The 56,444-nt window shown below is 64.5% G+C and carries 55 protein-coding genes (1 of these 55 running past the window's edge); 27 read left to right on the top strand and 28 right to left on the bottom strand.

The genetic code is table 11. The features are described 5' to 3' along the window. The 3 genes in view from kdpA to NKI88_RS22325 are tightly spaced (at most 18 nt apart) and all read right to left on the bottom strand, a layout consistent with a single transcriptional unit that may run on beyond the window. On the bottom strand, nt 1-1,391 hold the 5' portion of the coding sequence (gene kdpA / locus NKI88_RS22335; RefSeq protein WP_352657243.1) for a potassium-transporting ATPase subunit KdpA. It extends 313 nt beyond the left edge of the window; 1,391 of the gene's 1,704 nt are visible here — the first part of the coding sequence; its start codon is at nt 1,389-1,391; its stop codon lies beyond the left edge, outside the window. 18 nt (nt 1,392-1,409) lie between these two features. Next, nucleotides 1,410-1,499, bottom strand: coding sequence for a K(+)-transporting ATPase subunit F (locus NKI88_RS22330; protein WP_023669708.1), 90 nt, complete (start codon nt 1,497-1,499; stop codon nt 1,410-1,412). A 16-nt stretch (nt 1,500-1,515) separates the two neighbouring features. After that, on the bottom strand, nt 1,516-1,713 hold the full coding sequence (locus tag NKI88_RS22325) for a hypothetical protein (RefSeq protein ID WP_352657240.1): 198 nt from the start codon (nt 1,711-1,713) through the stop codon (nt 1,516-1,518). 165 nt (nt 1,714-1,878) lie between these two features. Here NKI88_RS22325 and NKI88_RS22320 point away from each other — a divergent pair, with 165 nt between their 5' ends. Continuing rightward, entirely contained in the window at nt 1,879-3,669 is a 1,791-nt protein-coding gene (locus NKI88_RS22320) for a flavin-containing monooxygenase (protein WP_352657237.1), read from the top strand. A 153-nt stretch (nt 3,670-3,822) separates the two neighbouring features. Here the strand turns inward: NKI88_RS22320 and NKI88_RS22315 are convergent, their stop codons facing one another. Continuing rightward, complete coding sequence (locus tag NKI88_RS22315; RefSeq protein WP_352657234.1) at nt 3,823-5,049, bottom strand: amidohydrolase/deacetylase family metallohydrolase; 1,227 nt, start codon at nt 5,047-5,049, stop codon at nt 3,823-3,825. A 105-nt stretch (nt 5,050-5,154) separates the two neighbouring features. Beyond that, nucleotides 5,155-5,520: a RidA family protein gene (locus NKI88_RS22310; protein ID WP_352657231.1), complete on the bottom strand. Its 366-nt coding sequence runs from the start codon at nt 5,518-5,520 to the stop codon at nt 5,155-5,157. Nucleotides 5,521-5,695: 175 nt separating this feature from the next. Between NKI88_RS22310 and NKI88_RS22305 the strand changes: the two genes are divergently transcribed. Continuing rightward, complete coding sequence (locus NKI88_RS22305; protein ID WP_023669704.1) at nt 5,696-6,181, top strand: hypothetical protein; 486 nt, start codon at nt 5,696-5,698, stop codon at nt 6,179-6,181. Nucleotides 6,182-6,314: 133 nt separating this feature from the next. Here NKI88_RS22305 and NKI88_RS22300 read toward each other — a convergent pair whose 3' ends face one another. Next, nucleotides 6,315-6,545, bottom strand: coding sequence for a hypothetical protein (locus NKI88_RS22300; protein WP_023669703.1), 231 nt, complete (start codon nt 6,543-6,545; stop codon nt 6,315-6,317). 146 nt (nt 6,546-6,691) lie between these two features. Between NKI88_RS22300 and NKI88_RS22295 the strand changes: the two genes are divergently transcribed. From NKI88_RS22295 to NKI88_RS22285, 3 genes are all read left to right on the top strand, one after another. Beyond that, a complete protein-coding gene (locus NKI88_RS22295; protein WP_023754275.1) occupies nt 6,692-7,333 on the top strand; it encodes a glutathione S-transferase family protein in 642 nt (213 codons plus the stop codon). A gap of 137 nt (nt 7,334-7,470) precedes the next feature. After that, on the top strand, nt 7,471-8,973 hold the full coding sequence (locus NKI88_RS22290; RefSeq protein WP_352657228.1) for a helicase HerA domain-containing protein: 1,503 nt from the start codon (nt 7,471-7,473) through the stop codon (nt 8,971-8,973). Nucleotides 8,974-9,101: 128 nt separating this feature from the next. Next, a complete protein-coding gene (locus tag NKI88_RS22285) occupies nt 9,102-10,067 on the top strand; it encodes a hypothetical protein (RefSeq protein WP_352657225.1) in 966 nt (321 codons plus the stop codon). A gap of 70 nt (nt 10,068-10,137) precedes the next feature. On the opposite strand, the gene NKI88_RS22280 is transcribed toward NKI88_RS22285, so the two are convergent. Beyond that, nucleotides 10,138-10,581: an SRPBCC family protein gene (locus tag NKI88_RS22280; RefSeq protein WP_023683102.1), complete on the bottom strand. Its 444-nt coding sequence runs from the start codon at nt 10,579-10,581 to the stop codon at nt 10,138-10,140. 415 nt (nt 10,582-10,996) lie between these two features. Between NKI88_RS22280 and eglC the strand changes: the two genes are divergently transcribed. Genes eglC through NKI88_RS22265 form a run of 3 tightly spaced genes read left to right on the top strand, consistent with a single transcriptional unit; the run spans nt 10,997 to nt 15,505 of the window. Beyond that, a complete protein-coding gene (gene eglC / locus NKI88_RS22275) occupies nt 10,997-12,421 on the top strand; it encodes an endo-1,3-1,4-beta-glycanase EglC (protein ID WP_033001007.1) in 1,425 nt (474 codons plus the stop codon). After that, entirely contained in the window at nt 12,422-14,182 is a 1,761-nt protein-coding gene (locus NKI88_RS22270) for a type I secretion system permease/ATPase (RefSeq protein WP_023698647.1), read from the top strand. Nucleotides 14,183-14,185: 3 nt separating this feature from the next. Further along, complete coding sequence (locus NKI88_RS22265) at nt 14,186-15,505, top strand: HlyD family type I secretion periplasmic adaptor subunit (protein WP_352657221.1); 1,320 nt, start codon at nt 14,186-14,188, stop codon at nt 15,503-15,505. On the opposite strand, the gene NKI88_RS22260 is transcribed toward NKI88_RS22265, so the two are convergent. From NKI88_RS22260 to NKI88_RS22250, 3 genes are all read right to left on the bottom strand, one after another. Then, nucleotides 15,492-15,806, bottom strand: a complete 315-nt coding sequence (locus tag NKI88_RS22260; RefSeq protein WP_023669695.1) for a type II toxin-antitoxin system RelE/ParE family toxin — start codon at nt 15,804-15,806, stop codon at nt 15,492-15,494. The two genes, NKI88_RS22265 and NKI88_RS22260, sit on opposite strands and share 14 nt — an antisense overlap. After that, the gene (locus tag NKI88_RS22255) at nt 15,803-16,084 is read right to left on the bottom strand and encodes a type II toxin-antitoxin system ParD family antitoxin (protein WP_023669694.1); all 282 of its coding nucleotides are present in this window, start codon (nt 16,082-16,084) and stop codon (nt 15,803-15,805) included. Before NKI88_RS22255 ends, NKI88_RS22260 begins: the two co-directional genes overlap by 4 nt. Before the next feature lie 68 nt (nt 16,085-16,152). Beyond that, nucleotides 16,153-17,148 (bottom strand): GlxA family transcriptional regulator, encoded by a 996-nt coding sequence (locus NKI88_RS22250; RefSeq protein WP_352657218.1) that lies wholly within the window; start codon nt 17,146-17,148, stop codon nt 16,153-16,155. Between the two features lie 278 nt (nt 17,149-17,426). Here NKI88_RS22250 and NKI88_RS22245 point away from each other — a divergent pair, with 278 nt between their 5' ends. The 3 genes from NKI88_RS22245 (at nt 17,427) to NKI88_RS22235 (ending at nt 19,910) form a co-directional block, all read left to right on the top strand. Continuing rightward, nucleotides 17,427-18,575: an amidohydrolase gene (locus tag NKI88_RS22245; protein WP_352657215.1), complete on the top strand. Its 1,149-nt coding sequence runs from the start codon at nt 17,427-17,429 to the stop codon at nt 18,573-18,575. Between the two features lie 88 nt (nt 18,576-18,663). Continuing rightward, nucleotides 18,664-19,023, top strand: coding sequence for a protein kinase family protein (locus tag NKI88_RS22240; RefSeq protein ID WP_023747059.1), 360 nt, complete (start codon nt 18,664-18,666; stop codon nt 19,021-19,023). Nucleotides 19,024-19,469: 446 nt separating this feature from the next. Further along, nucleotides 19,470-19,910, top strand: coding sequence for a lipid-binding SYLF domain-containing protein (locus NKI88_RS22235; protein ID WP_352657212.1), 441 nt, complete (start codon nt 19,470-19,472; stop codon nt 19,908-19,910). Nucleotides 19,911-20,200: 290 nt separating this feature from the next. Here NKI88_RS22235 and NKI88_RS22230 read toward each other — a convergent pair whose 3' ends face one another. The 8 genes from NKI88_RS22230 to NKI88_RS22195 form a co-directional block, all read right to left on the bottom strand. After that, nucleotides 20,201-21,181 (bottom strand): ABC transporter permease, encoded by a 981-nt coding sequence (locus tag NKI88_RS22230; protein ID WP_352657209.1) that lies wholly within the window; start codon nt 21,179-21,181, stop codon nt 20,201-20,203. Nucleotides 21,182-21,443: 262 nt separating this feature from the next. After that, the gene (locus NKI88_RS22225; protein ID WP_023737569.1) at nt 21,444-22,415 is read right to left on the bottom strand and encodes an ABC transporter permease; all 972 of its coding nucleotides are present in this window, start codon (nt 22,413-22,415) and stop codon (nt 21,444-21,446) included. Continuing rightward, nucleotides 22,412-23,962 (bottom strand): sugar ABC transporter ATP-binding protein, encoded by a 1,551-nt coding sequence (locus tag NKI88_RS22220; protein WP_023737570.1) that lies wholly within the window; start codon nt 23,960-23,962, stop codon nt 22,412-22,414. Before NKI88_RS22220 ends, NKI88_RS22225 begins: the two co-directional genes overlap by 4 nt. A gap of 266 nt (nt 23,963-24,228) precedes the next feature. Next, the gene (locus NKI88_RS22215) at nt 24,229-25,263 is read right to left on the bottom strand and encodes an ABC transporter substrate-binding protein (protein ID WP_023683115.1); all 1,035 of its coding nucleotides are present in this window, start codon (nt 25,261-25,263) and stop codon (nt 24,229-24,231) included. Between the two features lie 78 nt (nt 25,264-25,341). Further along, nucleotides 25,342-26,256, bottom strand: a complete 915-nt coding sequence (locus tag NKI88_RS22210) for a sugar phosphate isomerase/epimerase family protein (protein WP_023737571.1) — start codon at nt 26,254-26,256, stop codon at nt 25,342-25,344. A 22-nt stretch (nt 26,257-26,278) separates the two neighbouring features. Next, complete coding sequence (locus tag NKI88_RS22205) at nt 26,279-27,814, bottom strand: mannitol dehydrogenase family protein (protein WP_023737572.1); 1,536 nt, start codon at nt 27,812-27,814, stop codon at nt 26,279-26,281. Next, nucleotides 27,811-28,593, bottom strand: a complete 783-nt coding sequence (locus NKI88_RS22200; RefSeq protein WP_023737573.1) for an SDR family oxidoreductase — start codon at nt 28,591-28,593, stop codon at nt 27,811-27,813. Before NKI88_RS22200 ends, NKI88_RS22205 begins: the two co-directional genes overlap by 4 nt. Nucleotides 28,594-28,672: 79 nt before the next feature. After that, the gene (locus NKI88_RS22195; protein WP_023737574.1) at nt 28,673-29,560 is read right to left on the bottom strand and encodes a MurR/RpiR family transcriptional regulator; all 888 of its coding nucleotides are present in this window, start codon (nt 29,558-29,560) and stop codon (nt 28,673-28,675) included. A gap of 301 nt (nt 29,561-29,861) precedes the next feature. Between NKI88_RS22195 and NKI88_RS22190 the strand changes: the two genes are divergently transcribed. Continuing rightward, entirely contained in the window at nt 29,862-31,046 is a 1,185-nt protein-coding gene (locus NKI88_RS22190; RefSeq protein ID WP_352657206.1) for a Gfo/Idh/MocA family protein, read from the top strand. Nucleotides 31,047-31,052: 6 nt separating this feature from the next. On the opposite strand, the gene NKI88_RS22185 is transcribed toward NKI88_RS22190, so the two are convergent. Genes NKI88_RS22185 through NKI88_RS22175 form a run of 3 tightly spaced genes read right to left on the bottom strand, consistent with a single transcriptional unit; the run spans nt 31,053 to nt 34,095 of the window. Further along, nucleotides 31,053-31,916, bottom strand: coding sequence for a carbohydrate ABC transporter permease (locus NKI88_RS22185; RefSeq protein WP_352657204.1), 864 nt, complete (start codon nt 31,914-31,916; stop codon nt 31,053-31,055). After that, on the bottom strand, nt 31,913-32,803 hold the full coding sequence (locus NKI88_RS22180; RefSeq protein ID WP_352657201.1) for a carbohydrate ABC transporter permease: 891 nt from the start codon (nt 32,801-32,803) through the stop codon (nt 31,913-31,915). The genes NKI88_RS22185 and NKI88_RS22180 overlap by 4 nt, the downstream gene beginning before the upstream one ends. After that, nucleotides 32,803-34,095: an ABC transporter substrate-binding protein gene (locus tag NKI88_RS22175; protein ID WP_352657198.1), complete on the bottom strand. Its 1,293-nt coding sequence runs from the start codon at nt 34,093-34,095 to the stop codon at nt 32,803-32,805. Before NKI88_RS22175 ends, NKI88_RS22180 begins: the two co-directional genes overlap by 1 nt. A gap of 317 nt (nt 34,096-34,412) precedes the next feature. On the opposite strand from NKI88_RS22175, the gene NKI88_RS22170 reads away from it, so the two are divergent. The 7 genes from NKI88_RS22170 to NKI88_RS22140 are packed head-to-tail and all read left to right on the top strand — an operon-like array spanning nt 34,413 to nt 40,728. Further along, complete coding sequence (locus NKI88_RS22170) at nt 34,413-35,687, top strand: extracellular solute-binding protein (RefSeq protein ID WP_352460753.1); 1,275 nt, start codon at nt 34,413-34,415, stop codon at nt 35,685-35,687. Between the two features lie 49 nt (nt 35,688-35,736). After that, complete coding sequence (locus tag NKI88_RS22165) at nt 35,737-36,669, top strand: carbohydrate ABC transporter permease (protein ID WP_352650423.1); 933 nt, start codon at nt 35,737-35,739, stop codon at nt 36,667-36,669. Further along, the gene (locus NKI88_RS22160) at nt 36,666-37,523 is read left to right on the top strand and encodes a carbohydrate ABC transporter permease (RefSeq protein ID WP_023831713.1); all 858 of its coding nucleotides are present in this window, start codon (nt 36,666-36,668) and stop codon (nt 37,521-37,523) included. The genes NKI88_RS22165 and NKI88_RS22160 overlap by 4 nt, the downstream gene beginning before the upstream one ends. Further along, entirely contained in the window at nt 37,520-38,260 is a 741-nt protein-coding gene (locus tag NKI88_RS22155) for a PIG-L deacetylase family protein (protein ID WP_033001899.1), read from the top strand. The genes NKI88_RS22160 and NKI88_RS22155 overlap by 4 nt, the downstream gene beginning before the upstream one ends. Beyond that, nucleotides 38,257-39,132, top strand: a complete 876-nt coding sequence (locus NKI88_RS22150) for an ROK family protein (protein ID WP_352657195.1) — start codon at nt 38,257-38,259, stop codon at nt 39,130-39,132. Before NKI88_RS22155 ends, NKI88_RS22150 begins: the two co-directional genes overlap by 4 nt. Then, nucleotides 39,129-39,899: a GntR family transcriptional regulator gene (locus NKI88_RS22145; RefSeq protein WP_023683130.1), complete on the top strand. Its 771-nt coding sequence runs from the start codon at nt 39,129-39,131 to the stop codon at nt 39,897-39,899. Before NKI88_RS22150 ends, NKI88_RS22145 begins: the two co-directional genes overlap by 4 nt. A 37-nt stretch (nt 39,900-39,936) precedes the next feature. Beyond that, the gene (locus tag NKI88_RS22140; RefSeq protein ID WP_023740873.1) at nt 39,937-40,728 is read left to right on the top strand and encodes a sugar isomerase domain-containing protein; all 792 of its coding nucleotides are present in this window, start codon (nt 39,937-39,939) and stop codon (nt 40,726-40,728) included. A gap of 60 nt (nt 40,729-40,788) precedes the next feature. On the opposite strand, the gene rsgA is transcribed toward NKI88_RS22140, so the two are convergent. Beyond that, on the bottom strand, nt 40,789-41,802 hold the full coding sequence (gene rsgA, locus NKI88_RS22135) for a ribosome small subunit-dependent GTPase A (RefSeq protein WP_245261286.1): 1,014 nt from the start codon (nt 41,800-41,802) through the stop codon (nt 40,789-40,791). Between the two features lie 186 nt (nt 41,803-41,988). Between rsgA and NKI88_RS22130 the strand changes: the two genes are divergently transcribed. Further along, nucleotides 41,989-42,126 (top strand): endonuclease/exonuclease/phosphatase family protein, encoded by a 138-nt coding sequence (locus NKI88_RS22130; protein WP_023691904.1) that lies wholly within the window; start codon nt 41,989-41,991, stop codon nt 42,124-42,126. A gap of 459 nt (nt 42,127-42,585) precedes the next feature. On the opposite strand, the gene NKI88_RS22125 is transcribed toward NKI88_RS22130, so the two are convergent. Continuing rightward, entirely contained in the window at nt 42,586-44,181 is a 1,596-nt protein-coding gene (locus tag NKI88_RS22125; RefSeq protein ID WP_023704161.1) for a GMC family oxidoreductase, read from the bottom strand. Nucleotides 44,182-44,486: 305 nt separating this feature from the next. Between NKI88_RS22125 and NKI88_RS22120 the strand changes: the two genes are divergently transcribed. From NKI88_RS22120 to NKI88_RS22105, 4 genes are all read left to right on the top strand, one after another. Next, a complete protein-coding gene (locus NKI88_RS22120) occupies nt 44,487-45,557 on the top strand; it encodes a sugar ABC transporter substrate-binding protein (protein ID WP_023683136.1) in 1,071 nt (356 codons plus the stop codon). Nucleotides 45,558-45,659: 102 nt separating this feature from the next. Further along, complete coding sequence (locus tag NKI88_RS22115) at nt 45,660-46,700, top strand: ABC transporter permease (RefSeq protein ID WP_245260942.1); 1,041 nt, start codon at nt 45,660-45,662, stop codon at nt 46,698-46,700. A gap of 5 nt (nt 46,701-46,705) precedes the next feature. Further along, on the top strand, nt 46,706-48,208 hold the full coding sequence (locus NKI88_RS22110; protein WP_352657261.1) for a sugar ABC transporter ATP-binding protein: 1,503 nt from the start codon (nt 46,706-46,708) through the stop codon (nt 48,206-48,208). Nucleotides 48,209-48,212: 4 nt separating this feature from the next. Further along, the gene (locus tag NKI88_RS22105) at nt 48,213-49,181 is read left to right on the top strand and encodes an ABC transporter permease (protein WP_352443876.1); all 969 of its coding nucleotides are present in this window, start codon (nt 48,213-48,215) and stop codon (nt 49,179-49,181) included. 74 nt (nt 49,182-49,255) lie between these two features. Here NKI88_RS22105 and gloA read toward each other — a convergent pair whose 3' ends face one another. Beyond that, nucleotides 49,256-49,666 carry a lactoylglutathione lyase gene (gloA, locus tag NKI88_RS22100; protein ID WP_019856614.1) on the bottom strand — a complete coding sequence of 137 codons (411 nt, stop codon included), beginning with the start codon at nt 49,664-49,666 and terminating at the stop codon, nt 49,256-49,258. Between the two features lie 157 nt (nt 49,667-49,823). Here gloA and NKI88_RS22095 point away from each other — a divergent pair, with 157 nt between their 5' ends. Beyond that, the gene (locus NKI88_RS22095; RefSeq protein ID WP_352657191.1) at nt 49,824-51,266 is read left to right on the top strand and encodes an FAD-binding oxidoreductase; all 1,443 of its coding nucleotides are present in this window, start codon (nt 49,824-49,826) and stop codon (nt 51,264-51,266) included. Between the two features lie 3 nt (nt 51,267-51,269). Further along, the gene (locus tag NKI88_RS22090) at nt 51,270-52,064 is read left to right on the top strand and encodes a FadR/GntR family transcriptional regulator (RefSeq protein WP_352657189.1); all 795 of its coding nucleotides are present in this window, start codon (nt 51,270-51,272) and stop codon (nt 52,062-52,064) included. A gap of 322 nt (nt 52,065-52,386) precedes the next feature. Here NKI88_RS22090 and NKI88_RS22085 read toward each other — a convergent pair whose 3' ends face one another. The 4 genes from NKI88_RS22085 to NKI88_RS22070 all read right to left on the bottom strand — a co-directional run bounded on the left by NKI88_RS22085 (nt 52,387) and on the right by NKI88_RS22070 (nt 56,065). Then, a complete protein-coding gene (locus NKI88_RS22085) occupies nt 52,387-53,271 on the bottom strand; it encodes an AraC family transcriptional regulator (protein WP_352657187.1) in 885 nt (294 codons plus the stop codon). 319 nt (nt 53,272-53,590) lie between these two features. Beyond that, nucleotides 53,591-54,358, bottom strand: coding sequence for a DUF1829 domain-containing protein (locus NKI88_RS22080; RefSeq protein ID WP_023698607.1), 768 nt, complete (start codon nt 54,356-54,358; stop codon nt 53,591-53,593). Next, nucleotides 54,355-54,885 carry a hypothetical protein gene (locus NKI88_RS22075; protein WP_023713329.1) on the bottom strand — a complete coding sequence of 177 codons (531 nt, stop codon included), beginning with the start codon at nt 54,883-54,885 and terminating at the stop codon, nt 54,355-54,357. The genes NKI88_RS22080 and NKI88_RS22075 overlap by 4 nt, the downstream gene beginning before the upstream one ends. Before the next feature lie 154 nt (nt 54,886-55,039). Continuing rightward, nucleotides 55,040-56,065, bottom strand: a complete 1,026-nt coding sequence (locus tag NKI88_RS22070) for an NAD(P)-dependent oxidoreductase (protein ID WP_352657183.1) — start codon at nt 56,063-56,065, stop codon at nt 55,040-55,042. 2 nt (nt 56,066-56,067) lie between these two features. On the opposite strand from NKI88_RS22070, the gene NKI88_RS22065 reads away from it, so the two are divergent. After that, on the top strand, nt 56,068-56,444 hold a 377-nt coding region (locus tag NKI88_RS22065; RefSeq protein WP_352657180.1), incomplete at its 3' end, for a FadR/GntR family transcriptional regulator.

Raw genomic sequence — 56,444 nt, 5'->3', positions numbered from 1 at the left:
GTGTAGGCATAAAGAACCTCGGAGAAGCCATGCGGACCGCCATTGGCCATCGAGGCGACGGCGCTTGGCAGCACGACCGCTATTGCCGTGAAGACCAGCATGACCAACGGCAGAGCGAGGATGGCGAGCATTGCCATCTTGACCTCCTTGGCCTCGATCTTCTTGCCGAGATATTCGGGCGTGCGGCCAACCATCAGGCCGGCGACGAACACGGTGATGACGATGAACATGACGATGCCGTAGAAGCCGGCGCCGACGCCGCCGACGATGACTTCGCCGAGCTGCATGTTGAGCATCGGGATCAGGCCGCCAAGTGCTGTGAACGAGTCATGCATGGCGTTCACCGCACCGCAGCTCGCAGCCGTGGTGATGACGGCGAATAGTGCCGAAGCGGCAATGCCGAAGCGGCTCTCCTTGCCTTCCATGTTGGCGCCGTCGACGCCCAACGCATGGACCAGCGGATTGCCCGCGGCTTCCGCCCAGTAGCAGATAACGACGCCAGCGATGAACAGCACACCCATCGTGGCCAGGATCGCCCAGCCCTGGCGCTGGTTGCCGACCATGCGGCCGAAGACGTTGGTGAGTGCAGCACCCAGCGCGAAGATCGTCACCATCTGGATCATGTTGGAGATGGCGTCGGGGTTTTCGAAAGGATGCGCGGCATTGGCGTTGAAGAAGCCGCCGCCATTGGTGCCGAGCATCTTGATGGCGACCTGCGAGGCGACCGGCCCAAGGGCGAGCGTCTGCTTGGCGCCCTCCAGCGTGGTGGCGTCGACATAAGGCCCGAGCGTCTGCGGCATGCCGAGCCAGACATAGACAAGGGTGAGCACGATGCTGAGCGGCAGCAGGATGTAGAGCGTGCAGCGGGTCATATCGACCCAGAAATTGCCGATCGATTTGGCCGAGGCGCGGGTGAAGCCGCGGATCAGCGCCACCGCAATGGAAATGCCGACGGCGGCCGACATGAAGTTCTGCACGGTGAGGCCGGCCATTTGCACGAGATAGGACATCGTGCTTTCGCCGCCGTAATTCTGCCAGTTGGTGTTGGTGACGAAGCTGACGGCAGTGTTGAAGGCGAGATTGGGTTCGACCGATGCCATCCCGGCCGGATTGTAAGGCAGGACGCCCTGCAAGCGTTGCACAAAGTACAGCACCAGGAAGCTGGCAAGGCTGAAGAAGATGATGCCGGCCGCATAGGTCGTCCAGTGCTGCTCCTCGAGCTCGCTGGTTCCCGAAATGCGGTAGAGGCCGCGCTCAACGGGCCCGAGTATGGGCGAGAGAAAGGTGCGATCGCCATTGAAGACGCAGTACATGTAGCCGCCGAGCGGCTTCACCAGCAAAACGACGATCCCGCAATAAACCAGGATCTGTATCCATCCGTTGAGTGTCATGGCTTTCCGTGCCTTGCTTCAGAAGCGTTCTGGGCGAACGAGGGCGTATGTCAGGTAGACGAGCAGGAACAAGGTCACGCCGCCACCGAGGATGTAATCGACAAGCATGGTGCGATCCTTCCGCTTAAAGAGCGTCGCAAGCTTTGATGTAGGCGAGGGAAAGACCGAAGAACAAAACCTCGATCCCGATGACGACGATGTCCATTTGTGTTGGTCCTTGCTTCTGCTTGTATTTGGCGCCAGCGACTGGCGAGCCAGAAATTCCATGAGAACGGCCCGCCGCAGCGTTTTGCTCGAGATGGAATATGGACTCGATCGCCATAAAGGTTCGAGACGGGGCCGGGAGGAAAGATATAAAATTCCTATAAAGATTTCCGGGAGATGGCTCCGTTCCGGGCCGCTAGAAACCGACGCCATGATATCGCGACCCCTCTTGCGGCGGCTCCGTCTTTCGAAACAATGGGAACGCAAAGTGAGGGAAAAACAGATGCTCGACATGGCACCATCGAAACAGGCGGCGACATGGCTTTGCGCGCTTGCACGGGCGCTGGAAGCTGATGACGCCGAGGCGGCCGCCAACCTGTTCGTCGAGGATTGCTACTGGCGCGATCTGCTGGCTTTCACCTGGAACATCACCACGATGGAAGGCCGCGATGAGATCCGCGACATGCTGCAATCGACGCTGGCGGAAGCGAAGCCCTCACACTGGACGCTGTCCGGCGAGGCGACCTCGGATGAGGGCACCGTCGAGGCCTGGTTCACGTTCGAAACGGCGGTCGCGCGGGGCGAAGGGATTGTGCGCCTTACGGACGGCCGCTGCCGGACCTTGTTGACGGCGGTGCGTGAGCTCAAGGGGTTCGAGGAACAAAAGGGACCGGCGCGGCCGCTTGGTATCCGTCACAAGGCCGATCCGAAGCGCGAAACCTGGGCGGAGGCGCGGGCGCGCGAGACGCGCGACCTCGGCGCCACCGAGCAGCCCTATTGCCTGGTGATCGGCGGCGGGCAGGGCGGCATCATGCTCGGCGCGCGGCTGAGGCAGCTCGGTGTGCCCACCATCATCATCGAGAAAAATGCGCGCCCCGGCGATTCCTGGCGCAACCGTTATCGCTCGCTCGTGCTCCACGATCCGGTCTGGTACGACCATCTGCCCTACATTCCGTTCCCGGAGAACTGGCCGGTGTTCACGCCCAAGGACAAGATGGGCGACTGGCTGGAGATGTATGTCAGGGTGATGGAGCTCAACTACTGGGTCGCCACCAAATGCCTCAGCGCCAGCTATGACGAGGCCGAGAAGGTGTGGACTGTGGTGGTCGACCGCGTCGGCCGGCAGATCACGCTGAAGCCGAAGCACATTGTCTTTGCCACCGGCGCCTATGGCCCGCCACGCCAGATCGCGCTGCCCGGCGCCGAGACCTTCAAGGGCGAACTCCTGCATTCCAGCCAGTATGCAAGCGGCGAGAAATTCCGCGGCAGACGTGTCGCTGTCATCGGCGCGGCAAGCTCGGGGCACGATGTCAGCGTCGACCTCTGGGAGAGCGGCGCAGACGTCACCATGATCCAGCGGTCGCCGACGACAGTGGTGAAATCCGACACTCTGATGGAAGTCGGCTTCGAGATCTTCTCGGAAAAGGCTTTGGCGCGCGGCATCAGCACCGACAAGGCCGACCTGATCGTCGCGTCCACGCCGTTCGCGCTTGTACCCAAGGGCCAGCGGGATCTTTACGAGGTGATCAAGGCACGCGACGCAGACTTCTACGACCAGCTACGCGCCGCCGGCTTCGCCATCGATTTCGGGGAGGACGAGACCGGGCTGTTGATGAAGGCCTACCGCACCGGCTCCGGCTACTACATCGATGTCGGCGCCTGCGAACTGATCATCAATGGCGAGATCAAAGTGAAGAGCGGCGTCGGCATCAGTTCATTGACGCCGACCGGCATCCTGTTCGACGACCGCAGCGAGCTGGCCGTCGATGCGATCGTCGCCTGTACCGGCTACCAGTCGATGAACGAGACCGTGGCGGCCATCGTCTCGCGCGAGGTCGCCGACAAGGTCGGGCCATGCTGGGGCCTCGGCTCCGGCGTCAAGGGCGATCCCGGTCCTTGGCAAGGCGAGCTGCGCAACATGTGGAAGCCGACGGCGCAGGACGCGCTGTGGTTCCACGGCGGCAATCTGGCGCTGTCGCGGTTTTACTCGAAATATGTGGCGCTGCAGATCAAGGCGCGGATGGAAGGGATTGCGACGCCGGTGTTTGGGGCGGTGAGTAACGCAGGGCGCTAGCGATCTCCTCCCCCCTCGAGGGGGAGATGTCGCCGAAGGCGACAGAGGGGTCGCCGCGCGTGGAGCGCTGACCTCCAGCTGCCGCGAGGAGCTTGCGTCCGGTCGAACCGACCCCCTCTGGCCTGCCGGCCATCTCCCCCTCAAGGAGGGAGATTATCCATGCCCGAAATGCCGTGCCGCGACCTCGACATGCGTATGTGCCGCATGCGGCTCGAAGCGCTCGGTCTCGTTGTGGTCGGGCGCCTCGTTCGGCCACCAGACACCGCCGATAACAATGCCTTCTGAGACCAGCCGCTGATCCGCGATCAGCGCCGCACCGACCGCATCGACGAAGGTAAAGCGCCCGGGGCGCAGTCTCAGCACCGCGACATCGCCGACACCGCCAACTTTCAGCGTCCCAAGCTCCGGCCTGGCGATCGCCTCGGCTGGCCTTTGCGTGGCGGCGCACAGCACCTCGACCAGCGGCATGCCCAGCGCCATCAGCTTCGACATGCAGACCAGTATGTCGAAGGCCGGACCGTCGACGCAATAGAGATGCACGTCGCTGGAGATGACGTCGGGCGCGAGGCCCTCGGCCAGCATCGCTTTCGCCACGGCGAAGTCGAACGATCCCATGCCGTGGCCAATGTCGAAGATGACGCCGCGTTCGCGGGCCAGCCGCATGTCCGGCCGCACCGCGCCGGAAGCGAACACCGGCGCATTGGGGACTGGCCGAAAACAATGGGTGAGGATGTCGCCTCTCCGCAGGCGCGGCAGCACTTCGGAGCGGCCGGGGGGCGGCTCGTCTATATGCGCCATCAGCGGCAGGCCGGCCTGGTCGGCGGCTTCCAGCGCGAGATCGACCGGCGCGATCCCGCTGGCGCCGCCGGCATGCTTGCCGGAGCGCACTTTTACCCCAACGACGACATCGGCGTGCTCGCGCACCGCAGCCACCGTCTCGCGTGGCTCGCAGAGCCTGAGATCGCTGCATTCGCCGACCGAGACGCTTTGCGAGAAGCCGAATATGCCGGCAAAGGAGATGTTGACGTAGGCGAGAATACGCACCTTCGAGCGCTCGATGACATGGCGGCGAAAGCCCAGAAAATTGCCGGCGCCGGCGCTGCCGGCATCGATGAAGGTGGTGGTTCCGCTCTTGGCCGCCAGCCGGTCGGCGTCGACGCCCAGCGAGGTGCCGCCCCAATAGACATGGCTGTGCAGGTCGATGAGGCCGGGCGTGACGATGCAATCACGAGCGTCGACTATCTTGGTGGCGTGCTCGGCATCGATCGCCGCCTCGATGGCCACGATGCGTCCGCCCGCAACGGCGACATCGCGCGGCGCGTCCAGGCCCGAGGCCGGATCGATCAGGCGGCCGCCCTTGATCAGGAGATCGAACTGCATCGGCGCCTGCCTCTCTCTTTGTTTCGGGGCATGATCTTTGGACAAAACGGTTTCCGTTTGTCCGAGAAAACCGGTTTCCACTTTTCGGGATCATGCCCCGACTGGTCAAACCGGCCGGTAAGCGACGGCTTCGACCTCGATCTTGATGTCGATCATCAGCCGCGATTCGACCGTGGTGCGGGCCGGCGGATTTTTCGGGAAGTGCTTGGCGTAGACGGCATTGAAGGCGCCGAAGTCGCGCGGGTCCTCGAGCCAGACCGTGGTCTTGACGACATCGTCCATGGTGCAGCCGGCCAGCGCGAGTGCTGCCTTCACATTCTGCAGCACCTGCTCGGTCTGCTCGGTAATGCCGCCCTTGACCACAATGCGGTCGCCGTCGACCGGCACCTGACCTGAGATGTAGACGAAATCCCCGGCGCGCACGGCCGGCGACAGCGGCACGTGGGATGTTCCAAAACACTCTTTGGGCAAGGGAAACTCCTGTTCAGAATGGCGGGCCGCGCCCCGTTTTCGACGACCGCTCTACGCCTGTCCCGGTGATCCTCATAGGGGGCTTTTTGGAAAGCAACATTTTTCCAAACGCGTGTTGCTTTATCGCAGGCTCGCCAGCATCTTGCGCGTCGCATTTTCCCGACAGGAGATTTCAATGACCTTCGACAAGAACCCGTTTCCAGAGGGCGATGCCGATCGCCACGCGCTCTGGGAAATGTTGGTGCGGCGCGACATCGACGCCTTTATCGGTCAGGACTGGTCGATGGTCGAGGATGATTTCCTCGCCGACAGCTTCTTCGGCATGCATGCGCATTTCCTCAGCGATGCCGACGCCTGGCGTCTGCAATTCCCGAGCCTTGCCGTCTATCGCGACGAATGGCTGCGCCAGGCCAAGGAGACGGCGGCGGCCAGATTCGCCGAGCCGCTGCGCGAGGCGCTGTTTCGCGTCACCAACATGCGCGACATCGACGTCGATGGCGACCGCGCCGTGCTGCACAAGAAGTTCAACGGCTCGGTGGCCAAGGCCGATGGCAGCGTCGACAAGCTGAAATGGCAGACGCTGTATTTCTGCAGGAAGGTGGCGGGCCACTGGAAGATCGGCGGCTTCGTCGGCTACATGCCGCATCCCTTGGGGATCTGAGTCTTGCCCGCTTATGCTATTGCCGGCCTTCGCGCACGAAGACGTGCGCCTCCCGGGCTGCAGTTGTAAAAGCTCGCCAACCGAATCCACTCGAGCTCAAGCGAGTTGAACGGCACAGGTTCGTCCCACAGGGCTAGCGGGAGCGGTGGTCGAACACGACCGCCATGGTCTTACCAATTGCCGCCATGACGACGAGTTCGACGAGATCGTCGTCGCTGTCGACACAGGTTGGATCCATGCGGCGGATGGCATCGAGCGCCGCTCTAGTCGAGACGGTATCGCCAGCGCGGAATCTGGAAAGCGCAGAGGAAACAAGGTTCTGGGTTGTCACGTCGATGACAGGTACGCTCGGCACTACGTTCATGGCTTCCTCCTGCCAAGAACCCTCTCCCGAAGGAAATAATACGCCGAACAACGGCGTGTGCCAGCGGAATCGTGGTCCGACCAGATTGCCGGGAGGGCACGTTTGCGTGTTTGATAAGGTCGAGCCCACAGCGTCCAGGACCGGATATGAAACTGTACTTCAGCCGCAATCCCAATCCGCGCCTTGCGGTAGCAACGGCACGTCATCTGCAGGCCAAGGTCGAGTGTGAGTTCGCGGCACCCATGGCGCCCGGGCAGGCTGAGCGGTTTCGTCAGCTCAATCCCAATCTTACCCTGCCGATATTGGCATGGACGGGCGGCAGCCTGTGGGAAGCCGACGCCATAGCCTGCCTTCTGTCGCGCGAAGCGGGTTCGGATTTCTGGCGCGGCGGCGGCGACCAACCCGACATGATCCGCTGGCTAAGCTGGGGCAAGGAAAATTTCGTGCGGGCCTGCGACACCGTGCATTTCGAGCGCGGAACCAAGCAGCGCTACGGGATTGGGCCTGTCGACCAGGGCAAGGTCGAGGAGGGGCTGGCGGAGTTCCGCATCGCGGCAGCGATTCTCGAGGCGGAGCTCGCCAAGCGGCCATGGCTTGTGGGCAAGTCGCTTTCCTATGCCGATTTCCGCATGGCGACGTTTTTGCCGTTCAACGATGCAGCCGGCCTGCCGCTGGCGGACTATCCCTCTGTTCTGGGTTGGTATCGCCGGCTCGAAGCCATCGATGCCTGGCGCGATCCCTTCGACGGGCTGGAAGCGCCGCTTCTGCCGCCGGTCAACTCCGCTTGATGTGCCTTCCCTTTGGGCAGATGGGCTGATGTGTGGCGCTTTGGCAGCATAGGTGTGGAACAGCGGGCGAGTTGCCATGGCGCGCTCGACGGCTCGCGGCCGGGTTGATAAGCCCTGTCCGCAAGGAGAGTCGTGACATGACCGTAGCCATCGAGATGGGACAGACGACGGCGGGTGCGCCGGCGGCGCTCGACCTTGAGGAGCTGCTGGCGACCCGGCTTCTGGTGCAAGGCAATTCCGGCTCCGGCAAATCGCACCTTTTGCGCCGGCTCCTGGAGCAGAGCGCGCCCTGGGTGCAGCAGACCATCATCGACCCGGAAGGCGATTTCGTCTCGCTGGGCGACCATTACGGCCATCTGGTCATCGATGCCGAGGAGCATACGGAGCGTGGCCTGCAAGCAGCCGGCGAGCGGGCGCGCATCCACCGCGTCTCCACGGTGCTCAATCTCGAAGGGCTCGATGCCGAGAACCAGATGCGGCGCGCCGCTGCCTTTCTCGGCGGATTGTTCGAGGCCGCCCGGGAGCATTGGTATCCGATGCTGGTGGTGGTCGACGAAGCGCAGCTGTTCGCACCGGCGGTGGCCGGCGAGGTTTCCGACGAGGCGCGCAAACTCTCGCTCGGCGCCATGACCAATCTGATGTGCCGCGGCCGCAAGCGTGGCCTTGCCGGCATCATCGCCACGCAGCGGCTGGCAAAGCTCGCCAAGAATGTTGCGGCGGAGGCCTCCAACTTCCTCATGGGCCGTACCTTCCTCGATATCGACATGGCGCGCGCCGCCGACCTTCTGGGCATGGAACGGCGCCAGGCGGAGGCGTTTCGCGATCTGGAGCGCGGGCACTTCATGGCGCTGGGACCGGCGCTGTCGCGCCGCCCGCTCGGCGTGCGCATCGGCCAGACCGAGACCAGCCCGCGCAACGGTACGCCGCGGCTGATGGCAATGCCGGAAACAGCGCTTGAAGACGCACGCGCCATCATCCTGGCGGCGCCGCCGCCCGAGACGATCCGCGCGCCGCGCCGGATGGCGTCGCCGGAGCTGCTCGACCAGCTGATGGCGGCCAAATCGGCGGCGCTGGACATCCGCCCCGAACCTGCGGAACCGGCGGTAAGCGCCGAGGATATGGCCGAGCGGCGAGAGCGGGTGGACCGTGTCCTGCGCGCCATCCTGGCGCAGCCCGATGCGGGTTTCCGCGTCATCGGCGTGCTTTATCAGGAGTTCGTCGTCCGCTGCCGCATCGAAGGCCTCGCTTCGGTGGTGCCGGACCTCTCAGAATTCCGTCGCATGCTGACGCGCGCCCGCGCCGGGCTCGGCGCCGACATGGCAGGCGATGACGCCTGGCAGGACGTTTCCGTGCGCGCCGCGCTGCTGCCCGAGGACATGCAGGGCGTGTTCATGATGATCGCCCGCGCCGCCAAGGAGGGCTGGCCGTGCCCGAGCGACGCGGCGATCGCGCGCGCCTACGGCTCGCATTCGCTGCGGCGCGCCCGGCGGCTGCTCACCTATATCGAGGAGCAGGGCCTCATCGTCTGCCAGCTCGACGGCACCGGCCGCCGCACGGTGACGCTGGTCGAGCTCGCCTGGGCAACGGCGCCGGGCGACCCCAATGCCGCGGAGGCGGAACAGGGCAGCCTGGCGCTGTGAAAGGCGAACAGGAAGCTACCTGACTTGCTTGCGCGGTTCTGAACAAGATGTGTTTCGCCGATCGGCGCGCGACGATTTATGATGGGTTTCCGAGAATCGCAGAACGGTTCGGGCGGGAGGGTTGTCCGGTGCGGTTGAAATCTCTGGCTGTCTTTGTCTTTGGCCTCCTCGCCATCGCCGGCATCGCCTTGACGATGTCTGCCCGGTCTTTTGCCGCGTCCTCCGATATACCGGCGTGGCTGCAGGCCCATGTCGGCAATGACGACGGCGAGATTTCGCAAGTGGTGCTGGAGCGGGCGCGCGCGCTTTACCTGAAGAAGGTCGCGCAAGGCGCGGTCCACAATGGCTGCTATTTCGCCATGGATGCGACGCGCCCCGGCGATCTCGGCAATGGCGTGCTGGGGCGGCGCTACTACGTCATTTGCGAGGCCAAGCAGTCGTTCAGGGCGATCTCGTCGGGCCATGGCGGCGGCCGCAATTTGAAAGGCATGGTCGATTTCTCCAACGGCAAACGCTGCGCGAAAAACTTCGGCAATGCCCTGGACTCGTCCTTGACGACCGGTGGCGCCTATATGACCGGCGAGGCAAAGACCTCATTCAAGGGTTTTTACCGCATCGGCGCAAAAAAGGACCAGGCGCTGCTGCGCACCTTCATCCAGTTCGACGGCGAGGGCGAGACGGCGAATGCCAGGCAGCGGGTGATCGGCGGCCACGCGGCGCGGCTGTTGCGCGGCATGTGCCTGCGCAAGAACCCGAACAGCTCCTATGCCGACCATGACGGCTTCGTCCCATACGGCAAGCTGGTGGATTACGCCGGCGGCCGCAGCAATGGCTGCACCAGCTGGTCGCCGTCCGACGCCGACCAGATCATTTCGATGGTGAAGAGCAATCCGACGACGCTCTATATCTACCCGGAATCGCGCGACATCGCCGCCGTTGGCAAATCGGGCGCCTATTGGAATGCGTCCTGCCTGAAGGAGATCGGCAAGCCGAAATTCTGGCCGCGAAAGAGCCTTGAGCCGATCATCGCGCAATACGCCAAGGACAACCCGCCACCGCCGCCGCAACCGTTGCCGATCTGCACCGGGCCGTGAGGGATGAGCCCTCGGCTCGGCATTGTCGGCGGCGCGGACTGGCTGGGCGGCGCCGCCGATCCGATGGGCTCTACTGATTGATCTCGGGTTCGACGAGCTTTGCCAGATTGCGCAGCGACTCCTGCCAGCCGAGATAGCAGGCTTCAGCCGGAATAACGTCCGGAATGCCGGCCTGCGTGATGTCGAGTTCCGTGCCGACCGACACTTTCTTCAGGAGCACGGTCACTTCGATCTGGCCGGGCAAATTGGGGTCGTCGAACCTGTCGGTGTAGCGCAGGCGCTCGCCGGGAACGAGTTCGAGATATTCGCCGCCGAAGGAATGGCTGCCGCCCGTCGTGAAGTTTCGGAACGACATCTTGAAGGCGCCACCGACTTTCGCGTCGAAGCTGTGTACCGTGCAAGTGAAGCCGTTCGGCGGAAGCCATTTCGCCAGCGCGTCGGCTTCTGTGAATGCGCGGTAGACCTTCTCCGGGCTGGTCGTCAGAACGCGGTGCAAACGTACGGTGCTTGGCATCTCTTCGGTATCCTTTGTGGTTTCGTTGTCCGATGCCCCAAGGACGGGTGAACCTCACCCGGTCCGACATAGCCTGTCAAATTTTCTTGAGCCCTTTGCCCGCGGCCATCCGCCCGCGACTTCGACCGCCGCCTCAGGCAGGCGGTCGTGTCGCGTCAAATTGCATGCATCATTGACAGGTTGCCTAACTTTTCGGCGCGGATCTCACAATTTATTAAAATTGTAAGTCTCTCCTACAAAGTTGTATTAGGATCAGCTTAACGCCTTCGGCATTATCTATTAAATGATGGGCGACGATCTCCTTGGTGTACTATAGAATGATTCCCTGGAACGATGGATCAATTTAAGAGTTGATCCGAAATGGTCGCTCGAAGGTTGTCGAACGACCAAGGCAGCACGCGCAAGGAGTGTCGGAATGACCACAGTCCTCAACGCCAAAGGCATTCCACTTCCGTATACCGGCGCTTCCACCCATTGGTTCTCGGCGACTGGAGGCGCGCCTTACCGCTACGGCACCTCGGGCAACGATTCCTTCTGGGGCGACACCAACGTCAAGGTCACCATGTATGGCGGCGCGGGCGACGACTATTACCATCTCTATTCGACGATCAACAAAGCGGTCGAGAACTACGGCGCGGGCGTCGACACGATCGATACCTGGATGAGCTACAAGCTGCCCGCGAATTTCGAGAACCTCGTCGTCACCGGCGACGGCCACTATGCCTTCGGCAATGGTCAGGACAACATCATAACGGGCGGCGCTGGCAGCCAGACGCTGGACGGCGGCAAGGGCAATGACGTGCTGATCGGCGGCGCCGGCGCCGACACCTTCATCATCACCAAGGGCAATGGCAGCGACCTTATCTCCGATTTCGGCGCGACCGACACGGTGCGCCTCAACGGCTATGCCTTCACCTCGTTCGAGGCCGTCCACGCCAATATGGTCCAGGTGGGATCGAACGTGCAGCTGAACCTCGGCTCGAGCGAGGTGCTGGTGTTCCACAACACCACGATCGACAAGTTTCAGCCCGGCCAGTTCGAGCTGCCGATCGACAAGACCGGCATGACGCTGTCCTTCAACGACGATTTCAACACGCTGAGCCTGTGGAACGGCCAGAGCGGCATCTGGGATTCCAATTTCTGGTGGGGGGCGCAGAACGGCAGCTCGCAGCCCCAGAACGGCGAGCTGCAATGGTATATCGACGCCAATTATGCGCCGACCAGCTCGGTCCATCCGTTCAGCGTCGCAAGCGGCGTGCTCACCATAACCGCGGCGCATGCGCCCGACGACATCAAGCCGCTGATCAACAATTACGAATACACTTCCGGCATACTGACGACGCACGACACCTTCTCGCAGACCTATGGCTATTTCGAAATGCGGGCCGATCTCCCGGAAAATGCCGGCGCGTGGCCGGCCTTCTGGCTTCTGCCCGAAGACGGTTCATGGCCCCCGGAACTCGACGTGATCGAAATGTATGGGCAGAACCCGAATGCGCTTCTCATGACCGCGCACACAAATGAGACGGGAACCCACACCACGGTCGGGTCGACGGTGAATGTCTCCAACACCGACGGCTATCACACCTATGGCCTGTTGTGGACGCCGGACAAGCTGGTCTGGACCTATGATGGCGTCCAGGTCGCGGAAGCGGCGACGCCGTCCGATATGAACAAGCCCATGTATATGCTGGTCGACCTTGCGGTCGGCGGTCAAGCCGGCGCGCCGCCCGACCATCTGGCGACGCCCGCGCAAATGAAGATCGACTATATCCACGCCTATACGCTGAACGATTTGCAGCAGAGCCATCTGAGCACGACAGCCGAGCACGCGGTCTAGATGTCACGGGACCGCGCGCCACTCAGGGATGCGGCCATCGGCCTGCGCCCGGTTTTCCTGCCCGGCATCGCCGATATCGGCATCTTTTCGTTGCTGATCAACATCCTGCTCCTGGTGATCCCGCTCTATCTGCTGCAGGTCTATGACCGGGTGTTGCCGTCCTCCAGCGTCGAGACGCTGCTTTATCTCTCGGCCATGGCGGTCCTCGCGCTCGCCTTCCTCGGCCTGCTGGACGCGGTCCGCGCCATCTACGCGCAACGTGTTGCGGCCACCGTCGACCTGAAACTGGGCGCGCGGACATTCGCCGCCTCGCTTGGCGCCAGACATGCCGGCAGCGGGCTGTCGCCGCTGAACGACCTTGCCACGACTTGCGCCTTCATCAGGTCGCGCGGCGTGGCGGTGTTGTTCGACCTGCCGTTTGCGCCCGTCTTCCTGGCCTTGCTCTATTTCATCCATCCCGTCCTGTTCTGGCTGACGCTCGCCGGCGCCGTGCTGCTGTTTCTCTTGGTCGTGGCCAACCAGCTTGCCATCGGCAGGAACGATGCCATGTCGGCGGAACGCTCGGCGGTGGCCAGCCAGGCGGAGCAGGCCTTCGCCCGCAACACCGACACGCTGCGCGCCATGGGCATGGTGCAAAATGCCGCCGCGGTCTGGGGACAACACGTTGCTGAGGCGCTGACCCTGCATGACCGTTCCGGAAGCGCCAATGCGATCTTCAGCGCGACGTCGCGGGCGCTGCGCATGATGCTGCAACTGGCGATCCTCGGCGCCGGCGCGTGGCTGGTGCTACAAGGGCAGATGACCGCCGGCATGATCTTCGCTTCGTCGCTGGTGTCGTCGCGCGCGCTGCAGCCGCTCGACCAGCTGATCGGATCCTGGCGGCAGATCGTCGACGCCAAGCGATGCTGGAAACGGCTGGACACCGCCCTTGCGGCGCAACCAGCGCAGGGGCGCAAGCTCGCACTGCCCGATCCATTGGGCGCGATTTCGGTGCAGGATCTGTTCTTCATCGCGCCGACTGCGGCTTTCGGCACGGAGCCCATCCTCAAGCGGTTGAATTTTGCCATCGGCGCCGGCGAAGCGGTGGCGATCGTCGGCCCGAGCGGGGCCGGCAAATCGACGCTGGCGAAATTGCTTGTGGGCGCGCTGCAGCCGACCGGCGGCGCGGTCAGGGTCGACGGCGCCGACCTGAGGAGCTGGGACGAAACCCAGCTTGGCAGGCATATCGGCTATCTCGCGCAGGAGGTGGAGCTTTTCCCGGGATCGATCGCGCAAAATGTCGCCCGCTTCGAACCCGACGCCGATGACGCCGCGATCGTCGAAGCGGCCAGGCGCGCCGAGGCGCATGAGCTGATTCTCACGCTGCGCGACGGCTATCAGACCATGATAGGCCCGTCGCATACCGTGCTGTCGGGCGGCGAGCGCCAGCGGATAGGGCTGGCGCGCGCCTTCTACGGCAAGCCACGCATGCTGGTGCTGGACGAGCCCAACGCCCATCTCGACGGCAGTGGGGAGGCGGCGCTCGAAGGGATGCTTTCGGCCGCGCGAAGTGTAAGCGTCACGACAGTCGTCATCACGCATCGCCCTTCGATCGCCGCGGCCTGCGACCGCGTCATGGTCCTGCGCAACGGCATGGTCGAAGCTTTCGGCCCTGCGAGCGAGGTGCTGAGGCAACCGGCGGCCGGCAAGGCCGGGAGCGCGGTGGTGACAGGCTCGTTCGTGCCGACCGTGCGCCCGCACAGCGTCCGCTTCGGGTCATAGACGATGATGCAGCAGAGCCTCGCCTTCGAAGGTCGACCGCGCACCGACTTCCGCCGCATGGCCGTCGTCGGCTACGTGGCCATAGCGCTCTTCGTCGGCTGCTTCGGCTATTGGGCGGCGAACGCGCCGCTCTCCGGCGCGGTGATCACCTCCGGCACGATCTCGGCGACGGGCGGCAACATCCTCATCCAGCACCCCGAGGGCGGCATCATCGAGCAGTTGCTGGTGCATGAAGGCGACCGCGTGCAACAAGGCGAACCGCTGGTCCTGCTCGACCGCAGGGCGGCCGAGACCGACCTCAACCGGCTGACCAGACAGACGATCGCGCTCAGGGCAAGTGCCGCGCGACTTGAGGCCGAGCGCGACGGATCGGACAGGCTGGCGCCGATCGCCGAAGCAGCACCCGCGCCGTTCCAGCGCGATTTCGACAATCTGGTGCACGAACAGCAGAAGGAGTTCGAGGCCAGGCTCGCCCGGTTCCGCTCCGAGCAGTCGATCCTGGCGCAGCGCGTCGCCATGCATCGTGAGTCGGCGCTGGGACTGGAGGCGCAGAAACTCGCCATCCAGCAACAGGCCGAGATCGTGAAGAAGGAACTCGGCATCAAGACCGGCCTGCTCGACAAGGGTCTCACCAACCGCAGCGAATATTCGCAGCTTCTGCGCAGCGAGGCCGATCTGGTCGGCCAGGCCGGCGCGCTGGAGGCGGATATCGCAGCGACCAAGACGCAGATCGTCGAAGCCCAGGCGCAGGTCGAGCGCGCGACCACGCAGCGCGTCGAGGACGCGCTGACCAAGCTCGACGAGGTTCGCACCAGCCTGGCCGACATCGGCGAACAGATCACCGCAGCCGAGGCGGTGCTGGGGCGCACGACGATCAAGGCGCCGGCAGCCGGCATCGTGGTATCCTCGATCTACAACTCCAAAGGCAGCGTGATTGCGCCGGGGCAGAAGATCATGGAGATCCTGCCGACCGCGTCGGGCCTCATCGTCGACGCGAAGCTGCGGCCGAAAGACGTGGACCTGGTTCGCGTCGGCCAGCCGGCGAAGCTCAGGCTGTCCGCCCTGAACGCGCGCCTCACCCCTGAGGTCCCGGCTACGGTGACGCAAATTTCCGCCGACCGGCTGATCGATGAAACCACGCATGAGGCGTATTTCCGCGCCAGGCTGAAGATCACCGACACGCTGCCGCAGAGCGTGAAAGCCGAGCAGCTTTACCCAGGAACGCCGGTCGAGGCGTTTATCAGCACCGGCGACCGAACCTTCCTCGAATATCTGGCGCGGCCGATGCTGGACTCGTTCGCGCGGGCGTTCACGGAGCGATAGGCGCCAGCTCGTCCTCCCAGTTGACGCCGCCGTAGAACACCCTGAGAATCACCACCTGGTCGCCTTCTACGGTGAAGGCCACAGTCAGGCGGCGCTCGAAGCCAACGATGCGAAGCCCCGGCCGCACATCATCCCTTAGGGTTCCGCGTTCCGAGGCATAGTCGAGACCCAGGCAAAATCGCTCGATCCGCTCGATGTAGCGAAGGGCGGTGAGGTTGCCGGATGCGTGAGCGACCGTATCGTATATCCATAACAGGTCCGTCTGGGCTTCCGGCAAAAGGACAACATGCCGGCGCTTCACACGTTCCCCTTGAGGCGAGCTGCGTGATGTGCGCGGATGCTGTCAAAAGACTTGTCGGCCGGGATGGCCTGGGAGGGGTCTGCCTTCCACCTATCATAGGTCGGCGCGACCTCCTCACGCAGCCAGCGCTCCACGGCGGCGTCGCGTTCCTGCAATGCGCGAAGACCGGCGCGGATCACTTCACTGCTGGTCGCGTATGTGCCGGACCGAACGAGCTGGTCGATGAAAGCAGCCTGCTCGGCCGGCAGGCTGAAGGTGCGTTTTTCGGTGGCGGACATGGATCCCTCCTATCAGGTTGGTATGATATTATCATACCAACGGCGAGATCGCACGCCCCAATATAGGCTTAGGGACCGCTCCCCTTGCCGTCGGCAAAGACACCGGACATTCGGTTCGGATGCCTGAGAAGGGTCGGCGTGATGCCGGTCTGATGGCGGAAGACACGGCTGAAATGGCCGGCATTGGGAAAACCGCAGCGGTAGGCGATGTCGCCGATCGCCAAGTCGCTCCCCTCCAGCAGCGACTTCGCCTGATGCACGCGCAGCGTAAGATAGGCGGCCATCGGGCCGATGCCGAGCTCGGCGCCGAACAGCCGCTCAAGCTGGCGCCGGGATAAATGCAACCGGCCCGCGATCTCGGCGACCGACAGCGTCTCCTGGAGATTGCTTTCCATCAGAAGCAGCGCCCGCTTCACCGCGCGGCTCGAGGCCGCGGGAAAGAGGTCGCCGACGGGCTGCACATCCAGGCTCGAGCGGATGCGGTCGAGCACGAGGATCTTGGCGGCTTTTTCCGCCGCCTTGCGGCCGATGAACTGCGACACGAAATGGCCGGCAAGGTCGGCCGCACCCGTGCCGCCGGCGCAGGTCGAGCGGCCCCTATCGACGGAAAACAGGCTGTCGGCATGGGCGTTCACGTCAGGGAATTGGCTGCGGAAATCCTTGATATGGAACCAGCTGACGGCGGCACTGTAGCCGTCGAGCAGGCCGTAGCGCGCGAGCACGAAGCTGCCGGTGCAGAGTGCCGTCAGCGGCACGCCCTTTTCGGCCGCCCGCAACAGGAAGGCCTCCTTTTCGGAGCTGAGGCTGCGGTTGGTGTCGAGCAGGCCGCCGACCACGACGCCGTTGTCGAAATCCTGCGGATTGCCGATCGCCTTGGTCGGCAGCAGCTCGACACCGCAACTCGCCCGGATCGGCAGGCCACGCTCGCCGACGATCTCCCAGTCGAACTCGATCCGGCGGCTGCGGTCGCCCTCATCGCCGGCCAGCCGCAGCGTGTCGATGAACAGCGACAGCGGCGACAGCGTGAAGTCGCGAACCAAGAGAAACGCAAACCGCCTGGCCATTGTTGCTCCGAAACGTTCCTTCGGGTGGATGGAAGCAAAGATGTCGCACAGGCGAGCACGCAGCGCTTTTCAGGAGAAGCCACCGGATGTCGGAGATGAGATCGACGGCCTCAGTGCGGAGCTGGAAATTCTCTGGGTTGTGTGGTGGTCATGGGATGTCGTCATCTACGCTCACACAAGACAGGCAGATGGACCAGCGGAATTGATCAGTATGGCACGGCGTGAGAAAAACCCTATCGTGTTTGTGTAACCTGCAGCACCAAAGCGGAGCCCAAGCCATGACCCTGACCAATCGCGATATCATCGAGCTGACGGCATGGCGCCGCAAGCTGCACCAGCGGCCTGAAATCTCCAATGAGGAAGAACAGACCGCCAAGGAAGTCGTCGCCTTCCTCGCCGATACAGGGCCGGACAAGGTGCTGACCGGCCTTGGCGGTCATGGCGTGGCGGCGGTCTATGACAGCGGCAAGGCGGGGCCGACGGTGCTGTTCCGTTCGGAGATCGATGCGCTGCCGATCGAGGAGCTTTCGGGCGTCGAGCATGCCTCGCAGGTGCCGGGAAAATCGCATATGTGCGGCCATGACGGCCACACCGCGATCCTGGCCGCACTCGGCCGCCAGCTCGGGCGTGAGCGGCCGGCCCGCGGCCGCGTCGTGTTGATGTTCCAGCCGGCGGAGGAGACCGGCAATGGTGCGGCCGGCGTCGTCGCCGATCCACGCTTTGGCGAGATCGCGCCGGACTTCGCCTTCTCGCTGCACAATCTGCCGGGCGTGCCGTTCGGCGAGGTGCGTGTCAAGCCCGGCGTGGTCAACTGCGCCTCGCGCGGCATCCGCATCGTGCTGGACGGCAAGACCGCGCATTCCTCCATGCCCGAAACCGGCGTGTCGCCGATGCCGGCGATCAGCCAGCTGATGCCGGCGCTTCCGGCACTCGGGCGCGGCACTTTCGCCGATGACGATTTCAGCATGGTCACCGTCACCCATGCGACGATGGGCGAGGCCGTGTTCGGCATCGCGCCCGGCTACGCCGAGGTTTGGGCGACGCTGCGCACAAGGCGTGACGAGCGCATGGCGGAGCTGGTCGCAGCTGCGGAGGCGCTGGCCGCCAGGATAGCGGCCGAGCACCGCCTGTCCGTGCGCTGCGACTATCACGAAATCTTCGTCGCCAGCGTCAATGCGCCGGACGCGGTGGAGCATATCAACCGCGCGTTGGACGAAGAGGGTGTGCCGCGCAGCGAGGAAGCCCTGCCGATGCGCGCCTCGGAGGATTTCGGCATTTTCGGCCACAAGGCGAAGTCGGCGATGTTCTTCCTCGGCGCGGGCGAGCGCACCCCGTCATTGCACAATCCCGACTATGATTTTCCCGACGATCTGATCCCGATCGGCTCGAAGATCTTCATGCGCACGGCGCGCAACCTGCTGGGGTGAGCGGCCCTGCAAAATCCGCATCCTGAAGCTGCCTTTTTCCCGCTGGAATCGTCTTGTAGTCGCCTCCTACATTAGGAGGGGCTTGCGGATGAGAATTGCAATGGTCGTCGCGTTGACTGCGACAGTGGCAGGGTGCGTATCGTCTCCGGTCCAGTATGGAGCCTCGCTCTCGCCGCAGGACCCGAAATGGGCGACGCCGGAATGCCAGCAGGCCCGCACGGATGCCTTGAACTACGACCGGCGCGAGAAGGAGCATCCGGGATGGGCCGCCGGCGTCGTGCTGGGGCCCTACAGCATGGGTCTCGTGGCGGCGATCAAGGAGCATGAGCAGCAGCAGCGAAGGCTGTTGGCGCGCCAGATGCATCTGCAGTGCTCGAGCCTGCCGCTGCCGAAGGATTTGGACTTCGATCCGCAAATCTACGCACCAAAGCCGGGGAAATATCCGTAGGGCTGGGATTGGTTTGCACAGGGACCATAGCGGAGGCTTGCGCCCTACGAATACCCCCGCCCTCAATCCCTCCCAACAAGGGGGAGGGAGACTAGGTTGGCGCTGATTTCCGCAAAACCGTCTAAGTCGACTTAAAAAAGGGCTGGGCGTGCGGCAGCGTTCCCTCCGCCTTGTGAGGGTCCGAAGGACGGGCGAAACCCTGGCTCGCCCCGGCAAGTTAGAGTGGGGGTCCTCTTCGTAAAAGCTCATATGCGATAGCCTTTGCCCCGAGGCATTGGCATTGCCAGCTCTGTATGAAGCGCTCCTCCGCTCTCCCCACCAGCTTTGCGCCTTGACCCACCGAGGGCTCTCCCTGGAACTAAATCCAAGCCTAAACTGTTCAAGTTGGTTACGACGCCGACGAGCCCTGCCGGTTGGGTGAGCGGCGCACTTGAGGAGCTCCCACCATGACCATCTCGTCCAGCTTTCGTTCGCTCGCGGTTGCGGCCATCACAACTGTGTTCGTCAGCGCTGCCAGCGCCGCGCATGCCGATAGCGGCACGATCCGCTTTGCCGTCTACAAGGCGGCCTTCTTCGTCGGCGGTTCCGGCGGCGAGGGGACGCTGACCTTCCACGGCCGCTCCTATCCCATCACGATCGGCGGCGTTTCGGGCGGCTTCGCCTTCGGGGTTTCCAAGACCTATTTCCGGGGCGCCGTGCGCCATATCCGCAGGGTGCGGGATGCGACCGGGGTTTATGGCGCGGCCGGCGGTGGCGGCGCGCTCGGCAAGGGGGCGCAGGTGATCGTCATGACCAACGACAAGGGCGCCCAGCTCGAGCTTACGGGCCGGCAGGTGGGCCTGCAGGTGAATGCGGATTTGAGCGGGATGGCGATTTCGTTGAAGTAGGGGGGCGGGCGAGCTCTGGGTGGGCACAGGCGCCCAGGGTGATGGCAATCGCTTAGGGTGCCCCCCACTCCGTCTCGGCTTCGCCGAGCCACCTCTACCCCCACATTCGTGGGGGAGAGGAAACGCTATTTTTCGAGGTTGCGGCCTCGACAGTGTTGAGTTTTTTCTTCGCTCGAAAAGCTTGGATTCCTCCTCGAAAAGCTTGGCATTTCCTCTCCCCCACGGACGTGGGGGTAGAGGTGGCTCGGCGAAGCCGAGACGGAGTGGGGGCTGGCGCTGGCCTCGGCCCCCTACCGCTCCTCCACAATCCGCAAATACGCCGCCGTCACGAACAGCACGATCAGCCCGAACAAGATCCGCCGTGCCCCCTCCGGCATCTGCAGGATGGTCAGCAGTGTCGTCAGCACGGTCAGGATCAGGGCGCCGATGATGGTGCCGGTGTAGCCGCCGCGGCCGCCGAAGATGGAGGTGCCGCCGATGACGGCGGCGGCGACCGAGGGCAGCACCAGCGGTTCGGCGAGCGACAGCGAGGGGGCCTTGATCAGGCCGATATAGAGCAGGCCGGTGATGCCGGCGAGCACGCTGGAGGTGACGTAGAGCGCGGTGATGACCTGCCAGTATTGCACGCCCGACAGGCGGGTCGCGCGCTCATTGTCGCCGACGGCGTAGAGCAGGCGGCCGAAGCCGGTGCGGGCGAGCGTGAAGACGATGAGGGCGGCGAGCGGCACGAACAGCAGCAGCGCGTTGGGGAAGCCCCATGTCACGCCGGTGCCGAGCCAAGCCAGGAAGTCGGGGATTTTTGCGCCCGACGCGATCACCGTGCGCTGGTAGACCTGCAGGCAGCCGGTGCCGATCAGACTGGTGCCCAGCGTCATGATCAGCGGGTGGACGCGGAAGACGCCGACGCCAATGCCATTGACGAGGCCGATCAGCACCGCCGGCATCATCGCCAGGAGGAACGCCACCGCCGGGTCCTGGTTGACCACTTGCGTGGCCATGATGAAGGCGCTCATCGTCGCCACCGTGCCGACCGACAGGTCGATGCCGCCGGTCAGCATGGTCATGGTCTGGCATCCCGCCAGGATCGCCAGCGGTATGGCGAATTTAATAGTGTTGGCGATCCAGCGCTCGTTGACGATGCCGGGGCGCAGGATCTGCAGGATTATAACCAGGATGGCGAGCAGGACGATCAGCGGGATGAGCGGGCGATCGGCCATGAAGCGCTTTATGCGGCGGGCGAAGGGGACCGGGGTGATGGCGGTGGTGCTCATGGGGCGGCTCTTGCTCGCGATGAGGTTTGCAAGGTGCGGCAAGTTGGCGAGGACAGTGCTCTACGGCGCCCCCCTCTGGCCTGCCGGCCATCTCCCCCACTTGTGGGGAGATTGGCAGCTTCAGCGCCTCGCTCATTCTTGCAAGGTTGGAGATTGGCGAAGGTCGTCGCGACATCCAATCTCCCCCCTTGTGGGGGAGATGTCCGGCAGGACAGAGGGGGGCGCGAAGGAACGCCGACGTCTCTCTGCGACAGCCCTCCCATCATTGCCGCCCCCGCATCGTGATAAACGCGCCGAACATCACCACCGCCACCATGATCAGCCCCTCGATGATGGCGGTGACATTCGGGTCGATGGCAAGCAGCGTCAAATCCGTGCGCACCAGGCGCAACACGAAGACGGCGACGATCGGGCCGAGCAGGCCGCCCTTGCCGCCGCCGAGCGCGACGCCGCCCAGCACCACGGCGGCGACGCTGGCGAGCAGATAGGGGCCGGGGATGGGGGCGCCGATGCCGGTGCTCATGGTCAGCGCCAGGCCGCCAAAGGCGGCGAACAGGCCGGACAGCGCATAGGCGATGATGCGAGTGCGCTTGACCGGCACGCCGGAGCGGAACGCCGCCAGTTCGCTAGAGCCGATGGAGTAGATGGAGAGGCCGAGGCGCGAGCGCCTCAGTGGTATCCAGATGACGCAGAGGCACACGATCAGCACCAGCAGCGCCTTGGGCAGCCAGGCGTCTATGGCGTCGGGCAGGCCGGGGATCGGTACGGTGCCAGAGATCAGCGCCTTCAGCCATTCGGCGATGCCGCCGCCCGGCGCGTCGAGTACCAGCAGGGCTGCACCCTGCAGCACGAACAGCATGGCCAGCGTCACGACAATGTCGGGCACGCGGGTGACGACGATGAGCAGGCCGTTGAGTGCGCCGAGCACGAAACCCATGGCCAGCACGAAGGGCACCACGAACAGCGCGTATTCCTCGCTCGCGCCATTCATCATCGACGCCGCGGTGACGCTGGTCAGCGCCATCATGGCGGCGACCGACAGGTCAATGCCGCCGGCGATGACGACGACGGTCTGCGCGGCGACTGCGAAGGCATAGGGCAGAACGGCTCGGGCGAGCGAGCCGAAATCATTGCTGCCATAGGCCGGCTGGATGATCCTGGTGGCGATGAACAGGACGATGAGCAGGGCGAACAGGCCGACGACCCAGGCTTGGCGGCGCAGGAAATGGCTCATGGCGCGGCCTCCGGCGAAGCCGAAGTGTTCGCGGTCGGATCAGCCAATATGCCGATATCGGCCTTGGCGCCGCGCGGCAGGCCGTAGGCGGCGCGCATCAGCGCCGGCTCGTCGGCCTCCTCGACCGGAAAAATGTCGACCATGCGGCCGCCGAAGATGACGATGACGCGGTCGCAGACGCGCTGCACCTCCTCCAGCTCCGAGGTGTAGAACAGCACCGACTTGCCGTTGCCGGCGAGTTCGCGCAGCAGCTTGTAGATCTCCTGCTTGGTGCCGACATCGATGCCGCGCGTCGGGTCGAAGCACAGGATGGTGCGGGCATCCGCCGCGATCCAGCGGGCGATGGTCACCTTCTGCTGATTGCCCCCGGACAGGCGCTGCACTTCGCCCTGGGCGCGGGTGTCGATCTGCAGCCGCTCGATGGCGCTGAGCACGGTCGCGCGTTCGCGGCGCATGTTGATCGGACCCCAGTTGCGCAAGGCAGCGCTGAAAGGCAGCGCGATGTTTTCGCGCACCGAGCGCTGCATGGCGAGCGCTTCCGAGCGGTCCCCCGGCACATAGGCAATGCCGGCGCGGATGGCGTCGATCGGATGCGAGAATTTCACCGGCTGGCCATCGACTTCGATCGTGCCGCCGGAGGGCCGGATCGAGCCGGCAAGGGCGGCGAACAACTCGTCCTGGCCCTGGCCTTCGAGCGCGACGACGCCGGCGACTTCGCCGTCGGCGAGATCGAAGGAGACATCGCTGAGCTTGGCGCCGACGCGCAGGTTTCGCACCGAAATGCGCGGCCGGGTGGTCGCGGGCGCGGCCTTCTCGGCAGCGCTGCGGGCCGCGACATGGGTTTTGACGATGCGGGTGCCGAGCATCAGCTCGACGATCTTTTCTTCCACGCCCGGCACGATGTCGACGACACCGACGGTCTCGCCGTCGCGCAGCACGGTGGCGCGGTCGCACAGTGCGGAGATTTCGACGAAGCGGTGCGAGATGAAGATCACGGCGCGACCGGCATCGCCCTGGCGGCGCACCACTTCCAGCACTTTTTCGGCGAGGTTGGCGGGCAGGGCCGCCGTCATCTCGTCGAGCAGCAGCACGTCCGGCTCGACGGCGAGCGCCCGCGCCAGGTCGAGCACGCGCAGCACGGCCAGCGGAATGTCGCGCGCGGTGTCGCGCAGATCGAGGTCGGTGATGCCGAGCTCGCGCACCCAGGCGCGGAACGGCTCGACCGGCGTGCCGGTGAGCCTGAGATTGGAGAGAACGTCGAGATCGGGGATTAGCGACGGCTCCTGGTAGACCGGCAGCAGCCCGGCGCGGCGCGCGGCGGCGGGCGAGCGAATGTCGCGCGCTTCGCCACGGATCAGGATGCGGCCGGAGTTCGCCGGAATGGCGCCGGTCAGGATCTTCACCAGCGTCGACTTGCCGGCGCCGTTGGCGCCCATCAGCGCGTGGACCTCGCCCGGCAGCACGGAGAGCGACGCGTTGCGAAGCGCTGCAACCGCGCCGTAGTTCTTGGCGACGCCGGTGGCGTCGAGGAGGGGGCTGGTGGTCAAATCGATGTCCGCTCAGAAATTCTCTTGCTGGCACTCTACGGCGCCCCCCTCTGTCCTGCCGGACATCTCCCCCACTTGGGGGGAGATTGGCAGTTCCGGCGCCGCCCCTCGTCTTGCGACGTAGAAAATTAGCGAAAGCCGAGATGACAGCCAATCTCCCCACCTGTGGGGGAGATGTCCGGCAGGACAGAGGGGGCGCCGTAGAGCGCTAGTCTGTGTGACGAGGACGGCCGTTCGCCGTCCTCGCCAGTTCATTCAAACCAGGCTTACTCCCCCGGCCCCTTGCAGGCCACGATCTGGTCCTTCGTGTAGGTCGTCCACTCCGGGATCGAGATCGAGACCGGCCATTCCGGGCTGAGCGACGGGTCGGCGGCTGCCTTCAGCTTGGCCTTGCCTTCGTCGGTGGCGTTGTCCCACAGCTGCGGGTCGACCAGCACGGTCTGCTGCGCCGGCTTCTTGCCGTCGAGGATCTGCAGCGCCAGCGTCACGCCCGCGCCGCCGATCGAGCCGGGGTTGGTGACGGCTGCACCGACGAGACCTTTCACCGAGCTCAGCTGGCCGACGAAGCCGGCATTGTCGGCGCCGACCACCGGCACCAGCGGCGCCTGCGATTCGACCAGCGCGTCGACGATGACGTTGTCGATGCCCGACGTCCACACGCCGTTGAACGGCGTGCCGGTGGCCAGGAACGACAGCATCTGCTGCTTGGCCTGATCCTGCTGCCAGCCGGTGAAGACTTCCTGCGCCACCTTCACGCCGGGGTTTTCGGCCAGCGCCTTCTTGAAGCCTTTGTCGCGATCGCTATCGGCCGAGGCGCCGGCGGCGCCGCGCATGTAGAACACTTCGCCCTTGCCGCCCATCTGCTGGAACAGCCATTTGGCGCCGAGATAGGCATACTGTTCCTGGTTGTTGGAGATGATGTAGGCCGACGGTTCGGTCACCGCCTGGTCGACGGCAACGACGACGATGCCGGCCTTGGTGGCTTCTTCCAGGCCCGCCTTGATGCCCGCGGGATCAGCGGGGTTGACGACGATGGCGTCGACCTTGGCGCTGATCAGATTGCGGATGTCTTCGAGCTGGCCGGCGGCATCGGTGTTGCGGTGGGCGATGTTGAGCTTCGTCACTTCGCCCGAAGCCAGCGCCTGCGCCTTCATGGCGCAGACCATTTCCTCGCGCCAGCCATTGCCCTGCACGGTGTTGGAAATGCCGATCGTATATTTGGCTTCGGCCGACGACACGCCCATCGATGCCAGCAAGGCAGCGCCCGCAAGCAACGGGACCATGGTCAGTATTTTCTTCATGTCAGTACTCCTCCACATTGTTGTTTTTCGTCTCAGGGTCAGACCCTTCGGCAGGATCGGACCAAGTCATTCACCTCGTCATTTGACGAAGGGGCGCAGCACGTCGCGGGCGAGCAGGAAGCCCCGCTTCACCGCATCGTCGTTGCCTTCAAACCGCCTGTCCTCATGTTCGATGATGACCGAGCCGTCATAGCCGGCGCGGTAGAGGCCGGAGAAGAAGCCGCTCCAGTCGACATCGCCCAATCCCGGCATGCGCGGCACCTGCCAGCCTATCCCGGCGGAAAGAATCCCGCGCTCATACAAACCATCATGATCGATCATCAAATCCTTGGCGTGGACATGCAGCATGTAGGGGCCGAACTCCTTGATGAAGCGGCCCTGGTCGATCATCTGCCAGACCAGATGCGAGGGGTCGAAATTCATGCCGACCTCGCCGCCCCAGGCCTCGAGGATGCGCCGCCAGATGTAGGGCGAATAGGCGATGTTGTGCCCGCCCGGCCACTCGTCATAACTGAAGATCATCGGGCAGTTCTCGAAGGCGAGTTTTACCCCGTGGCCGCGCGCATAGGCGACGGTCTCGGGCCAGACTTTCAGCGCGTCCTGCCAGTTGACGTCCACGGTCTTCGAGGCATCGCCGCCGCAGAAGGTGTTGACCACCGGCACGCCCATATTGGCGGCCAGCACGATGACCTTCTTCAGATGCCCGATGACGGCCTCGCGATGGGCAGGGTCCGGATGCAACGGGTTGGGATAGTAGCCGAGGCCAGAGACCGTGAGTTTCTTCTCTGCCAGCGATGCGGCAATCTCCTTGGCCTGCGCAGGCGAGGTGGAGGCGGCGTCGATATGACTGGTGCCGGCATAGCGTCGCGTCGCGCCGGAGGTTTTCGGCCAGCAGGCGATTTCCAGCGCCTCGAAGCCAACCGAGCTTGCCCAGCCGGCGACCTCGCCAAGCGGCGTCTCCGCAAAAGGTGCTGTTAGCACTCCTAGTTTCATTCTGCCTCCTAGACCCCGACGACTATAATGCCGATTGTTTGGATCGCTTCAACCTCGCGACCTCATCTTGTTCAAGACTGTGCCGGACAGCCGCCATCGGATCGTCCGACAGCAGGTCGCCCAGCGCCGATGTGACGGCCGCGCGGAACGTATCGTCGGCGGCAAGGCCGGGGTCGAATATCCCGTCGATGGCAAGGATGGCGGACACCAGCGCGCTGGCATCGTGACCGGTCGCATCGGCGATCGCGGCGACCTTGCCGGCATAGGGATCCGACACCGGCCAGCGTCTGCCGAAACGTTCCGAGGCCTGGATCAGATAGGCCATCCAGCCGGCGACCGGCACCGACAGCAGGCCAACGCTGGCGCTCTGTCTCAGCCGGTCGCGGATCGGGTTGAGCAGGCGCTGGACGATCTTCTGCGAACCGTCGGTGGCAATCTGGTGGTTGCGGTGGCGGATCGCGGTGTTCTTCAGCCGGGCAAGACTCTGCTCGACATAGGCAAGCGGCAGGATGCCCGGCACCGGCATCAGCGTCGGCACAGTCTCTTCGACCAGCATGCGCCTGATGAAGTCCGACAGCAGCGGGTCGGCCATGGCATCCGATGTGTGCTCGAGACCAGCCAGAACGCCGAGCGTGGCGAGTGCCGTCTGGGCGCCATTCAGCACCCGCATCTTGAGATGCTCAAACGGCGTGACGTCGTCGACAAAGGTGGCGCCGACCAGATCCCAGCGCGGCATGCGGCCGGCGAATTTTTCCTCGATCACCCATTGCCGGAACGGCTCACCGACAGCGACGGCGGCATCGTGGTAGCCGAACCATTGTTCGACACTGTCGAGGTCATCCTGCGTCACCGCCGGCGCGATGCGGTCGACCATGGCCGCGGGGAACGCGACATTGGCCTCTATCCAGCGGGCCAGCCCTTTGCTCCGCCGTTCGGCAAACGTCCGCACGACATTGTTCAGGATAGTACCGTTGGTCGGAATGTTGTCACAGGAGAGAAACGTTATGGGTCGCTCATGTGTGGCCCTGCGCTGCTCCAGCGCCCGCACCAACAGGCCGGGGACGCTGCGCGGCTTCTCGGGGTTGGCGAGGTCGTGGACGATATCAGGATGGCCAAGGTCGAGTTCGCCGCTGGACGGGACGTGGCAATAGCCTTTTTCCGTCACTGTCATCGTCACCAACTCGATATCGGGTGAGATCAGCACGCCGAGCGCCAGTGCCGCACTCTCCTGGCTGTCGACCACCCGGACGATGCTGCCGATGACGCGCGCCTCGATGTGGCTGTTCTCGCGGATCAGCCTTGTGTACAGCCCGCCCTGCCGTCCCAGCGTGTCGGCAAGGCTGGGCGGACGGATGTTGATGCCGACGATGCCCCAGCGGTCGAAGCGCAGCGAGATGAGATCGTCGGTGTATTCGGCCTGATGGCAGCGGTGGAAGGCGCCGACGCCGAGATGCGCCATGCCGGGCGAGAGGAGCGTACGGTCATAGGACGGTGTCTGGACCGAGGCCGGCAAGCGGTCGAGCAGCGCCGGCCCAAGCGTTTCGGTGGAAGCGCTCACCGGTTCGCCCCGATCACCGCCTGTTCCTGGTCGATGACCGCGCCGGTCATCGGTCCGGCGGCATCGGAGAGCAGGAAGACGGCGAGGCTGGCGATGTCGTCCGGCGTCAGCAGCCGGCCGAAAGGCTGCGCGGCATTGGCCTTGTCGAGCCAGCCAGGGCCGTTGCCCAATGTCTCCGCCTGCATGATGCGTTCGGCCGGCGTGTCGGTCCAGCCGACATTGATGCCGTTGACGCGGATGCGATCGAAACGGTGGGCGTTGGCGGCGTTCCTGGTCAGCGTCGCCAGCGCGCCCTTGGTGGCGGAATAGACGGCGAGTTCCGGCGAACCGCAATGGGCGTTGATCGACAGGATGTTGAGAATGGCGCCGCCCTGTCCGCGCTGCTTCATGTCGGCAATCGCCGCCTGCATCAGGAAGAACGGCGCGCGCGTGTTGACGGCAAACAGTGCCGCCCAGTCGTCGAGGCTGGCGTCGAGGAAGGAGGCGCGATCGGTCAGGCCTGCGGCGTTGACCAGCGCATCGATGCGGCCGAAGCGCTCGATGCAGGCTTGCGCCAGAAGGGTGGGGGCGTCAGGATCGGCAAGGTCGGCGGCGACGAAGATGGTCGGCGTGCCCATTTGCGAAAGCTCGGCCGCCACAGCCTCGCCACGCGTCTTCTCTCGGCCGGTGACCAGCAGCCCGGCGGCACCGGAACGCGCCAGCGTCTCGGCAATGGCGCGGCCAATGCCTTGCGTCGACCCGGTGACCAGAGCCACCTTGCCGTCAAGCCGGATCTCCATTCCTCCTCCCGGGAATAAAGTTTCTATTTTGAGAAATATGGAACGACAATTCCCGATAGTCAATTGGACCAGTGACGCCTCATTCGCCGCGCCGCGCCGCCACGCCATGGACCAGCGCCATCCCAACGGCGAGCGAGGCCGCCAGTGAGCGGAAGCCGGCAAAGTCGGATTCCACCACTTCCAGCCAGCTGTCCGAGAGCGGGATCAGCGGGCTGAAGGTGCTGTCGGTGACGGTGACGATGCGCGCCTTGCGCTCATGCGCCACCGCGACGAGATCGGGCGTGATCGAATTGTAGGGGCTGAAGGAGACAGCGAGCACGGCATCCCGGCCGCCGATGCAGCCGATCTGGTCGAGTGCGGAGGACCCGACATTGTCGACCAGCACGTTGCGCACGCCTTGCTGCGAGAGCGTCAGCGAGAGATAGGCGGTGACGGGAAAGGCGCGCTTGGAGCCGATGACATAGATCAGCTCGGCCGCCGCCAGCAGCGCCACCATCTTGTCGAAACTCTCGACGTCGAAGCCGGCCTCGATGCGCCCCAGCGAGGCCTGCGATGCGCCGACCATGCCGTGCAGGAAATGCAGATTTGGCTCGGTCTCGGTGCGCGGTTCGCCGCGCCCTTCCGGCCATGAGCCCTTGATGTGCTCCTTGAACAGGCCCTGGAAATCGGAAAAGCCGGAATAGCCGAAGATCTGGGCAAAGCGCACCAGCGTCGAGGGCTGCACGCCGGCCTGTGCCGCAACCTGCGCGATGGTGCCGAGCGCGACGTCGCTCGGATGCTGCCACAGGAAGATTGCCACCTGGCGCAGCCGCTTGGGGAAATGCACCGTGCCCGACGACAGCACCGCGCGCAGCTCCTCATAGGTCTGCGGCTGGATGTAGCCAAGCGCGGCCAGCGAGCGCCCGCGCTTGCGCGTCGCCGCCTCGTCGGTGCTGGACCGTCCGGATGCCTTGCTTGCCCCACTCATGATTTCAGGCTAGCGCGATACGATCGTTTTACAATATGAAAATTGGAAATCATGTTCGAAAGTGTGACTGATGCGAGCGGTCAAAAGCAGCGCTCTACGGCGCCCCCCTCTGTCCTGCCGGACATCTCCCCCACGGGTGGGGAGATTGGCAGTTTCGCCTTCGGCGCCCTCTTGCGACGTCTGAGATTGGCGAAGGCCGCTGTGGTGCCTGATCTCCCCCCTCGTGGGGGAGATGTCCGGTAGGACAGAGGGGGGCGCGACAGAACTCGACGACGGCAAAACTGTCTTCCCAGGAGGAAACATGGTCTACGCAACATCGGACGGATCGGCGGGCAAGCGGCTCAGGGTCGGCATGGTCGGCGGCGGTCGCAATGCTTTTATCGGCGCCGTGCATCGGCTGGCCATGCGCCTGGACGACCAGATCGTACTGGTCGCCGGCGCGCTCTCGTCGGACCCGGAGAACGCCGCCGCCTCGGCCGCCGAGATCGGCATCGCGCCCGAGCGCAGCTATGCCGATTATCGCGCCATGGCACGAGCCGAAGCAGCGCGGCCGGACGGCATCGAGGCGGTGGTCATCGTCACGCCCAACCATCTGCACGCGCCGATCGCCACGGCCTTTCTCGAGGCCGGCATCGACGTGATCTGCGACAAGCCGCTGTCGACCACGCTGGCCGATGCCGAGGCGCTGGTGGCGCTGGCGCGGGAGAAAAAGCGTCGCTTCGTCGTCACGCTCAACAACACCGGCTACGCCATGGTCCGCCAGGCGCGCGAGATGGTGGCGGCGGGCGCGCTTGGCCGTATCGTGTCCGTGCATGGCGCCTACATCCAGGACTGGCTGACCACACCGATCGACGCCGAGGGCCAGAAGCAGGCGGAGTGGCGCACCGATCCGGCGCGCGCCGGGCAGTCGGCGGTGCTGGCCGATATCGGCGTGCATGCCTTCAACCTGGCAAGCTATATCTCCGGCTGTGAGGCCGAGGCGGTGTCGGCCGATCTGTTCACTGCCGTGCCGGGACGCCGGCTCGACGACAATGCGCATGTGCTGGTGCGCTGGACCGGCGGGGCGCGCGGCACGATCCTCGCCAGCCAGACCTCGCCCGGCCACTACAATGATCTCTCGGTGCGCATCTATGGCGACAAAGCCGGGCTCGAATGGTCGGGCGGCCGGCCGGAAGAACTGCGCTTCTCCATCTACGGCGAGGAGACCCGCACGCTGGTGCGCGGCGGCCATGGCTCGACGACGGAAAGCCAACGCGTGTCGCGCATGCCGGCGGCGCATCCGGAAGGCTATATCGAGGCCTTCGCCAATTTCTACCGCGACGCCGCCGATATCATTCGCGCGCACCGTTCGGGCGGGACGGTTGATCCGGCGCGCGCGGCACAGGTGCCCGACGTCGTCGATGGCGCGCGCGGGGTGAAGTTTGTCGCGGCGGCGGTGGAGTCGAATGCTGCGGGCGGGGCTTGGACGGCGGCAAGGTTCGGGTGAGGCGAGCTATCCCTTGATCGCCGAGCCGACGATGGAATCGACGAAGAAGCGCTGCAGGAAGACGAACAGGATGAGCGGCGGCAGCACGGCCAGCGTCGCGCCGGCCATCACCAAGCCGGTGTTGACCGCACCTCTGTTGTAGCTGAGCAAGCGGCTCAAGCTGATGACGATCGGATAGGCGTCGGCATTGCCCTGCAGCACGGTCAGCGGCCACAGATAGCTGTTCCAGTGATAGACGAAGGCGAAGAGGGCCAGAGCCGCGATTGCGGGTGCGATGCTGGGCGCGACGATCTTGTAGAGGATCAAGAACTCCGAGGCGCCGTCCATGCGCGCGGCGTCGATGAGCTCGTCGGGCACGCCGGAGATGAACTGGCGCATCAGGAAGATGCCGAAAGCATTGGCGAGATTGGGCACGATGATGCCGGCGAGGCTGGCGTTGAGGCCGACCGAGCCGACCAGGCGGTAGAGCGGGATCAGCGTCACGATCGGCGGCAGGAACATGGTGGCGATCAGCAGAGAAAACAGCAGCGACTTGGCGGGGAAGTGGTATTTGGCGAAGGCGTAGCCGGCCATCATGCTGGTCAGCAGAATGCCGGCGGTGGTGATCGAGGCGATGACCAGAGAATTCCACATCGAGCGGCCGACATTGACCACGCCCGACACCTTCTCATAGGCGTCTAGGTTCGGCGTGCCGGGGATCCACACCGGCGGCACCTGCATGCTCTCGGCCGGCGTCTTGAGACTCGACAGCGCCATCCAGACCAGCGGGAAGGCCGAGGCAACGGCGACCAGCAGCATCAGCGTCGCCAGCAGCGCCTTGCGTCCGGACGGGCGCCGGCGCGACAGCCGGCTCGACGATCCCGCGCTCATTCGTCGTTCTTCCGGTTGGCGAAGGCAAACAGCGCGCAGACGACGACAATCAGCGACAGCATCAGCATGACCGCCATGGCCGAACCCAGTCCACCCTGCGCACGCTCGATGCCGACGCGGCGGATGTGGTAGGTGAGCACATTGGTCGAGCCGACCGGCCCGCCCTGCGTGATCAGGGCAACCGGCTCGAACACCTGCACGGCGTTGATGATGGCGATGACGGCGCTGAACAGAAGCGTGCGCCGCATCAGCGGCAGGGTGATGAAGCGGAACTGCTCGAAGCGGCTGGCGCCATCGAGCTTCGCCGCCTCGTAGAGGCTGCCTTGGATCTGCGTCAGCCCGGCGATCGCCAGCACGGTGAAATAGCCGACCTGCTGCCAGACATTGAGGAAGACGATGGAGATCAGCGCCGAGCGCGGTGACGACAGAAAGGGCTGTGGTCCCGCGCCGATTAGACCGAGCATCTGATTGAGCGGGCCTTCGCTCGGCGAATAGAGTTTCGACCAGACCAGCGCCACGGCGATCATCGGCACCATGTAGGTGGCAAACAGCACCGTGCGCAGCGCCGTGCCGCCGGCGACATCGCGCTGGTAGACCATCAGCCCAAAGGCCACCGACAGCGGCAGGATGAGGATGACGGAGAGCGCGGTGTAAATCGCGGTGTTAGCCAGCGCGGCCTTGAAGTCGCGGCCGACCGAGGAGACCCCAAAAATCTCGCGGAAATTGTCGAGGCCGATAAAGCCGGCGCTGGAAAACGGTGTCTGCGTCGACCAGTCCTGGAACGACAGCCAGACGGTGAGCAGCATCGGCAACAGGATGAAGATGCCGATCAGCGTCACGGCGGGCGCCAGCATGATGCCCGCCGAGGCACGGTACCTCTGAATCATTATTTGGCGGCGCGCTCCAGGATCGAAATGGCGTCGGCCTGCGCCGTCGCCTGCGCATCCTTGGCCGAGACCTGGCCATACTGCAACGCCTCGAGCGTCTGCTGCAGCGATTCCGAGAATTCCTGGCCGCCGGGCACGACGGGGAACGGCTTGGCATCGGTGAGCACGCTGACATAGCCGGAGAGGAATTCCGAGCCGAGCTTGTCCTTGTGCGCCTCGATATCGGAGAGGCGTGAGGGCAGGATGCCCATCGACATCAGGATATCCGACATCGCGGAAGCACCGTTCTTGCCGGACTTTGGATTGTTCAGCCAGGCGAGGAAGTCCCACGCCGCCTTCTGCTCGGCCGCACCTGCATTGGCGTTGACCACGGTCATCCAGGAGTAAGAGATCGAATGCGGCTTGTCGCCGCTCGGGCCGACGGGAAGCGGCGCCGTTGCAATGTCGGCGAATCTGTCGCCCATGCCGGCCCTCAGTGCGCTCTCCCACCAATTGGCCATGATGATCATGCCGGTCTTGCCGGAGACGAAATTGTCGAGGAAGGGGCCGGTGGTGTTGGCGTCTGCGGTCGCCATCGCCGGCACGCTGGCGCCGGACTTGATCAGGTCCTCATAGAACTGGAAGATCTCGGTCGCCTGCGGGCTGTCCAGCACCGGCTTGCCGTCCTTGACCAGGTCGCCGCCATTGGACACCAGCAGCGAGGAGAAGGGGTGGACGACGCCGGCGGCCCATGAATTGATCATGCCGAAGCCTTGCTGTCCCGCATCCTTGTTGGTCAGCTTCTTGGCCGCATCCTTGAATTCGTCCCAGGTCTTGGGTGGCGCCGCGATGCCGGCCTGCTTGAACAGCGCCTTGTTATAGTTCAGCGCATAGACATCGATCTCGTTGGGGATGCCGTAGAGCGTGCCGCCGACCGAGGCGGCGCTGGTGACGCCCGCCGGCCAGGCGGCCATGACCTCGCTGGCCACCGCATCGGGGGCGGGCGCGACCAGCTTGTCGCGGGCGAGTTCCGGCAACCAGAGATCGTAGATGCCGCCGATCGTCGGGCCGTCCGCGCCGCCGCCTTGCGAGCGCAGCGTGGTCAGGAGGTCGCCAAAGGGGACGGCACGCACGGTGACGCTGACATCCGGATTGGTCTTGGCATAATCCTTGGCCGCCGCTTCCAGCAGCGCGACCGTCTCCGGCGACCAGTGGGTGAGGTAGGAGATGTTGACCGATTGCGCCCAGCCGGTGGCGGGCAGGATGGCGAGGCCCGCGGCCAGTGCCAGTTTCGAAGTCCAGGCAAACGACATTCCTCATCCTCCCTATTGGTTCGCATGAGGTTATGACAAGTCAGCGCGGCGACGCAAGGGCTTGCTGGCGAAAAAGTCTCACATGGTACGGTCACAGATTTCTTTGCGGCGCTGGAATGTGGGTATTTGTCGTTATATAACAAACAGTTGCGGGTACTGCAATGTCGCGAGGGGGCCAAACGCCGCCATTCCTGAGGCGCAGCAGACCTCTTGCGAATACCGCTATGTCGTTATAATGACTTTTGCCGAACCAATGGCTTCTCACGGCACGGGAACGCCGCGGGACGCCAAGCACAGAGAACAATGGGAGACTGGCAATGAGCATGCTTTCACTTCACCGGCGCGCAGCGCTTAGGCTGATCGGCGGCCTTGCCGCCGCCTGCGCCGGCGTCTTTGCCTCATTGCCGGCGCGAGCCGCCGACAGCACGGTGACGCTGTGGAGCTGGCGCACCGAGGACGAGGCGGCGATGCGCCGCATCTTCGATGCCTTCGAGGCGAAGAATCCCGGCATCAAGGTCGCCATTCAGTTCACGCCGGATGCCGACTACCAGAACCGGCTGAGCACGGCGCTGCGCGGCGGGCGCGGGCCCGACATCGCGCAGCTCAAGGCCTATGGCGAATTGCAGCCCTTCGTCGAGGCCGGCTATCTCGACGCGCTGGACGACAGCGTGCCGGAGCTGAAGAACATGGAGGACGCGGCGCTTGGCGGCGCGCGCGGCCGCAGCGACGGCAAGCTCTATGGCGTGCCCTACTCGGTGCCGATGATGGGCGTCTTCTACAACCAGGATATTTTCACCGCCCAGGGCATCGAGATCCCCAAGACCTACAAGGATTTCACCGCTGTCTGCGAGAAGCTGAAGGCGGCCGGCATCACGCCGATCGCCACCGGTGGCGCCAACGGCTCGGCCTGGGAGCTGGAGATCGCCGTCGGCGCGGTCGGCCCGACCATCTATGGTCCTGATTTCTACGACGAGATGATGAGCGGCAAGGCGACCTTCCAGGATCCGCGCTATGTGGCGGCGCTGAAGCGCTTCGCCGAGCTGAAGCCGTATTTCCCCGACGGCTTCGCCGGCATCGACTACACCACCGCCACGCAGCAGTTCATCGGCGGCAAGGCGGCGATGTTCCTCGGCGGTTCGTTCGAGAACGGCAGCTTCAAGGCGCAGAACCCGAAGCTGAAATTCTCGATCTTCCCGTTCCCCGCCGACGATGCCGGGGCAAAACTCTACACCTCGGCCTTTTCCGACGGCTCCTATGGCCTGGTCTCCGAGAGCCAGAACAAGGAAGCCGCGACCAAGGTGCTGGGCTTCATGGCTTCGGCAGAGTTCGCGCAGATGTTCGCCGACGAGCTCGGCTGGCCGCCGGCCCGCACGGATGTGACGGTGAAGGATCCAGTGCTGGCCTCGATGATGGAGATGGCGAAGAATTCGACGCCCTATCTGACGCTGGTCGGCTTCCGCTGGCAGTCGCCGACGGCGTCTTCGGTGCTGCAGTCGGAGATCATCGACATGGTCGAAGGCAACATCGCGCCGGAGAAGCTGGCGGCCGACATGCAGGCCGCGGTCGCCACCTGGTTCAAGCCGAAGCAGTAGGCGTGGCCGGGCGCAAAAGCGGCCGGCCTCTCACGGACCAGAAAAGCGCATGAGCACCCTTCGCCGCACCAGCAGCCTTCGCCGCACGCAGCAGCGCATGGCCGTGCTGTTCATCCTGCCGGCGCTGGCGGTCTATGCGCTGTTCGTCCTCTATCCCCTGGGGATGTCGCTGTGGGGCAGCTTCTTCGTCTGGAAGGGGCTGCGCATGGTCGAGTTCGCCGGCCTGTCGAATTTCTCAAGGCTGTTCGTTTTCCCCAGCGGCGCGCGGATCTACGGCGCGCTGTGGCACAACACCGCCTGGTTCTTCGGCATCATGGTCTTCCAAAATGGCCTCGGCCTGTTGTTCGCCTGGCTGCTGTTCCTGCGCGACAAGGGTGCTGCGTTCTTCCAGTCGGTGTTCTTCTTTCCGGCGGTGCTGAGCCCGGTCATCGTCGGCGCGCTGTGGCGGTTGCTTTTGGCACCGGGCGGCGTCGTCGAATGGGCGCTGAACGGGCTTGGCCTGCACCAGGGCAGCCTGACCGTGCTCGGCAACAGCCACACCGCGCTCGCCATGCTGATCGCCGTCGATGCCTGGAACTGGATGGGCCTGCCGGTGCTGATCTACACGGCAGGTCTGCGGCAGATTTCCGGCCAGATTTTCGAGGCGGCAAAACTTGACGGCGCCGGCAATGCGCGCATGCTGTTCTCGATCGCGCTGCCGCTGCTGATGCCGGCGCTGGGCACGCTGACGACGCTGTCGTTCATCAACACCTTCAACCAGTTCGACATCGTCTATGTCATGCAGGGCGTGCAGGGCAATCCGAGCTATTCGACCGACACGCTGGTGACCTACTTCTACCGGCTGGCCTTCGGCGCGGAAGGTGCTGTCGGCATCACCGATATCGGTCTGGCTTTGGCGCTCGGCACCGTGCTGTTCTTGATCCTCAGCATCGGCACGCTCATGATGCTGCGCTTCTTCGACCGCCGCACGGTGCAGCTATGAGCGCGCTGGCGATTTCGCAAAGACCGGCCATCTCTCGGCAGCTGGCGCGGCTGCCCGGCTGGACGGTGCTGGTCGTTTGGACGGCGGCCGTGCTGTTGCCGCTCTACATCCTCATCGTCTCCTGTTTCAAGACCACGGCCGAGATCTACGACAACAGGCTCGGCCTGCCGCAAAGCTTTGCCTTCGATAATTTCGTCAACGCCTGGACGCGCGCCGATCTCGGCCAGAATTTCATCAACAGCCTGATCGTCACGGGCGGCGCTGTCATCCTCACCATCGTCGTCTCGGCGATGGCCGCCTATCCGCTCAGCCGATACAGACTCGGCTGGAATGCCATCATGCTCGGCCTGTTCCTGTCAGGCATCATGCTGCCGATCCGGCTCGCCTCGGTCGAACTGTTCACGCTGATGCGCAATCTCGGCCTGCTGGATTCGCTGACCGGGCTGATCCTGGTCTATTCGGCGATCCGCATTCCCTTCGCCGTCTTCATCTTCGCCAATTTCATGCGCGTCTTGCCCTCCGAGTTGGACGAGGCGGCGCGCATGGACGGCGCCGGCGAGGTCCGCATCCTGTTCCAGATCATCCTGCCGATGGTCAAGCCGGCGGTGTCGATCGTGGCAATCTTCACCGCGATCGCGGTGTGGAACGATTTCTTCTTCCCGCTGATCTTCATCTTCGACGACCGCTACAAGACGGTGCCGCTGGCGATCAGCGTCTTCGTCGGCCAGTTCCGCACCGACTGGGGCCTGGTGTTCGCCTCGCTGGCGATATCCATGGCGCCCATCCTGATCATGTATTGTCTGCTGGCGCGCCAGATTCGCGAAGGCGTCGGTACCGGAGGGGGCATGAAATGATCGAAGACAGGATTTATGCGGCGAAATCGATCCTGGTGGTCGGCGCGCACGCCTTCGATGCCGAGGTGATGGCCGGGCCGCTGGCGGCTGCTGCCGTCAAGCGCGGCGCCACGGTGACCTTCCTGCATCTGACCATGGGTGAGCAGGGCCATCCGTACCTGGTTCCCGCGCATTATTGCGTGCAGAAGGAAGAGGAAGCGGGCAGCGCGGCGGAGCGGCTCGGCGTCGCCATGCGTGGCTTTGGCCTGCGCGACGGCTTCCTGCCCACAGACGATCAGACGGCGCTCGAAGTGGGCGACATCATTCGCGAGCTGAAACCCGAGATCGTCATCACCCATTGGCATGGCAGCTGGCACAAGGACCATCGCGCCGCCGCGCATTTGACGAAGACCGGTATCTTCTTCGCCGGACTGCCGACCGTTGCCAGCGACCATCCGGCGCATACGCCGCAACTGCTGCTGTTCGGCGAGAACTGGGAGGACGATGACGGCTTCCGGCCCGAGCATCTCGTCGATGTCAGCGACGGGTTCGAGGCCTGGCGCGACGCGGTCATGGAGTATGAACTGGCGCGCGGCCTGAGCAGCTTCCCCTATGTCGACTATTACAGTTCGCTCTACCGGCTGCGCGGCTGCCTGCGCGGCACGCGCCATGCGCAGGCCTTCGCGGCGGCATCGCATTCGTGGAATGCCGGCAGCGGCCTGTTCTCGCTCCCCTTCGGCAAAGGGTCCGGTCGATGACGCGGGTACTCGCCATCGATCTCGGCGCCACCAATCTGCGCGCCGGCGTATCTACGGGCGATGTCGGTGCGTTGGAGACGCGGGGCAGCGAGCCGGCGCCGGCAACCCTTGATGCCTTCATTGCTCGCATCGACGCGCTGTGCGCTGAGGCCGGGTCGGTCTCAGCGCTTGGTATCGCGGTGCCGGGTCTGGTCGAGGGCTCAATCTGCCGCTGGATCCCCAACTTGCCGTTCCTCGACGGCGTCGATATCCAGCCGCTGTTTCCCAAACTGCGCGTAGCGCTCGGCAATGACGCGCAGATTGCGCTGCTGGCGGAGGCTGTCGAAGGCAGTGCGAAAAACATGTCGGATGCGATCCTGCTCGCCATCGGCACCGGCATCGGTTCGGCGGTGCTGGCCAATGGCCGCATCGTTGCCGGCGCGCATGGCGGCGCCTGCTCGTTCGGCTGGGCCTGCGCCGACGTCAAAGATCATGGCGAGGAGCGCAGCGGCTGGCTGGAGCGCGTCGCGTCGGGCCGGGCGCTTGATGCCCTTGCCGGACAGATCGGCCTTGCCGACGGCCGCCGGCTGATCGCCGCTGCCCAGGCCGGCGAACTGGCCGCACTCACCTTGCTTGAACTGCCGGCGCGACAGCTCGGCACCGCGCTTGCAGGCGCTGTCGCGCTGCTCGATCCGCAAGCGGTTCTGATTTCGGGTGGTTTGGCGGAGGCGCTGGATGTGATCCGGCCGCCGCTGCTTGCAGCGCTGCGACGCCAACTGCCGCCGCATCTGCGCGGCATCGACGTCAAGCCCGGAAAATTCGGTCCCCGCGCCGGCCTCGTCGGCGCGGCGCTGGCCGGCGCCGTTGGGCAAGGGTGGAGGCAGGTGCGATGAGCGAAGCAAGCTTTCAGCAGCCGGACCGCAGACGGCCGGAGCCGCTCTGGTATCAGGTCGAAGAGGCGATCCGCGCCATCGTCAAGAGCGGCGAATGGGCAACGGGCGACCAGATCCCGGCGGAGGACAGGCTGTGCGCCCTGTTCGGCGTCAGCCGTATCACGCTGCGCCACGCGCTGCGCAATCTCGAGGAGGCCGGGCTGCTCAGGCGCGAACATGGCCGCGGCACGTTCGTGCGCTCGACCACGCTGGTCGCCGGCACGCGCGAACTGACCAGCTTCACCCAGGAGATGGGCAATATGGGCGTGGTCGCGGGCTCGCGTCTGCTCGACTGCAGCCTGACCACCGCCAACGCGGCGGCTGCCGGCGCGCTGGAGATCGAAGAGGGCGATCCGGTGGTGCGCATCCGCAGGCTGCGGCTCGGCAACAACGAGCCGATCGGCATCCAGACGGCGCAGCTGTCGGCCGTGCGCGTGCCGGGCTTCCTCGATGCCGGCCTGCTGCAGGGCTCGCTCTACGAGGCGCTGGAGCGCCATTACGGCATCGTGCCGGTGGCCGCGCGGGAGAACTACCGGGTCGGCGCGGTCGGCGCGGCGGACGCCGAACTGCTCGACCTCGCTGTCGGCAGCCCGGCCTTCGTCGTCGAACGCATCACCACCGACGAGCGCGGCCCGTTCGAATTCACCGTCTCGATCATGCGCGGCGACCGCTACGAAATCCGCTCGACGCTGCGCGCCGGACGCGTGCCGCTGAACCCAAGAAGCTGATCCATTCCAGACCGACACATCAAACAGGAGTACCCACGTGTCCGATCTCTACATCCACCGTCTCGCCGCCCTCATCGACCAGGCTGCGAAAGCCAATGAAGAGGCCTTTGGCCAGGCGGCCAGCCACTTTGCCGACTCGCTCGAGGGCGGCGGGCTGGTGCATCTCTATGGCTCCGGCCATTCGGTGCTGCCGGTGCAGGAAGTGTTTCCGCGCTATGGCAGCTATGTCGGTTTCAACCCGCTGACCGACCCGCGCGTGATGTGGCACAATGTGCTCGGCGCCGGCGGCGTGCGCGAGCTGTTGTGGCTGGAGCGGACGGAAAAATACGCCGAGAAATTCCTCGACCACCAGCCGCTCAACAAGGGTGATTCCATCATAATCTTCGGCCATAGCGGCCGCAACTCGTCCGGTATCGACACCGCGCTCTATGCCAGGAAGCGCGGCATCTTCGTCGTCGCGGTCACCAGCAAGAACAATCTGGACAAGCCGGCGACGCACTCCTCCGGCAAGCGGCTGGCGGATGCCGCCGACCTCGTCATCGACACCTGTTCGCCGATCGAGGACGCCATCGTGCCGGTCGAGGGCTGGAGCCGGCCGGTGTCGGGCTCATCGACGGTGCTTGCCATGATCCTGGCGCATGAGCTGATCGCGCGCACCGCCGAGCAGCTCGCCAAGCGCGGCATCGAACTGCCGGTCTTCGCCTCGCCGACCATTGCCGGCGTGACGCTGCACGACACCGACGTCATCTACGGCGTCTACCGCGAGCGCATGCTGGATGCGCAGAAGAAGCACCTGCCGACCTTCCAGGCAACGATGCGCGGAGAGTGAAAAAAGGGAGGCCCGGCACATGCCGGGCCTCCGACGTCTCGTTCCGCAATTCCTATCCGCTCAACGCCGCTTCGGGCGCCCGGCAGGCGATTTGTTGCCGCGCGGGCCGCTCTGAACCGGCGTGTTGCCCTGGTTTTCCTCCGACAGCTTGCGCCAGCGGGCAAGGCGCTCAGGGTCGAGCGTACCCGCCTTCAACGCAGCCTGCACCGCGCAGCCCGGTTCGTGGACATGGGTGCAGTCGCGGAATTTGCACAGCGGTGCGAGCTCGGTGATTTCGGCAAACAGCGTGTCGATGCCGGATGCGACGTCGCTGACATGCAGCGTGCGCATGCCCGGCGTGTCGATCACCCAGCCGCCACCGGCAATGGGGTGCAGCGACCGCGCCGTGGTGGTGTGGCGACCCTTGGCATCGTGTTCCCGGATGCCCGCGGTCTGTTGCGGCGATTGCTGCGCCGATCCGGCCAGCGTGTTGACCAGCGTCGATTTGCCGACGCCGGAGGAGCCGACCAGCGCCACCGTCTGCCCTGCGCCACACCAGGGAGCAAGCGCCGCTGCGGCATCGGCGACGCGCGGGTTCAGCACCACCACGGCCAGCCCACGCTGCAGGGCGGCGGCCTGGCCTTGGTAAGCCTCGGCATCGTCAGCGGTGTCGGCCTTGGTCAGCAGGATCACCGGCGTCGTTCCGGCCTCGTTGGCAAGCGCCAAATAGCGCTCGAGCCGGGCGATGTTGAAATCGGCATTGCAGGACGTCACGATGAACAGCGTGTCGACATTGGCCGCGGCCAGCTGCGGGATCCTGCCGCCCTGGGTACGGCGCTCCAGCACCGTCTTGCGGGTCAGCCGGCGGAGCAGCAGATGTGTATGCTGCTCGACCAGCACCCAGTCGCCGACGGCGTAGTCGCCGGTGTTGGCATTGGCCGGCAGCGTCAGATCCACTGGCCCTGCCCGGGACAGGCCGGCCAGGCGGTCGCGGTGCACCGAGGCGATGCGCGTCGGCACGAGGTCTGCCTCATCGGCTTCAAGCTGGTCGCCGAAGAAATCCGTCCAGCCCAGGCTTGCGAGGGAGGCCGTCACGGCTTTGACCAGGGGGACGGCGTCACAGACATCGGAGAGTATCCTTTGGCAAAATGGGCGCGGACCCTCGGGGCGGTTGTTCAAGCCGTGTATGGGCGGCATGGCGGAATTTGGCAAGCCGAACCGCGCCGATGGCCGAGCCGTTTCGCGCACCACGTTGGAACGCATCGCGGCGGTGGTTCGCTGATGCGCTTACGCGTCGTTACTCTCAATGTCTGCAACACGGAAGGCGAACCGGAGCGCCTGGCGGCCATTAACCGGGAGCTGAGGCGGCTCGACCCCGATCTGTCGCTCTCCAGGACGTCGTCCAGACAGCCGATGTGAAATCCCTCGATACGCTGCCGATGGTCTTGATTTGCATGCCACGCATCAGGCCTCGTCGTCGACCTCGAAGTTGGCAGGGACGGCTGAGGATGGCAGGTCGAGAAGCCTGCCAAAAGGGGGAGGGGGATGGCCGGTACCGCAGGGGGCGGGGGGTTGGGATGGGGTTGCCTGAAGCACCGGCCAAAGCGGGACACGTCCCACGCCCACAAGCTAGCAGAGCTTGGATCGGTTCATATGGTGTGATCGCGGAACTGGCGCAAAAGCGCTTTCACATCCCCGCGCCGGCGTCGGCAACGAGCCCGCAACCGGGGGTTTCCGGTCGGTTGGTGGGTTGCGCAAGCGTCGGTTGAAGGCGCTGCGGGAGGCTGTCGTTTTTAGTGCGGTTCGAGTGCTATGCGCTCAGCGACAGGTGCTCAAGGCAGGGCAATCGCGTGGCGCCACCACATGCGATTGTCCTGCTTACGCCACCGGCAGCGTTCGCCCCGCAATCAGATCCGCAGCCTTCTCCGCAATCATGACCACGGCGGCGTTGGTGTTCGACGACACGATGCTTGGCATGACCGAGCTGTCGCAGACACGCAGGCCTTGCAGCCCGCGCACGCGAAGCTCGGGGTCGACGACGCTGTCGGCATCGCCGCCCATCCGGCAGGTGCCGACTGGGTGATAGGCGCTGCGGCCATGTTCTCGGGCGAAGGCTTCGAGTGCTGAGCGCCCCTGCATCGCCTTGCCGGGCAGATGCTCGCGGCTGATGTATCTGGCGAAGGCTGGCTGCGACAGGATTTCGCGGCTGATCTCGATGCCGTCGATGGCGCGTTCGAGATCATAGCGCTCGGCGAACGGGTTGGGGTCGATGATGGGCGCATCGCGCAGGTCCGCGGACTTGAGCGTGACGCTGCCGCGCGAACGCGGGCGCACATGGTAGGAGTTCAGCGTGCAGCCATTGCCGCCGGGAACCGAGCCGATGCCTTCCTCGACGCCGGCGCCGGGCAGGAAATGGAACTGGATGTCCGGCGTCTTCTCCGCGCGGTCGCCCCACCAGAAGCCGCCGGCCTCGACGATGTTGGAGGCCACCGGCCCCTTGCCGAACAGCGCATATTCAAGACCGGCAACCGCCTGCCAGCGCTTCTTCTTGTAACGGTCGATGCCATGCGGTCCGTTGAGCTCGGCGACGACATCGACGTCCATGTGATCGTGCAGATTCTGGCCGACGTTTTTGGAATCGTGGACCACCTCGATGCCGTGATGGCCGAGATGCACGGCCGGGCCGATGCCGGACAGCATCAGCAATTTCGGCGAGCCGATGGCGCCGGCGGCGACGATGACTTCGCGCTCGGCGCGGAGCAGTTCGGTGCGGCCATTGACGATGATCTCGACACCGATGGCGCGGCCGTTCTCGACCACGATGCGGCTGACGGAGGCGTCGGTGCGTAGCGTCAGATTCTTGCGGCCGAGCGCCGGCTTCAGATAGGCGACCGCCGTGCTCGAGCGTTTCCCCCGACGCGTCGTCGTCTGGTAGAAGCCGGCGCCCGCCTGCTCACCGGCGTTGAAGTCGGCGCGGAAAGGAAGGCCCGCCTGCTGCGCCGCCTTGACGAAGATGCGGGTCAGCGGATGCGGCGCGCCGCTGGAGACGCCGAGCGGGCCGTCAGTGCCGTGCTGCGCATCGGCAAAAGTGTCGTTGCCCTCGGAGCGGACGAAGTAGGGCAGCACGTCGGCATAGCTCCAGCCGGCACAGCCATTCTCAGTCGCCCAGCCGTCATAATCCTCAGGGCAGCCGCGGGTGAACACCTGGGCGTTGATCGAGGAGCCGCCGCCCAGCACGCGGGCCTGCGGATAGACCATGGTGCGGCCATCGATCTCCTTGCCGGGCGCGGTGTCATAACCCCAGATCAGCGGCCCCGACGTCATCTTGAAGAAGCCGACCGGCAAATGGATGTAGCGGTCGGTGTCGGGCGGACCGGCCTCGAGCAGCACGACGGACACGTCCGGGTCCTCGCTCAGCCGGGCGGCCAGAATGCAGCCAGCCGAACCGCCGCCGACAATGATGTAATCCGTCATTTCCACTCCCGGGTTCTCTTTGTTGGAGCATGATCTCCGGACAAAACGGTTTCCCGATTTGTCCGAGAAAACCGGTTCCCACTTCTAGGGATCATGCTCCGGCGGGCGATGAAAATCACCGCCCCTTCCTCTTGCGCGCGACGATCTCAAGTCGCTTGTGCCACGTCAAGAGAAAGGGTATGGTTATCGTGTTGAAGGGTTGTCGTACAAGTGGAGGAGCTTGACGACCCTCACCAGGAGGTCCCGGCCGCGCTCCCCGCGCAAGATGCCGGGCGGAACAGAATTCAATCGGGAGGATTCGAGGTATGAACGACACGAAGAATTTTGCGGTCAACCGGCGCACGCTGATGATGGGCGCCACCGCCGGCGTGGCGGCACTCGCCATGCCGAGCGTGCTGCGCGCGCAGGACAAGCCGACGCTGGTGACGTCGATCCGCTCGCTGTCCAACCCCTATCACGCGGTGTGGAAGACCGGCGCGGAAGCGTATGCCAAATGGGCCGGGCTGGAACACGTCACGCTGGTTTCGGAAGGCAACAGCGAGAAGGGCATTGCCGACATCAAGGCGATGCTGGCCAAGACCGGCGGCAACATGGTGCTGAATTCCGATCCCAACGACACGCCCGATGCGCGCCCGATCGTCGAGGCCTGCGCCAAGGCCGGCGCCTATGTGGTGACGCAGTGGAACAAGCCTGGGGATCTGCACCCGAAGGATTTCAACCCGAACTATGTCTCGCATATCGAGTTCGACGGCATCGACAGCGGCAAGACCATCGCCGAGATCCTGTTCAAGACCATTGGCGGCAAGGGCGGCATCGTCGCACTCGGCGGCCTGATCTCGACCACGGCGGCGATCGAACGCAAGAAGGGCCTCGATGCGGCGCTCGCCGCCAACCCGGACATCAAGCTGCTCGACTTCCAGGTCGCCAACTGGAAGTCGACCGAAGCCTTCGACCTGATGGGCAATCTGCTCACCCGCTTCGGCGACGACATCAAGGGCATCTGGGCCGCCAATGACGATATGGGCTCCGGTGCACTGGAAGCGCTGCGTGCCGAAAATCTCGCCGGCAAGGTGCCGATCGTCGGCGTCGACGGCATCAAGACGGCGGTCGATGCGGTGCGCACCGGCGAGTTCGCCTGCACCGTCACTTCGGATCCGTTCTGGCAGGGCGGCATGGGTCTGGCCATCGGCTACAACGCCAAGATCGGCAAGTTCGACCCGACCAAGGAGCCCCCGGAGCACCGCGAGTTCTACGGCAAGGCGGTGCTGATCTCGCACGACAATGTCGAGGAATATTACAAGACCAATGTCGATGCGAAGCCCGAGATCGACTGGAACGATCTGTGGGGCCGGGTCACCGGAGCAATCCGCACCTGATCCATCGGAGTGGGCTGCAACTCCCTGGCGGCCCGCTTCCTCCCGCAGCCGTCGCGATCCCCTTGTCGCGACGGCTGTCACCAGCAGACGGGAAGCGGTTTCTTGACAATCCATACAGAACCCCTGAAGTCCGTTTCGGACATCGAGCGGACGACGCCCATGACACCGTTCCCCGGCCGCATCGCGACATTCCTGGGCGGCAGGCGCTGGCGCAGCCTGGCGCCGCTGGCGGTGCTGATTGTACTCTGCGTACTCATCGCCATTGCCAACCCCAATTTCATCGAGCTGCGCAATCTGGTGCGGCTTGCGAATTCCGCCGCCGTGCCGCTGACGCTGGCGATGGGGCTGACCTTCATCATCCTGATGGGCAGCATCGACCTCGCAGTCGAAGGCACGCTTTCGGTGGCGGCGATGGTGCTTGTGCTGCTCGCCGCCAATGACGGCAACGGCAACGACTATGGCTGGTGGGCGGTGCTCGCTGCCATCGCCGCCGGCACCGCCATGGGCTTCGTCAGCGGTCTCATCCAGACCATGCTGCGCATCCCGTCCTTCATGGGCACGCTCGGCATGTGGTTCATCGGCCTCGGCCTGTCGGTCTATATGCTGGGCGGCACGGCCATCAAGCTGAACGACGCCTCGATCCGCGACCTGGCCTTGCACCGTTTCCTCGGCCTGCCGGTGGCGGTCTGGGTCGCGTTCGGCGCCTTCCTGCTCGCCACTGTCATCCAGTATCACACCAAGCTCGGCCGCCACATATTGGCGATCGGCGGTGATGAGGATGTCGCCAAGCTCTCCGGCGTCAATGTCGTGCGCGTGCGCATCACCGCTTTTGCGCTGGCCGGGTTCTTCTTCGGCATTGCCGGCGTGCTGGCCGCGGCACAGCTCGGCCAGTCGCACGCCGTCATCGGCGACGGCAGGCTGTTTGCAGCGGTCACCGCAGTGGTCGTCGGCGGCACCGCTTTGACCGGCGGCGAGGGCGGCGTCGTCAACACGCTGATCGGTGTGCTGATCGTCACCGTGCTTGCCAATGGCATGATCCTGCTCGGCATCTCGCCCTACATCCAGCAGACGGTGCAGGGTCTGATGATCATCGCCGCGGTGGCGCTGTCGCTCGACCGTGTCCGCCTGAAAATCGTCAAGTGAACGCCATGCTGCAGGCGTCCAGCATCATCAAGAATTTCCCCGGCGTCCAGGCGCTGCGCGACGTCTCAATCGAGGTGCGGCCCAATGAAGTTGTCGGGCTGATCGGCGAGAACGGCGCCGGCAAGTCGACGCTGATGCGGGTGCTGGCCGGCGGCTACCGGCCGGATAGCGGCTCGCTGACGCTGGATGGCGAACAGCTGCGCATGCGCAACGCCCGTGATGCGGCCAGGCATGGCATCGGCATGGTGTTCCAGGAGCAGTCGCTGGTGCTGAACCTGACGGTTGCCGAAAACATCTATCTCGGCGAAGAGGACCGCTTCACCCGCTTCGGCCTCGTCAATTGGCGCGCCATGAACGCGGCGGCGCGGCGGCAACTGGCCAAGATCGGCATCGACATCGACGTCACCGCGCGCACCTCCGAACTCACCTTCGCCGCACGCCAGATGGTCGAGCTCGCCAAGGCGCTGACCTTGGAGGAAGTGGTCGAGCGGCAGTTGCTGATCCTGCTCGACGAGCCGACCTCGGTGCTCAACGCCGCCGACATCGAGGTGCTGTTCGCGCGGGTGCGGTCGCTCAAATCCCGCGCCAGCTTCGTCTTCGTCTCGCACCGCCTCGAAGAGGTGCTCAATATCTCCGACCGCGTCTACACGATGAAGGATGGCGCCGTCGTTGCCGAACATCGTGCAGCCGAAGTCACCGCGCCTGAGCTGCACGAGATCATGGTCGGGCGCGGCCTGCAGGCCGAATATTACCGCGAGGCCCGCCAGCTGGCGCCGCGCGATACCGTGATGGTCGAGGCCAAGGGGCTTGGCGCCAACGGTTTCTATCACGGCGTCGATCTCTCGATCAGAGCGGGCGAGATTGTCGGCATTGCCGGCGTCGTCGGCTCCGGCCGCGAGGAGGTGACGCGCACCGTTGGCGGCTTCGTCCAGCATGATGCCGGCGAGATGAAAATCGCCGGCGATGCCGTGCGCTTCTCCTCGCCGGAGCCGGCTGTGCGCAAGGGCATCGGCTATGTCCCGCGCGAGCGCCGGCTCGAAGGGCTGGTGATGTTCCTGTCGATCGCGGAGAACATTTCGCTGGCCGATCTCTCCAGCGTCATGCGCCATGGCGCCATCGATTATGGCAAGGAGCGCCGGCTTGCCGCCGACTGGATCAAGCGGCTGCGCATCAAGGCGCCCGGCCCCGATGCCGCCTGCCGCAAGCTCAGCGGCGGCAACCAGCAGAAGGTGGTGCTGGCGCGCTGGATGACGGCGGGCTCGCGCATCCTGGTGCTCGACCATCCCACACGCGGGCTCGATGTCGGAGCCAAGGAGGAGGTCTACGAATTGGTGCGCGACCTCTCCGCGCAAGGCGTGGCGATCCTTTTGATTTCCGACACGCTGGAGGAAACGATCGGCCTGTCGCACCAGGTGCTGGTGATGCGCGATGGTGCAATCACCGCGCGCTTCGATGCCAGTCCGGGCAACAAGCCGAACCAGGTCGATCTTCTCAGGGCAATGGTGTGAGCCGATGAATGAAGCGTTCTCCATCAGGCGGGTTTTCGAAGGCAAGTGGACGCAAGGCGCCATTCCGCTGATCCTGCTGGTCGGCCTGCTGCTGATCATCGAGATCGCCGCGCCCGGCTTCCTCACCGGCGAAACCGTGGCGCTTTTGTTTGCCAACACCGCCGTGCTGTTCATCCTGGCGACCGGCGTCACCTTCGCCATCCTGCTTGGCGGCATCGATTTGTCGATCCAGGCGGTGGCATCGCTGGCCAGCGTCATCCTGGCGCAATTGCTGCCTTCGCTCGGCCTTGCCGCCTTTCCGGTGGCGATCCTGTCGGGGCTCGCCTTCGGCGTGTTGAGCGGCGTCGTTCACGTCAAGCTACGCGTGCCGTCCTTCGTCGCGACACTCGCCACCGGCGGCGTGGTCACCGGCCTTGCGCTATGGGTCTCCAGCGGCCGCGCCATCACCATCGAGGAGGCTGGTCGCGAAAACACCGCCTGGATCAACGCCACTGTCGCCGGCATTCCCGTGGTGGTGCTGATTTCGACGGTGATCGGCATCGCCGCCTTTCTGGCGCTGCGCTACACGCGCTTCGGCCGCCAGGCGATTGCGGTCGGCGCCGGCGAACCGGCGGCGTGGGCGGCGGGCATCAATGTCGACCGCACCAAGATCATCGCCTTTGCCGCGTCGGGTATGCTCGCGGCCATCGCCGGCGTCGTGCTGGCGGCCAGGCTGTCGAGCGGCTCGCCAGTGCTGGCCAACCAGCTGCTGCTGCCGGCCATCGCCGCCGTCATCGTCGGCGGCACGGCGATCACCGGCGGGCTCGGCGGCGTTGCCCGCACGGCGGTCGGCGCGCTGATCATCTCGATCGTGCGCATCGGCATGACCTTTGTCGGCGTCAACATTTTCCTGGAAAATATGGTGTTCGGCGCGGTGCTGATCGCTGCCGTCGCCATTACCATCGACCGCAGCAAGATCGCGGTCATCAAGTGATCCCGCCTCCCAGGCAAGCGCGGACAGGACGGGACCGCATCGGCGCGCGGCCGCTGCGGTCCGGCCCGCTCGGATCACATCGTGTCGAGGCCGATCAGCTCGATCTTGTAGCCGTCGGGGTCTTCGACGAAAGCGATGTGGGTGGTGCCGTGCTGCATCGGGCCGGGCTTGCGCGGGATCTTGGCGCCGCGCTTTTCCAGTTCGGCGCAGACGGCGTAGATGTCGTTGACGCCGAGCGCCAGATGGCCGAAGCCGGTGCCGATCTCGTAGGGCTCCTCGCGGCCCCAGTTCAGCGTCAGCTCGACGACGGCTTCCTTGTCCTCGGGGCCGTAGCCGACAAAGGCGTTGGTGAACTTGCCGCCGGGGTAGTCGTCGCGGCGCAGCAGGGTCATGCCGAGCACCTCGGTGTAGAAGGCGATCGACTTGTCGAGGTCGAGCACCCTGATCATGGTGTGCATATAGCGAAATCCCGGGGCGTCGCTCATTGGGGAAGTCCTCCGAATTCTGTGATTTGCGGGTCTGATCATCCACATCGAACGCTTGGCGGCAAGCCTCGCTTGATGTTCTCAAGCAGGGTTGTATGATAACACGACAACGCCGGTATTTGTCCAGCCGTTTTGCCGAGGGGCCCAGAGCCAATCCATGAATGCCGTGCCGCCACCCTCCGCATCGCAGATCGCAGCCCTGGCCGGCTTGCTGCCGAATGGCGGGCTGCTGACCGAGGAAGTGGATCTGGCGCGCTACAGCCGAGATTGGTCGGGCGATCATTTCGGCCGGCCGCTGGCGGTGGCGCGGCCCTCTTCGGTGGAGGAAATGTCGGCGCTGATGCGGTTCTGCCATGCCGAGCGCATTCCGGTCGTGCCGCAAGGCGGCCTGACCGGGCTCGTCGGCGCCGCAGTGGCGGCGGATGGCGGCGAGATCGTCATCTCGCTGGAGCGCATGAACAAGATTCGCTCGATCAGCCCGATCGACTTCGCCATCGTGGTCGAGGCCGGCTGCATTCTCGAGGACGCCAAGCGCGCCGCCGAAGCGAGCGACTGCCTGCTGCCGATCACGTTCGGCGCGCAGGGCAGCTGCCGCATCGGCGGCAATGTCGCCACCAATGCCGGCGGCTTCAACGTGCTGCGCTACGGCATGACGCGCGACCTGGTGCTTGGCCTCGAAGTGGTGCTGGCCGACGGCCGCATCTGGAACGGGCTGAAAGTGCTGCGCAAGGACAACCGCGGCTATGATCTGAAGCAGATCTTCATCGGCTCGGAGGGCACGCTCGGCATCGTCACCGCGGTGGCGCTGAAGCTGTTTCCCAAGCCGACGCAGATCGAAACAGCACTTGTCGGCTTGCGCTCGGTCGAGGATGCGATGGCACTCTATGCCCGCGCCCGGCGCGATTGTAGCGACCTGCTCACCGCCTTCGAACTGATCCTGCGCGTCGGCATCCAGATCACCATGCGCGAGGGCAAGGATTTTCCCGATCCGCTCAGCCAGCCTTACCCGGCCTATGTGCTGATCGAGGTGTCCTCCGGCGGGCTGATCGACCTCTCCAACATGCTGCTGGGGTTTCTCGGCAGCGTCGAGGACATCGTCGAGGACGGCGTCATCGCTTCGACCAGGGCTCAAGGTGAGCGGTTGTGGCTCTACCGCGAGATCATGGTCGAGCGGCAGGGCAGGGGCGGGCGCTACCTGCGCACCGATGTGTCGGTGCCGATCTCCAGGCTTGCCGATTTCGTCACCGATGCGCTGGCCGCCTTGGAGAAAGCCCGGCCCGACGCGCTGGCCGTCACCTACGGCCATGTCGGCGACGGCAACATCCACCTCAACGTCGTGCCGCCGGAAGGCATGGGCACCGAGGCGATGGAACATCTGTTCGAGCTGGCGGAAGCCGAGATCTTCACCGTCGTCGATCGCTATGGCGGCTCTATCAGCGCCGAGCACGGCATCGGCCGGGTCAAGCAGAAGGCGTTCCTCGAACGCATCGATCCGGTGACGCTCGACCTCGCCGCCGGCATCAAGGACGCATTCGACCCGCGCCACATTCTCAGCAACGGCCGCATTCTGGCGTCCGCACCCGCCGTCGACTATAGGTGAGCGATGACGCTGAAACTCGACAAGGTCAATCGCGGCCCACACCTCTCCACTCTGGTGGCCAGTTCCATCTCGCGCGAGATCGCGCAAGGCCGGCTGAAGCCGGGTGACCAGCTGCCGACCGAGGCGGCGCTGGCAACCACTTTCGGGGTCAGCCGCAACGTGGTGCGCGAGGCGATCGCGCGGCTGCGCTCGGAAGGCCGAATCTGGTCGCAGCAGGGGCGCGGCGCCTTCGTGGTCGAGAGCAACAACCCGACGGTGCTGACCATCGACCATGAGACGCTGCAGCGCGCCGACTCGTTTCGCAATCTGTTCGAACTGCGTGGCATCCTCGAAGTGCAGGCGGCGGCCCTTGCCGCAAAACGGCGCAGCGACGCCGATCTCAAAGCCATGGACGATGCGCTGTCCGGCATGCGCGCCGCCCCCTATGGCAGCGTCGCCTGGCTGCGCAGCGACCTCGAATTCCACCGCACCGTCGCCGAGGCGACGCGCAATTCCTACATGGGCCAATTCCTGGTCTTCGTGTCCGAGCGGGTGCGCGAAAGCATTCTCGCCGCCGGCAACCAGCAAAAGTCGGACGACATGGCCCGCATCACGCTCGGCGAGCATGAGCGCATCCTGAGAGCGATCCATGCCGGTGACGCCGAAGGGGCGCAAGCCGCGATGCGCGACCACCTGGCGGGTGCGGCGTTGCGGGTGGGGTTGCATGATGGGGAAGCTGCGGAGATAGCGCCGGGGCCCGAGGCAGCGTCTCCGGTGCGGCATTCGCGGTTGCGGAAGGCTGTGCGCGGGCAGGCTTAGGGATAGCCTTGCCTTGTCCGCGCGCTGGGCCAATCGCCTATGGCGGCGCTGACCCCCACTCCGTCTCGGCTTCGCCGAGCCACCTTGCCGGGGCGAGCCACGGGTCTCGCCCGTCCTTCGGACCCCCCATTTCATGGGGGATGAGGAAATGCCAATCTCCGAGATCGCAGCCCTTCAAAAGCTTGGGTTTCCTCTCCCCCACGAATGTGGGGGTAGAGGTGGCTCGGCGAAGCCGAGACGGAGTGGGGGAGCGCCATATCAGATTTCACTCGGTCGTCGGCTCACCAGCTCAGGGCCGGAGATAGGCCGCCACCCCACCGCGCTATTTCAACGGCAGAAACAGCTCAAGCACCACTTCGCGCACCGGTCCGTTCGACGAAAAGTGTCGCTGGCAATACACCGGAAAGTCGCGCGCCTCCTCGCCGCTGGCCGGAAGCCATTCGCGATAGAGGTAAAGTGCTGCCGGCTCAAGATTGTTGGTGTTGCCGGGGTAGCGCAGCACCGCGCAGCGTCCGCCGGGGATGATTCCGGCCTTCATCTGCGCGTCCTCGATCGGCCCACCCTCTACCGGCAGCTCGGTTCCGGCACAGATGTCCATGCTGTAATCGGCCGGGTTCGCCGGCTCCCTTTCGGAACGGAAGATGTTGAAGGTCGAACTGGTCTCGGGCGACAGGCCGGCGGCCTTGCGCCAGGCGATGAAGCGCTGGATGGTGTCCTGGAGCGTCGCCCGGTCGCCGCGATGCTCCATGATCGCCACCGGCGTCGGCGGCACATCGCGGATCATCACGTCGTCGGGTTCGAAGATTATCTGCATGAGCGTGGTCCTTGCTTTGTCGAGCGGCCCGAAGGCCATGAGCCACGCCCCCCAGTCGGGAGACTTCCGGAACGACGAAGGCGATTGTCCGAACCGTTGCCGAAAGGCGCGGGCGAACGCATCCGGTGCGTCGTAGCCGGCATCCATCGCTATGTCGGTGACGCTTTGGGCGTCGCTCTCGGCAAGCCGGTACGAAGCGCGCTTCAGGCGGGCGAGCTGGACATAGCGATGCACGGACAAGCCGAAGGTTGACGTGAACTGCCGGTGGAAATGGTATTTCGAGAACGCCGCGACGCCACTCAACGGTTCCAGGCCCAGATCGTCGTCCAGATGCTGGTCTATGTGGTCCAGCACCCGCTGCATCCGGGCATGGTAGTTTTCAAGTGGCGTCATCGACGTCTCGTCCTGCGTGGCGACACCAGATAGGCCTTTCCGGATATGTCGCGCCCGACCGATCTTGCGGTTTGATAGGATGGGCTGGTGGGCGCCAGCGGGTGCTAGAGGCGCACCTGATCTGCCTGAGATTGAAGCGGCCGCGGAGTCAGTGTCACGGGCGCAGGAGGTTGCGTCTCCGGTGCGGCATTCACGGCTGCAGAAGGCCGTGCGCAATCGGGCTAGGGTGTGAAGGTACGCCGAAGACACCCAAAGCGATGCGCGCTAAGGCAAAAGACGCGACTGACGTGGAGTGCGCCAAGCATGAGGCCGAAGAATTTCATAACACTTTGCGATGTCGCTCATAGCTCAACGCTCTCTGTGTACCCTGCGCGAAAGATGCCAAGGGTACGAGATCAGCAACTTGTTCCATCAGCGCTGCATCATCGTGCTCAAGGGCACGGTCAAACACCGCGAAGCGTTCAATTGGCTCGTTGAGCGCAGCCTTCACGTCGGAAAACGCGACGTACTTTGCAGCAATCGAGTTATGATGCGGCGCGACAGCATCAATAAGCAAGATCGGCGCGGCGTCACGCCTTACAACCGCAAAATCAAAAACATGCTGCTTGCCGCTCTTGCCGCGCAAACTGAATCTCTCCTCCGTAGGCATATCCTTCGGGACTGTCTTCTCAAGAATACGGCCTATCCGCTCCTTGAGAGATGTTTCTGCGGCAGCCACAAACTTTGCTACAGCGGCATTCGCGGTCGCAGCGGAAGCGTTTGCTACAGCTAGGATAGCCGCCGTAAGCCATTCTTTGTCTGAAACACGAGCCACAAGGACATTGCCTCGCTCAGTCAGATTGAAGCGCGCCGCCTGCTCTTCCATGACGTTGGCAATCAGTCGAGGATCACGCCCGTGTGCCCACGCTGAGCGATATGCGTTGCCGGAATCGTGGACTTCGAAACCATCACGCTTCTTGCTGACAAAAACATCCACCGGCTCGAAAGAAGGATATAGGCAATGAGTGGGCACACGAATACCCTCCTCGGTCGCCTTGAGGATCTCGTAATCAGCTAGCAGACCGGCGATTTCGTCGCTCAGAGTCATGGCTTTTGTTCCAGGCGCATTGTCCGTTGTGCAGGCACATCGAATGATCTCTGATCATGGGACAATGTGAGGTTAACCCGGCCGCAAAAATCGGCAAGTACCTGCGGCAGCTTTCGTACTTGCACATTTATGGGGCGCCTATATGGCAAACCACCCCAGCCACTGTTCCTGACAGCGTCGACATTGTCGTACCACGCATGCTCATGAACACCGCACACCCTTGGTGGCAAGTTGAACTTCCCGGCGTCATGGGGATTTGGCTTACACTCATCTGGCTGCGCGACATCGACACGCCAGATGGGCTGCCCCCTAAAGATTAAACTCATCGACGGATATTCGGGAAAGCGAAAGCGGAAACGAAGATGCGCCCTGACGATCCCGATATCGTCCTCAATAGGCCATTTCGCTTCTTTGTCCCCTATCCTTGTGGAGTCGGTCCACTCCGGCGGGCCGCCCTGAAGCGATTTCGCACCAGCGAGAAAGTCATTGACCTGGTTCAGCTCGGTAGCTGACGGTTTGATGAACATGACGCACCGTAACGGTGGAATCTCTTTTGGAAACAGTCTCTTTCCAACTGTTCACAGAATTTTGGCGCGTCGAGTAATACTGCGAAGGATGCAGATGGGCAGTTGGCTTGCGCGTTCGAATACTAAATCGCCGCGCCGTATCGCTCCAGCGCTGTCACGTCTCCGCCGCCCCCACCAGCGAAACCCCGTTCAACCCCGCAACAATATCCGATAGCGCCGGCACGAACTTCTCGCCATGACCCGTCGTGACGGCCATCGCAAACCCATTGCGCACCGCCGCGCCGATCGGGTTGGCGATGCCGGCGGACTGGGCGAAGGAGGCGAGATAGGTCATATCCTTCAGCGCGTTGGCGATGGCGAAGCGCTGGGCGTTTTCGTTGCGGTTGAGGACGAAATCGAAGAAGGCCTGGTAGAAGCCGCAATCCATGCGGCTGCCGGAGATGACACTGTTGAAGACCTGCGGCGTCAGGCCGGCCTTGGCGCCGAGGCTCAGCGCTTCCGAATAGATCGCGGAATAGCCCATCGAGATGAAATTGTTGAGCAGCTTCATGGTGTGGCCGCTGCCGGTCGGGCCGGTGTGGACGACACGCGCGGCGAAGGCCTCGAGCACCGGCCGGGCGCGGGCGACGATTTCGGCCGCACCGCCGACCATGACGTCGAGCTTGCCCTCGGTGGCTTCCTTGGGCGTGCGCGCCAGCGGCGCGTCGATCAGCGTCATGCCCTGCTCCGCGAGGTCGGCGGCAAGCGCTGTCGTCGATGACGGGTTGGAGGTCGAGCAGTCGATGATCAGCAACGGCTTAGCTGCCGCAGCAAGGCCATCCTGGCCTTTGACCAGCGCTTCGACCTCGTGCGAGCCGGTGACGCACAGGATGACGATGTCGCTCGCGGTGGCGAGCGCGCGCGGGCTTGGCGCTTCGGTGGCGCCGGCGGCGATCAGCCGGTCTGCGGCGGTGCGGCTGCGGTGGACATGCACCGTCAGCGGCCAGCCCTTGCGCAGCAGATTGTCGGCCATGCCGGCGCCCATGCTGCCCAGGCCGATGAAGCCGATGCGTTCTTTCATGCAATCCTCCCATGGCTCGTGCCAGCGGGCCGAACTTTCGTCGCCTTGCGGCGAGCACCTGTCGATGCAATTCTTTGAATAAGATTCGGCCTTCGAACAAGAATCGAACCGGAGTGCCACCGATGGCGGAGCCCATGACTTTCGACGCCATACCGCAGGCGCCCAACCTGCGGACGGGTCTGGTCAACACGCTGATTGCGCAGATCGAATCCGGTGACCTTGCGCCGGGGCAGCGGCTGCCGACCGAGCAGGAGATTGTTGCTGCCACAGGCGTCAGCCGCACCGTGGTGCGCGAGGCGCTGGCGGCGCTGCGTGCGCGCGGGCTGATTACCACGCGCCAGGGGCTCGGCGCCTTCGTCGCCAAGGATCCGCCGCCGAAGACGTTTTCCGTGCTGCCCGACGATCTCGAATCGATCGACGAGGTGCTGCGCGTGCTCGAACTGCGCATGGGCATCGAGGTGGAGGCGACCGGCCTCGCTGCCCAACGGCGCAGCGAGGC

This window comes from Mesorhizobium sp. M0317 (assembly GCF_040321555.1).
Classification (GTDB): domain Bacteria; phylum Pseudomonadota; class Alphaproteobacteria; order Rhizobiales; family Rhizobiaceae; genus Mesorhizobium.
This window is presented reverse-complemented; position numbering and strand designations above follow the sequence as displayed.

Coding starts and splice junctions, on each gene's coding strand:
- NKI88_RS22330 (WP_023669708.1), bottom strand. CDS start 1,499: ATGCTTGTCGATTACATCCTCGGTGGCGGCGTGACCTTGTTCCTGCTC.
- NKI88_RS22325 (WP_352657240.1), bottom strand. CDS start 1,713: ATGGCGATCGAGTCCATATTCCATCTCGAGCAAAACGCTGCGGCGGGC.
- NKI88_RS22320 (WP_352657237.1), top strand. CDS start 1,879: ATGCTCGACATGGCACCATCGAAACAGGCGGCGACATGGCTTTGCGCG.
- NKI88_RS22315 (WP_352657234.1), bottom strand. CDS start 5,049: ATGCAGTTCGATCTCCTGATCAAGGGCGGCCGCCTGATCGATCCGGCC.
- NKI88_RS22305 (WP_023669704.1), top strand. CDS start 5,696: ATGACCTTCGACAAGAACCCGTTTCCAGAGGGCGATGCCGATCGCCAC.
- NKI88_RS22300 (WP_023669703.1), bottom strand. CDS start 6,545: ATGAACGTAGTGCCGAGCGTACCTGTCATCGACGTGACAACCCAGAAC.
- NKI88_RS22295 (WP_023754275.1), top strand. CDS start 6,692: ATGAAACTGTACTTCAGCCGCAATCCCAATCCGCGCCTTGCGGTAGCA.
- NKI88_RS22290 (WP_352657228.1), top strand. CDS start 7,471: ATGACCGTAGCCATCGAGATGGGACAGACGACGGCGGGTGCGCCGGCG.
- NKI88_RS22280 (WP_023683102.1), bottom strand. CDS start 10,581: ATGCCAAGCACCGTACGTTTGCACCGCGTTCTGACGACCAGCCCGGAG.
- eglC (WP_033001007.1), top strand. CDS start 10,997: ATGACCACAGTCCTCAACGCCAAAGGCATTCCACTTCCGTATACCGGC.
- NKI88_RS22270 (WP_023698647.1), top strand. CDS start 12,422: ATGTCACGGGACCGCGCGCCACTCAGGGATGCGGCCATCGGCCTGCGC.
- NKI88_RS22265 (WP_352657221.1), top strand. CDS start 14,186: ATGATGCAGCAGAGCCTCGCCTTCGAAGGTCGACCGCGCACCGACTTC.
- NKI88_RS22255 (WP_023669694.1), bottom strand. CDS start 16,084: ATGTCCGCCACCGAAAAACGCACCTTCAGCCTGCCGGCCGAGCAGGCT.
- NKI88_RS22250 (WP_352657218.1), bottom strand. CDS start 17,148: ATGGCCAGGCGGTTTGCGTTTCTCTTGGTTCGCGACTTCACGCTGTCG.
- NKI88_RS22245 (WP_352657215.1), top strand. CDS start 17,427: ATGACCCTGACCAATCGCGATATCATCGAGCTGACGGCATGGCGCCGC.
- NKI88_RS22240 (WP_023747059.1), top strand. CDS start 18,664: ATGAGAATTGCAATGGTCGTCGCGTTGACTGCGACAGTGGCAGGGTGC.
- NKI88_RS22235 (WP_352657212.1), top strand. CDS start 19,470: ATGACCATCTCGTCCAGCTTTCGTTCGCTCGCGGTTGCGGCCATCACA.
- NKI88_RS22230 (WP_352657209.1), bottom strand. CDS start 21,181: ATGAGCACCACCGCCATCACCCCGGTCCCCTTCGCCCGCCGCATAAAG.
- NKI88_RS22225 (WP_023737569.1), bottom strand. CDS start 22,415: ATGAGCCATTTCCTGCGCCGCCAAGCCTGGGTCGTCGGCCTGTTCGCC.
- NKI88_RS22215 (WP_023683115.1), bottom strand. CDS start 25,263: ATGAAGAAAATACTGACCATGGTCCCGTTGCTTGCGGGCGCTGCCTTG.
- NKI88_RS22210 (WP_023737571.1), bottom strand. CDS start 26,256: ATGAAACTAGGAGTGCTAACAGCACCTTTTGCGGAGACGCCGCTTGGC.
- NKI88_RS22200 (WP_023737573.1), bottom strand. CDS start 28,593: ATGGAGATCCGGCTTGACGGCAAGGTGGCTCTGGTCACCGGGTCGACG.
- NKI88_RS22195 (WP_023737574.1), bottom strand. CDS start 29,560: ATGAGTGGGGCAAGCAAGGCATCCGGACGGTCCAGCACCGACGAGGCG.
- NKI88_RS22190 (WP_352657206.1), top strand. CDS start 29,862: ATGGTCTACGCAACATCGGACGGATCGGCGGGCAAGCGGCTCAGGGTC.
- NKI88_RS22185 (WP_352657204.1), bottom strand. CDS start 31,916: ATGAGCGCGGGATCGTCGAGCCGGCTGTCGCGCCGGCGCCCGTCCGGA.
- NKI88_RS22180 (WP_352657201.1), bottom strand. CDS start 32,803: ATGATTCAGAGGTACCGTGCCTCGGCGGGCATCATGCTGGCGCCCGCC.
- NKI88_RS22175 (WP_352657198.1), bottom strand. CDS start 34,095: ATGTCGTTTGCCTGGACTTCGAAACTGGCACTGGCCGCGGGCCTCGCC.
- NKI88_RS22170 (WP_352460753.1), top strand. CDS start 34,413: ATGAGCATGCTTTCACTTCACCGGCGCGCAGCGCTTAGGCTGATCGGC.
- NKI88_RS22165 (WP_352650423.1), top strand. CDS start 35,737: ATGAGCACCCTTCGCCGCACCAGCAGCCTTCGCCGCACGCAGCAGCGC.
- NKI88_RS22160 (WP_023831713.1), top strand. CDS start 36,666: ATGAGCGCGCTGGCGATTTCGCAAAGACCGGCCATCTCTCGGCAGCTG.
- NKI88_RS22155 (WP_033001899.1), top strand. CDS start 37,520: ATGATCGAAGACAGGATTTATGCGGCGAAATCGATCCTGGTGGTCGGC.
- NKI88_RS22150 (WP_352657195.1), top strand. CDS start 38,257: ATGACGCGGGTACTCGCCATCGATCTCGGCGCCACCAATCTGCGCGCC.
- NKI88_RS22145 (WP_023683130.1), top strand. CDS start 39,129: ATGAGCGAAGCAAGCTTTCAGCAGCCGGACCGCAGACGGCCGGAGCCG.
- NKI88_RS22130 (WP_023691904.1), top strand. CDS start 41,989: ATGCGCTTACGCGTCGTTACTCTCAATGTCTGCAACACGGAAGGCGAA.
- NKI88_RS22125 (WP_023704161.1), bottom strand. CDS start 44,181: ATGACGGATTACATCATTGTCGGCGGCGGTTCGGCTGGCTGCATTCTG.
- NKI88_RS22120 (WP_023683136.1), top strand. CDS start 44,487: ATGAACGACACGAAGAATTTTGCGGTCAACCGGCGCACGCTGATGATG.
- NKI88_RS22110 (WP_352657261.1), top strand. CDS start 46,706: ATGCTGCAGGCGTCCAGCATCATCAAGAATTTCCCCGGCGTCCAGGCG.
- NKI88_RS22105 (WP_352443876.1), top strand. CDS start 48,213: ATGAATGAAGCGTTCTCCATCAGGCGGGTTTTCGAAGGCAAGTGGACG.
- gloA (WP_019856614.1), bottom strand. CDS start 49,666: ATGAGCGACGCCCCGGGATTTCGCTATATGCACACCATGATCAGGGTG.
- NKI88_RS22095 (WP_352657191.1), top strand. CDS start 49,824: ATGAATGCCGTGCCGCCACCCTCCGCATCGCAGATCGCAGCCCTGGCC.
- NKI88_RS22090 (WP_352657189.1), top strand. CDS start 51,270: ATGACGCTGAAACTCGACAAGGTCAATCGCGGCCCACACCTCTCCACT.
- NKI88_RS22085 (WP_352657187.1), bottom strand. CDS start 53,271: ATGACGCCACTTGAAAACTACCATGCCCGGATGCAGCGGGTGCTGGAC.
- NKI88_RS22080 (WP_023698607.1), bottom strand. CDS start 54,358: ATGACTCTGAGCGACGAAATCGCCGGTCTGCTAGCTGATTACGAGATC.
- NKI88_RS22075 (WP_023713329.1), bottom strand. CDS start 54,885: ATGTTCATCAAACCGTCAGCTACCGAGCTGAACCAGGTCAATGACTTT.